Source organism: Pseudomonas sp. PS01301 (genome assembly GCF_029960215.1).
GTDB lineage: Bacteria > Pseudomonadota > Gammaproteobacteria > Pseudomonadales > Pseudomonadaceae > Aquipseudomonas > Aquipseudomonas coleopterorum.
In genome coordinates this window covers 57672-115342 of record NZ_JASCPM010000010.1, presented here as the reverse complement: position 1 = coordinate 115342, position 57671 = coordinate 57672, and the positions used below count along the sequence as shown (strand labels likewise).

Below are 57671 nucleotides of genomic sequence, written 5' to 3'. Positions count from 1 at the left end.
TGATGCGTCCATCCGGCTGATGCCAGCGAATCAATGCTTCCAGTGCCTGCACCTCACCGGTCTGGACATCGACGATCGGCTGGAAATACGGCAGCAACTCATCACTGCGCTTGAGCGCATTGCGCAGCGCGCCTTCCTGTTCGACCTGGTCGGACACTTCACGGCGCAGCGCCTGGTTGAACACCGCATAGCTGTCGCGGCCGGCGCTTTTGACCCGGTACATGGCCTTGTCGGCATCGCGCAACAGGTCGGCAGGTTCGCTGTGGAACTGACTGTCGGCGCCGACGATGCCGATGCTGCAAGACGAGAACACCTCATGGCCATTGATGAAGAACGGGCGATCGAAGGCCACCAGAATGCGTTCGGCGATCTCCACGGCCTCCTCCAGGCTCGAGCCCGGTGCCAGCACGGCGAACTCATCGCCGCCCAAGCGGGCCAGCAGGTCATCCTCTCGCAGGCAACTGCGCAGGCGGGCCCCTGCCTCCAGGAGCAGCTGGTCGCCGAAATGATGGCCAAAGCTGTCATTGACCATTTTGAAACGGTCAAGATCGATGAACATCACCACCAACTCACGGTCATTGGCGCAATACTCATGCCACGCCTGTGCCAGACGTTGTTGCAGATGGATGCGGTTGGGCAGCGCAGTCAGGGCGTCGTGGGCGTTTTCGTACTGCAGCTTGGCATTGGCGTGGTCGAGCTCGCGGGTTCGGCTCTGGACACGGGCTTCCAGGCGCAGGTTCGCCTCATAGATGGCTTCGGCCGCGCTGCGCCGGGACAGTGCGGTATCGATGTGGCGCGACACGAACGTCAGCAGGTCCTGGTCGCGCAGAGTGTAGTGCACGTCGGTGGCGTAACTCTGCACCACCAGCACGCCGCGTACGCGGTCGTCATCGAACAGCGGAACGCCCAGCCAGGATTGCGAGCGGATCGGTTCGCGGGTGTCATCGACTTCGCCCTGGATCATCAAGCGGGTGGCGGCATCGAAGTCGATCAGGCAGGCGCAGCGTTGACGAATCACATACTCGGTCAATCCGCGCCTGCCACGGCGCGGCTGCGGTCGCCCGGTGAGTTGTTCGTCGACGTAATAGGGAAAGCTCACTTCACCACTTTCGCCGTCGAAGATGGCGATGTAGAAATTACGTGCATACAGCAGGTCGCCGACGATTACGTGGAGGCTGTGATAGAGGCCATCGAGTTCGCCGGGCTTGCTCGACAACTCGGCGATCTGGAACAGCGCCACCTGCAAATGCTCCGCACGTTTGCGCTCGGAGACTTCCAGGCGCAGCGCCGCGTTGAGCTGGGACAGCTCCTGGGTACGGCGCGACACGGTTTCTTCCAGGTCGGCACGGTGCAGGATACGGTCCAAGGCCATGGCCACATGCCGGGCCACGACCAGAAACAAGGCGCGGTCTTCGGCACTGTATGCACGTTCGACGTCGTAGACCTGCATGGCGATCATGCCGAACACTTCGTCACGGGCATTCTTGAGCGGCGAGCCCATCCAGAACTCGGGAATATGCCCGACACAGTGGAATCGTCCCTGACGCCCGGCCAAGGCAATGCCCTTGGAGTCGATCAACAGTGGCTGGCCGCTGGTCAACACCTGGCCGGTCAACGACAGGTGGTCGGGAATGAGGTACTCGTAGTTCTCTGCTTCGAGCGCCTCGACATCGATCACATCGACGTAATAAGGGTAGGTGATCTTGCCGCTTTGCTCATCGTAGAGCGCCAGGTAGAAGTTTTCCGCATCGATCAAGGTGGCCAGCAGCTTGTGCACACCCACCAGGAAGATCCCACGGTCACGGGTGGAGCTGGCCAGGTAGGTGATTTCGTAAAGCACGCGCTGGGTGATCTGCGCCCGGGCGAGGGCATCGGTCTGGACCTGCCGGCCAATGGCGGCGGCCAGGTCGGCCAACGCGCCGTCATGAGGAATATGCAACGGCGCCATCAGCCAGCCGAGCACCGCCTCGCCCTGCCCGGTTGGCCACAGCTGCAGCCCGCAGCTGTCGCAGAAGCGCTGCAGCTCGTGGTTGGCCAGGACCAGCGGCCAATGGCGCTGCGGGTCACCCTGACCTTCCAGGTGCAGCTGTTCACCGGCCCGGTACCAGGCCCATGCGGTGCTGTGGGACCAGTCACGGGCCTGCTGCAGAATCGCTTCGAGCGAAGCGGCATCGAGCATGGACGTGGAGCCTTTGCCGAACTTGGCAAAGGTCGGGGGATCGGAACTCATAGACGCTCCATGCCTGAAAACCAACGGTCTACATCTTCGAGCCTATGGCCATCTAATGGCAAGCCCCGCGAGCGGCCCTAGGCCCGAGTGACGCTTTCGATGTGCCTGGCGGCCTGGATGTCATGCATGAATCGCTCCGCCGGCAGCGGGTGTCCGAGCAGGTAGCCTTGCAGGGAATCACACCCCAGCTGGGTCAGGAACAATTGCTGGTTACTGGTCTCCACGCCCTCGGCGACGATACGCAGGCCCAGCGCCTGACCCAGCGCCACGATTGCCGAGACGATCGCAGCGTCATCACCGTCTTGCTCCAGGTCGCGAACGAAGCCGCGATCGATCTTCAGCTCGTTGGCAGGCAGGCGCTTGAGGTACATGAGGCTGGAATAGCCTGTACCGAAATCGTCGATGGACAGATCGACGCCCATGTCCGACAGCTGCTGCAGCACCGTCATGCTGGCATCGGCGTCACTCATGGCGGTGCTCTCGGTGATTTCCAGAGTCAGATTGGCAGCTGCCAGCCCGTGCCGCGCCAGGGTGACGGCAACGCTGCGCACCAGTCCGGCGTGGCCGAACTGCAGGGCCGACAGGTTGACCGCGACACGCCAGTCATGGAAGCCCAGCTCGACCCATTCGCGCATCTGCCGACAGGCCTCGTCAAGCACCCAGTGGCCGATGTCGATGATCAACCCGGTGGTCTCCGCCAGGTCGATGAACGCCGCAGGCGCCAGCAGGCCCATGCGTGGGTGTTCCCAGCGCAACAGCGCTTCGGCACCGACCGGTTTGCCGCTGCGGGCATCGAACTTGGGCTGGTAGAACAGCCGCAACTGACGCTCGGCCACCGCCAGACGCAACTCCTGCAGCAGCTGCAAGCGCTTGCGGGCATTTGTGTTCATCGAGTTTTCGAAAAAGCTGTAGCCGTTCTTGCCAATGCTCTTGGCGTGGTACATGGCCGCATCGGCATTCATCAGCAGCTCGTTCTGGTCGATGCCGTTGCCGGGGTACAGCGCGATACCGATGCTGGCGGAAATATGCAGGCTGTGTCCGGCGACTTCGAACGTCTGGCCGATCAGGTGAACCTGACGCGCGGCGATACCCTTGGCATAGGCCGCTGCTTCAAGGCTTACCAGCAGGACGAACTCGTCGCCACCGATCCGCGCCAGGGTGTCCTGGCCGTGCAGGCTGGTGCGCAGGCGCGAGGCGACGGCGCGCAGCAGCTGGTCGCCCATGTGATGGCCGAAGGCGTCGTTGACCGGCTTGAAACCATCCAGATCGATGAACATCACCGCAAGGCAACCGCCGACCGCTTCGATCTGGCTGATCGCCTGGCCGATGCGGTCGGCCAGGAGAATACGGTTGGGCAACCCGGTCAGGTTGTCGTGCAGGGCCAGTTGGGTCAGTTCCTGGTTGGCCAGGGTCAAGGAATTGGCCAGCGCCGCAGTGCGCGACTCCAGGCGCGCATCGAGCACCGAAGTCAGCAAGGTCATGCCCAGGATCGCCAGGGTCGTGACCAGCACCAGGTAATCGAGACCATCCCCGGTAAGGCCATCGAGGGCGCCACCACACACGCTGCCCTCGGGAAATTTGGCCGCGGCCATGCCGGTATAGTGCATGCCGACGATGGCGATACCCATCACCACCGACGCGCCAGCCCGGGCCAGTCGCACGTTCGGCCGGTTGCGCCGCAGGCGGAAGGCGATCCACAGCGCTGCGCCGGAAGCCCCCGCTGCAATGGCCAGGGAGGCGACGAACAGCACCGGGTCGTAGACGATGCCTGGCTGCATCTCCAACGCCGCCATGCCGGTGTAGTGCATGCTGCCGATGCCTGCGCCCATGATCAGCGCGCCGCCGACCAATTGTGGCCAGGGCAGCAGCGGCTGGCTGACCAGCCACAGGGCAAACCCTGAGCTCAGGACAGCGATGAGCAGCGACGCGGCGGTCAGGCCGAGGTCGTAGCCCAGTTGGATAGGTAATTCGAAGGCGAGCATGCCGATGAAGTGCATCGACCACACGCCGATACCCAACGCCAGCGCACCGCCGCTCATCCACAGATAGATCGCCCGACCCTGCGCCGTGGCGATGCGCCCGACCAGATCGAGTGCGGTATAGGACGCCAGGATGGCGACACACAGCGATACGGCCACGAGGGCGGAGGAATAGGTACCAATCAGCATCGATATCTTGACCAGGGCGTGCGGGGTTTCAGAGGTGGTACGAAACGCGGTTGCCGACGCCGCTGGCCTATTGTGCCGGTTCCTGCCAGCCGCCGCCCAGCGCCGCGATCAACTGCACGCTGGCGACCAGCCGACTCTGCATCAGGGTCAGCACGCTGCGCTCGTTGCTCAACGCCGTTGCCTGTACGTTGACCACGTCAAGATAGCCAATAAGCCCGGCCTTGTATTGGTTTGATGTGAGGCGCAACGACTCGCGGGCCGCTTGCAAGGCCTCGTTGCGCACCGACGCTTCTTCGTCGAACACCTTCAACTGGCTCATGTAGTCTTCGACTTCACGGAACCCGTCGAGCACGGTCTGACGATACTGCGCGACCGTCTGGTCGTAGGCCGCCTCGCTGCGGTCCACCTCCGCCGCACGCTGGCCGCCGTCGAACAGGGTCATCGCCAGTTGCGGGCCGACCGACCAGAAACGGTTGGGCAGCGAGATCCAGTTGCTGAAGCTGCTGCTGCTGTAACCGCCGGAGAGGCTCAAGGTCAGATCAGGAAAGTAGGCGGTCTTGGCCACGCCGATTTCGGCATTGGCCGCCATCACCGAGCGCTCGGCGGCGGCAATGTCGGGACGTCGCTCGAGCAGCTGCGACGGGACGGCCAGAGGGATCGCCGGCAACGCCGGGATCTCGGTGCTCGCGGCCAGACTGAACTCGGCCGGTGCCATGCCGATGAGCACGGCAATGGCATTTTCCAGCTGGGCTCGCTGCCAGGCCAGATCGATCAGGTCGGCCTGGGTACTCTTGAGCTGGGTCTGTGCCAGGAACACCGCATCCTTGCCGGAAATCCCTGCCCGGTACTGGTTCTGAGTCAGGTCGAGCGAGCGCTGATAGGCTTGTACCGTGGCTTCGAGCAGGCGCTTCTGCTCATCGATGACCCGCAATTGCAGGTAGTTCTGCACCAGCTCCGACTGCAGGCTCAGGCGCATCGCGGCCAGATCCGCAAGGCTGGCCTGGGCACTGGCCCGATCAGCCTCCAGCCCGCGGCGCAGTTTGCCCCAGATGTCGGCTTCCCAGCTCACACCCAGCTGCGTGTTGTAGGTATCGCGAATACCACTGCTCGACTGGCTCAGGCTCGAACCGCTGCTGCCGGTCCCCTGACTGGAGCGGGTCTTGCCCGCGCTCAGGTCGACGGTCGGAAACAGCGCGCCACGGGTACTGCGGACCAGCGCCTGGGCTTGGCGGTATTGCGCCTCGTACTGGGCAACCGTCTGGTTGGAGCGGTTGAGCCTGAGCACCAGGGCATCGAGCTGGCGGTCACCGTACAGCTCCCACCAGGCGCCGCGCGCCATGGCATCGCTGGGATTGGCCTGACGCCAGCCATCGGCCTGCTTGAATTGCACCGGCGTGGCGATCGTCGGGCGTTGGTAGTCCGGGCCCAGGGTGCAGGCGCCCAGCATCAGGCTGCACAGTGCCACACTGGCCAGGCGCGAGACGCGCGGAAAAACGAAATCGGTCATAGCGGAGTGTCCAGAGCGGCATCGGTACGCACGCCGCGCCACTTGTTGAAGCGGTGGCGCAGGCGGTCAAGATAGAGGTAGACCACCGGAGTGGTGTAGAGCGTGAGGATCTGGCTGAACACCAGGCCACCGATGATGGTCAGGCCCAGCGGACGACGCATCTCGGCGCCTGCGGCGGTGCTGAACATCAACGGCAGCGCGCCGAGAATGGCCGCCATGGTGGTCATCAGGATGGGCCGCAGGCGCAGCAGGCAGGCCTGGCGAATGGATTCGGCCGGGCCCAGCCCTTCATTGCGTTCGAGCTGCAGCGCCAGGTCGATCATCATGATCGCGTTCTTTTTCACCACGCCAATCAACAGAAACAGGCCCAGCAGCGAGATCAGGCTGAACTGGCCACCGGTCAGGTAGATGCTCAGCAAGGCCCCTACCCCCGCCGATGGCAAGGTCGAGAGAATGGTCAGCGGGTGAATGTAGCTTTCATAGAGAATGCCCAGCACCAGATACACCGCCACCAGCGCGCCGAGAATCATGAAAGGCTGGCTTTTCTGCGCGGCCGCGAAAGCATCGCCGGTGCCCGCGACCTTGACGATGATGTCCTCGGGCAGGCCGACACGCACCAGCGCGCGCTCGATCAGTGGCGTGGCAACGTCCAGGGTCACCCCGCTGACCAGGTCGAAGGAAATGCTCTCCGAGGCGAACTGCCCCTCGTGGCTGACGCTGTCATCGGCCAGGCTGTTTTCGTAGTGAGCGATGCTCGACAGCGGCACGCGCTTGTTGTCCGTAGTGATCACCTGGACCTGCTCCAGGGTGATCGGATCCTGCGCGTATCTGGGGTTGATCTCCATCACCACCTTGTACTGGTTGAGGCTGTCGTAGATGGTGGAAATCTGCCGTTGGCTGTAGGCGTTGTTGAGCACCGAGGTCACGGTGCTCATGTCGATGCCCAGGCGCTTGGCCTTGTCGCGGTCGACGATCAGGGTCACCTGGGCGGCACCGCGGCCTTCGCGGGCATCGATGGCGGTCAATTCCGGCAGCGCGCGGAAGGCCGCGACGATTTTCGGGTACCAGGTGCGCAGCGCGGACAGATCGCCGCTCTGGATGATGTACGAATACTGCGAGGTGCTCTGCTCCCGGGCCCCGCCGAACTGCAGGTCCTGGTCGGCCATCAGCATCAGGCGGCCGCCGGGCACCTTGGGCATTTCCTTGCGCAGACGCTCGATCACCTGCTGCGCGTTGATCTTGCGTTCTTCGATGGGCTTGAGGCGAACCAGAATGGTCGCGTTGTTGCTGCCGTTGTTGCCACCGATGAAGCCGGCCACGCTGTCGACCGCCGGGTCGGCGAGCAATGCGCGGCGATAGGTTTCCATCTTCGGCTGCATGACCGAGAAAGAAAGACCGTCGTCGCCGCGCACGAAGCCGATCAACTGGCCAGTGTCCTGCTGCGGCATGAAGGTCTTGGGCACCACCACGTAGAGGGCCACGTTGCCGATGATGGTCAGCAGCAAGCTGAGCAGGGTCAGCCTGCGGTGACGCAGAACCCAGCCCAGGCTGCGGTCGTAAGCAGCGACCATGCGCTGGTTGACGCGGTGACTGAAGCGCTGCAGGCGGTTGTCCTTCTCGGTCTCATGCGGCGTCAGCCAGCGCGCGCAGAGCATCGGCGTCAGGGTCAGTGAGACGAACAGGGAAACGACGATGGCCACCGCCAGGGTGATCGAGAATTCGCGGAACAGGCTCTCGATGATCCCGCCGATGAACAGGATCGACAGGAACACCGCCACCAGTGAGACGTTCATCGACAGCAGGGTGAAGCCGACTTCCTGGGTGCCCAGGTAGGCCGCGCGCAATGGCGGCACGCCGTTATCGATGTGTCGGGAAATGTTCTCCAGCACCACGATGGCGTCGTCCACCACCAGCCCGGTTGCCAGGATCAGCGCCATCAACGACAGGTTGTTGAGGGAGAAGCCCCACAGGTACATGATCGCGAACGTCCCTACCAGCGACACCGGCACGGCCAGGGTGGGAATCAGCGAGGCGCGGAAATTGCCGAGAAACAGGAACACCACCAGCACCACCAGCACCACGGCGATGAGCAGGGTCATCTCGGCCTCGTGCAGGGTGGCGGTGATCACGGGCGAGCGATCCATGGCGATGTTCAGCTCGACACTGGCTGGCAACAACGCTTCCAGGGCCGGCAGCTGTTCCTTGATCTGGCTGACGGTCTGGATGATGTTGGCCCCGGCCTGGCGGTTGATCACCAGCAGCACAGCCGAATTGTCATTGTAGAACCCGCTGTTGTAGCGGTCCTCGACACCGTCGGTGACCTTGGCGACGTCGCTCAGGCGCAGTACCGAGCCGTCCTGATAGCGGATGATCAGCGGCTTGTAGTCGTCGGCCTTGTCCAGCTGGTCGTTGGCCTGCACCTGCCACTGGCGCTCGCCGTCCTCGACGAAGCCGATGGGGCGCCGCACGTTGGTCCCGTCGATGGTAGTGCGCACGTCATCGAGCGAGACGTTGTACTGGTTGAGCAACTGCGGCTCGAGCTCGATGCGCACCGCCGGCAGCGAGCTGCCGCCGATCTGCACCTCCCCCACTCCAGGCACCTGGGACAGGCTCTGGGACAGGATGGTCGACGCCAGGTCGTACAGCTGACCCTTAGCCAGCACGTCGGAGGTCAGCGACAGGACCATGACCGGTGCCTGGGAAGGGTTGATCTTCTTGTAGGTCGGCATGCTGCGCATGCCACTGGGCAGCAGGTTGCGCGACGCGTTGATCGCCGCCTGCACTTCCCGCGCCGCGCCATTGATGTCGCGGTCCAGGTCGAACTGGAGAATGACCCGGGTCGAGCCCTGGCTGGAACGGCTGCTCATGGTGGTCACGCCCGGAATGGCGCCGAACGATCGCTCCAGCGGCGTGGCCACGGTCGAGGCCATGACCTCGGGGCTGGCGCCGGACAGGTTGGCCGACACCACGATCACCGGGAAATCCATGCTGGGCAGCGGCGAGACCGGCAACAGGCTGAAACTGACCCCGCCCAGCAGCATGATCGCCACGCTCATCAGGAAGGTCGCCACCGGGCGACGGATGAAAGGTCCGGAGAGGTTCATGAATCAGCCTGTTGCACGACGGTGGGCTGGCGTCTCCAGCGCCGGCCCAGGCGGTCGAAGTACAGGTAGATCACCGGCGTGGTGAACAGCGTCAGCACCTGGCTCACCAGCAGCCCGCCGACCATGACCAGGCCCAGTGGCTGGCGCAACTCGGCACCCGAGCCGCTGGCGAGCATCAGCGGGATCGCGCCGAACAGCGCGGCCATGGTGGTCATGAGGATCGGCCGGAAACGCAGGAGCGCCGCTTGGTAGATCGCGGTCTCGGGATCCAGCCCCTGATTGCGTTCGGCCTCCAGGGCGAAGTCGATCATCATGATCGCGTTCTTCTTGACGATACCGATCAACAGGATGATGCCGATGATGGCGATCATGCCCAGGTCGTTACCGCTGATCAGCAGCGCCAGCAAGGCGCCTACCGCCGCCGAGGGCAAGGTCGAAAGAATGGTGATCGGATGGATGTAGCTCTCGTAGAGCACGCCCAGCACGATGTACATGGTGACGATGGCCGCCAACACCAGCAGCAGGGTGCTCTGCAGCGACGCCTGGAAGGCTTCGGCCGCGCCCTGGAACTGAGTCTGCACGCCCAGTGGCATGCCGATGTCGCGCTGCACCTGCTCGATGACGTCGACTGCCTTGCCCAGCGCAACCCCGTCGGCGAGGTTGAACGACATCATCACTGCCGGGAATTGACCGATGTGGGCGATGGCCAACTGGGCCTGGCGCTGTTCGATGTGGGCCAGGCTCGACAGGCGCACCTGGGTGCCGCTGGTGGCAGTGGTGTCGCTGTCGGCCGTCTGATTGGTCGTGCCCGTGCCATTGACGCTGGCCTTGACGTAGATCTGCTCCAGCGCCTGCGGCCCGAGGGTGCTGGCGTCGGTGGCCTGCAACACCACTCGGTACTGGCTGGACTGGGTGTAGATGGTGGAAATCTGGCGCTGACCGAAGGCATCGTACAGCGCGTCGGTGATATCGGCGACATCCACCCCGACCCGCTTGGCCGCATCGCGGTCGATCACCAGGTACACCTGCAGGCCCTTGTCCTGCAGATCGCTGGCCACATCGGTGAGTTCAGGGCGCTGCTTCAGCGCGTCCACCAGACGAGCGCTCCAGGTGGCGAGCAGGTCGGCGTCCGGGGATGACAGGCTGAACTGGTACTGAGTGCGGCTGACCCGATCCTCGATGGTCAGGTCCTGCACCGGCTGCATGAACAGGCGCACGCCGAGCAGCTTGTCGACCTCGGGCTGCAGTCGCGCGATCACCTGGCTGGCGGTGAGGTCGCGTTCGCTGTGGGGCTTGAGGTTGATCAGCAAGCGTCCACTGTTGAGCGTGGCGTTGTCACCGTCCACGCCGATGTACGAAGACAGGCTGGAGACGGCCGGGTCCTGCAGGATGATCCTGGCCAGGTCCTGCTGTCGCTCGCCCATGGCCTTGAAGGAAATCGACTGCGGCGCCTCCGAGATGCCCTGGATGACGCCGGTGTCCTGCACGGGAAAGAAGCCCTTGGGCACCACCAGGTACAGGAGCACAGTCAGGCCCAGGGTGGCGACGGCAACCAGCAGCGTCAGCGGCTGGTGCCGCAGCACCCAACGCAGGCCGCCACCGTAACGAGCGATCAGCCAGTCGATCCAGGCGCCACTGGCCTTGTAGAAGCGGCTCTGCTCTTCTTCCTTGGGCTCGCGCTTGAGCAGGCGTGCGCACATCATCGGGGTCAGCGTCAGCGAGACTACAAGGGAAATGAGGATGGCCACGGCCAGGGTGATGGCGAATTCACGGAACAGGCGGCCAACCACGTCAGCCATGAACAGCAGCGGGATCAGCACCGCAATCAGCGAAAACGTCAGCGACAGCAGGGTGAAGCTGATCTGCCGCGCACCCTTGAGCGCAGCCTGCATCGGTGTCTCGCCTTCCTCGATGTGGCGCGAGATGTTTTCCAGCATCACGATGGCATCGTCGACCACGAAGCCCGTGGCCACGGTCAGGGCCATGAGGGTGAGGTTGTTGATCGAAAACCCGGCCAGGTACATCACGCCGAAGGTGCCTACCAGCGACAACGGCACAGCAATGGAAGGAATCAGGGTCGCGCTGAAGCGGCGCAGGAACAGGAACGTGACCATGACCACGAGGGCAATGGCGATCAGCAGCTCGTGCTGAACGTCGGTTACCGACGCGCGGATGGTCTGGGTGCGGTCGGTCAGCACCGTAACGTCGAGCCCGGCCGGCATGGTGTCGGTGATCGTGGGCAGCAGCGCCTTGATTCGATCGACCACGTCGATGACGTTGGCGCCCGGTTGACGCTGGATGTTGAGCAACACCGCCTGATTCTGGTTGGCCCAGGCAGCCAGCCGTTCGTTTTCGGCGCCGTCGACGATCTGCGCAACGTCACGCAGCCGCAGCGGGCCGCCGTTGTTGTACGCCAGGATCAGGTTGGCGTATTCCTCGGGCGAACGCAGTTGGTCGTTGGCGTCGAGCATCGACACCCGTGTGGGGCCATCGAAATTGCCCTTGGGCTGGTTGACGTTGGACGCACCGACTAGGGTGCGCACGTCGGACAGGTTCAAGCCATTGGCCGCCAGCGCTTCGGGGTTGACCTTGATCCGGACCGCCTGACGCTGACCACCGGCGATGCTGACCATGCCCACGCCGCTGATCTGCGCGATCTTCTGCGCCATGCGGGTGTCGACCAGGTCGTTGAGCTTGGGCAGCGGCATGGTCTTGGAACTGATGGCGATGGTCAGCACCGGGGTGTCGGCCGGGTTGACCTTGTTGTACACCGGCGGCGCAGGCAAGTCCGAGGGCAGCAGGTTGCTGGCGGCGTTGATCGCCGCCTGCACCTGCTGCTCGGCGACGTCCATGTTGATCTCGAGGCTGAAGCGCAAGGTCAGCACCGACGCGCCGCCCGAGCTGGTCGAGGCCATCTGCGTCAGGCCGGGCATCTGCCCGAACTGGCGTTCAAGCGGCGCGGTGACCGCGCTGGTCATCACCTGCGGGCTGGCGCCGGGGTACAGCGTCATGACGCGAATCGTCGGGTAGTCGACCTGCGGCAGCGCCGACACCGGCAGCAATCGATAGGCGAGCACGCCCGCCAATACGATGGCGAGCATGGTCAAGGTCGTGGCGACAGGGCGCAGGATGAATAGCCGCGAGATATTCATGCCCCGGTCTTGCCCTTCTCGCCCGGCACACCGGCGCCATCCTGCCCCTGCAGATGCTGCCCCGGCGTGGTAGGAACCTTGGCGCTGTCATCGACCACTTCGACCCGGCTGCCATCGCGCAACCGATCGGTGCCTTCGAGCACGACCCGATCACCTTGGGCCAGACCTTGTTCGACCACAGTATTGGTGCCGTCGGTGGGGCCCACCTTGAGCTGACGGATCTTGACCTTGTCGTTACCGTCCATGGCGTAGACGAAAGTGCCGTCGACGCCGTACTGCACGGCTGCCGAGGGCACCAGCACCACCCCTTTGAGGGTATCCGAGAGCAGACGCACGTTGACGAACTGGTTGGGGAACAGGGCCTCGTCCTGGTTATCGAAGCGAGCCTTGAACTTCAGGGTACCGGTGGTGGTGTCGATCTGGTTGTCCAGGCTGCCCAGCACGCCGGTGGCCTGCTTGCGCGTATCGCCCCGGTCCCAGGCTTCCACGGTCAGCTTGGCGCCGCTGCGGTAACGCGCCAGCACTGGTGTGAGTTCGCTTTCAGGCAGGGTGAAAGCCACGGTGATCGGTTGTACCTGGGTGATAACCACCAGCGCGCTGGTGTCGTTGGCAGCCACCAGGTTGCCGATGTCGAGTTGGCGCAGTCCCAGCCGACCGGCGATGGGTGCGCGAATACGGGTGAAGTCCAGGTTGAGTTTGGCGTCGTTGACCGCCGCCTGGTTGGTCTGGATGGTGCCCTGGTACTGCCCCACCAGCGCCTGCTGGGTATCCAGGGTCTGGCGAGCGATGCTGTCTTCGGCGAACAGGCCTTTGTAACGCTGCAGGTCGATCTGCGCGTTTTTGAGTTGTGCCTGGTTCTGCGCCAGCGTTCCCTGGGCTTGCTGCAACGCGATTTCATAGCTGCGCGGGTCGATTTCCGCCAGCAGGTCGCCAGCCTTGACCCGCTGCCCCTCCTGGAAGTTGACCTTGACCAACTCCCCGGCCACACGGCTGCGCACATTGACAGTATTGATCGCGGTCACCGTGCCCAGCGCCTTGAAGTACACCGGGAAGTCACCGGTGACCACATCGGCTACCCGCACCGGGGTAGGCTCGGCCGAACCGCCGAAACCGGGGCGCGCGGAACTCGCATTGCGCCCTGCACTGGCGGGTGCGGCGGTGCCGTTCTCCGAGCTTTTCTTGGCCGGCCAGAACCACCAGCACAACGCGGCGACAACCAGCACCATCAACAGGCCGAACAGCCAGCGACGCGATTTACGGGGACCTGGGGACTGCATTGAATGATCGACCATTGTGCGGGAGGACTTCTACTTTGAGGAGGCTGAACGATAAGGAGTCGGCGGGCATAAGCAAAGCGCCTTTACGGGCAATTTACCTTGGCCGGAAATGCAGCGAGGGTTACAGGCGATCAACCTGTAGCAGCGGCGCGAGCCGCGTCACAGGCTACGCGGAGCATCTGACCCCACGCGGCGCCATCGGACGCGGCTTGCGCCGCTGCTACAACGACATCGCACCCCTGTAGCAGCGGCGCGAGCCGCGTCACGGGCCACGCGGAGCATCTGACCCCACGCGGCGCCATCGGACGCGGCTTGCGCCGCTGCCACAGGGAATACGTTACTTCAAGACAGCGAGGGCCGCCGCGTAGTCAGGTTCCTGGCCGATTTCCGGAACCAGTTCGCTGTGCAGCACCTTGTCGTTCTCGTCGAGGACAACGACGGCGCGGGCGGTGAGGCCCTTGAGGGCGCCTTCGGCGATGTCGACGCCGTAGGCGCGGTGGAAGTCATGGGCGCGGAAGGTCGACAGGTTCTGCACGTTCTCAAGGCCTTCGGCACCGCAGAAACGGGCCTGGGCGAACGGCAGGTCAGCCGAGATGCACAGGATTGCAGTATTGGCCACGTCGTTGGCCTGGGCGTTGAACTTGCGCACGGAAGTGGCGCAGGTCGGCGTGTCGATGCTTGGGAAAATGTTCAGTACCTTGCGCTTGCCGGCCAGGCTTTGCAGCGAAACGTCAGCCAGACCGCCACCCACCAGAGTGAACGCCGGACCTTGGGCGCCGACCTGTGGAAGCTCACCGTCGACTTTGATCGCGTTGCCTTTGTGCGTCACTTGAGCCATGAACCTTATCCTTTTTCGGGAATGAGAAAGGGCAAAGTTAAGCATGAAAACGAGTGCCTGGCCTACGCGAAAAGTGAAAATAAACGTTCCGTACTGAGATGCACTCAGGCTGGCCGCAGAAATGCATCAACCGGCTCTGGCGTGGGACTCTGCCGCTGTTGGCCGGGGCCGCGCTCGCAGTTCGAGAACCAGCCTTGCGCGCTCGCGGGCATTGGTGACGCGGTCAAGAGGAATGTCCGCCCTAACCATCTCGACTTCATCGGTCTGGGGATTCATCAACTTCACGCACACTGACTGATCGCCAGTAACTGTACACACGCATTTCTGCGGCAGGAACGACAGTTCGACGAGCCTGCGCAGTTCCAGTGCGCTGAGTCCGGGGGGCAGCATGGTCAATCTCCTCTGGGGCCGGTGATTGGCGTCCCACCCGTGACGCATTCGGTCTCGGGACTGCAGAACGTTTCGTGTTTCTCAAGGTATATACCTGCTTTCACGCAGGCGCAACGGGAGTTTTCGGCCTACCCCAAGATTCCGATAAGCTGCTGAAACATAAGGATATAAAATAGTTGTACAGATCATTCGAAGAAGCGTTTCAGCACGTCAAGACCTGTACACCCGTCGTCGACAGCGCAGCCCTGATCAGTCGCGAGACTTGGGAATCAGCCCCTGCAACTGCTGGGCGAAGAAGTGCGCGTCCAACTGACTGGATTCCGCCTCCTTGGTACCGCGATCCTTGCGCCAGAACCAGGCGCCGTCGGCCGAGTCCTTGACGATGGAAATGCTACCGTGCCGATCCGAGGTCAGGCCTGCCACGGCAATGACCATCGCCCCGCCCTGCCCCATGACCTGCGGCACCAGCTCGACCCGACGCTGCGCCAGGATGATCGCCAGGGACTCGCTGATGAAGGGCGAGTGATCGCTGGGGTAGGTGCTGCTGGTGGCCACCCAAGGCGTGCGCTCGATCACCAGCAGTTGCCGCTCGGTGAGCGGCGCCAGCCAGGTTTCGATCTGAGCGAACAGAGCCTGGATACTGTCCCGCCAGTGCTGGCATTGATCCTTGAACGCCTGTTGCTGGCGTTGTTGGGTTGCGGCATGTTGCTGGAGCATGTCAGCCAGTTGCTGTACTTCGTCCATCGCTACCACCTCGGTGCGCGCCCGCCCTGGACTGACCGCAAATCGGCCGCCGCAGGTCGGGCATCGGTGGTCAGTGTAACAGGCTTGGTCACACGCTCAGGGAATAGACCAGCGCCGAGATGGCCACAAGGCCGACCAGCGTCACGAATACGTTGGACATGTGACCAGCGTACTTGCGCATGGCCGGCACGCGACGGATCGCGTACATCGGCATGAGAAACAGCAAGGCGGCAATGACCGGTCCCCCGAAGCTCTCGATCATGCGCACGATGTTCGGGTTGAGCGTGGCGACCAGCCAGCAGACCAGCAACATGAACAATGCGGTGAAACGATCCAGGGCCTTGGGATTGGGACGGCGGCCGGACTTCAGCACCAGGCCCTTGATGCCTTCGCTGGCGCCGATGTAGTGCCCCAGGAACGACTTGGCGATAGCCACGATCGCGATCAGCGGCGCGGCGAAGGCGATCACCGGGTTGCTGAAGTGATTGGCCAGGTAGGACAGGATCGACAGGTTCTGTGCCTTGGCCTCGGCCAACTGCGCAGGCGACAGGGTCAGCACGCAGCTGAACACGAAGAACAGCACCAGCACCACCATCAAGCCATGGGCGCGGGCCAGGATCTGGCTGCTGCGTTGGTCGGCGAACTCCCCGTAGCGGCGTTTCTGGTCCACCGCGAAGGCCGAGATGATCGGCGAGTGGTTGAACGAGAACACCATGACTGGAATCGCCAGCCACAGGGTATGAATGAACGCCCCCGGCGCGGGCATCTCGCCTGCGGTGGCAAGGATGCCGCCGTTCCAATGGGGGATCAGGTACAAGGCCAGCAGCAACAGTGCAACGATGAACGGATAGACCATCAGGCTCATCGCCTTGACGATGAATTGCTCGCCACAACGCACCACGATCAACAGGCCCAGGATCAATACCAGCGCCAACACCGCCCGCGGCGGGGTCTGCATGCCCAGCTGGTGCTCCATGAAGCTGCCGACGGTATTGGTCAGGCCGACGCTGTAGATCAACAGGATCGGAAAGATGGCAAAGAAATAGAGCAGCGTGATCAACGCCCCGGCCTTGATGCCGAAATGCTCCTCCACGACATCGGTGATGTCGGTCCCGGCGCGTCCGGACAACACGAAGCGAGTCAGGCCCTGATGCGCGTAGTAGGTCATCGGAAAAGCGAGCACTGTGAGAATCATCAGTGGCCAGAAGCCGCCGAGGCCGGCGTTGATCGGCAGAAACAGCGTGCCGGCGCCGATCGCGGTGCCGAACAGGCCCAGCATCCATGTGGTGTCATGGCGGTTCCAGGGCGTCAGCGCGGCGGGCGCCTGCGCGTATCGGGGGTCAAGGCTGTTGGCTTGCTCGTTCATCCGTTCGAATCTCCGCTTGCCGGTGTTCAATCGATGGCCGGAAGCGGAAAAACGTGCAGCTGGCAGCGCTCCGACCTTGAAAAGGGGCGTGATTGTCCAAGATTGTGCAAGGAAAGCAAAGGGTTACTCGAGCAACGGTGCGCCAAAGCCATTGCGACCCCTCGCCCAGGCGACGGATTGCAACCCAAGCGCGCGCAATGGCGTGCAGACCGCTTGACGAAACAACCTTTCAAGAACAACATTACAAGTGGAACGCCGTTACAATAATAAAATCCTGGAGCAATCCCATGAGCGATACCTTGCAACCCGACCCGAATTCCAAGCGCCAGTCGAGGAAAGCCGCCGCGAGCGGGTGGATAGGATCGGCGCTGGAGTACTACGACTTTTTCATATACGCCACTGCTGCGGCGCTGCTTTTCCCGCAACTGTTTTTTCCGACAGACAACCCGACTGTCGGCATCATCGTTTCACTGGCCAGTTTCGGTGTCGGGTACATCGCCCGACCGATCGGTGCCGTGGTGCTGGGACATTTGGGCGACCGACATGGGCGCAAGACCGTGCTGGTCTACTGCATGTTTCTGATGGGTTTCTCGACGCTGAGCATCGGGCTGCTTCCGACCTACCAGCAGATCGGTATATGGGCGCCGGCGATATTGATCTTCCTGCGCCTGGTGCAAGGCTTCGCCGTCGCAGGCGAAGTGTCCTGCGCCAGTTCCATGACCCTGGAGCATGCACCCGACGGGCGTCGCGGATACTTCGCCAGCTTCACGCTGCAAGGCGTACAGGCCGGGCAACTCCTGGCCGCTGCAGTGTTCCTCCCGCTCGCCCAATTCATGCCTGCCGATCAGTTCGCTGCCTGGGGCTGGCGGATTCCGTTCCTGCTGAGCGCCGTGGTACTGGTGGCCGGTTGGATCATCCGCCGTGAAGTTCATGAAGCCCCGGTGTTCACCGAAGCGAAGACTCACGCCCAACCCGAGAAATTGCCTGTGGTCGAAGTGATCACGCAAAGCTGGCGAGATGTGCTGCGGGTGATCTGCATGGCGCTCTCCGCGGTGCTTGCCATCGTCGCCTCGGTCTTCGGCGCAACCTATGCAGTCCAGCCTGCCTACGGGATTGGCTTCCCTTCCGGGGTGTTCATGTGGATTCCGGTACTGGGCAATTTGTGTGCAGTCGTTCTCATCCCCTTCGTTGGAAAGCTGTCTGACAGGATTGGCCGTCGACCTCCGGTCATCGTAGGTGTCCTGTGCGGCGGGCTGCTGTCATTCGCCTATCTCTACGCGATCAGCATTCACAACCTGTGGCTGTCGCTGATTCTGTCGCTGCTCATGTGGGGCGTAGCGTACCAAGGGTTCAACGGCGTTTTTCCAAGCTTGTTCCCTGAACTGTTCCGTACCCGGGTTCGGGTTACGGGTATGGCGATCGGTCAGAACATCGGCGTGGCCTGCACGGCGTTCCTCCCTGCCCTGTTCGTCACCATTGCGCCTCCCGGAACCGAGAACATTCCCCTGAAAATCGGCGCATTGACGTTCGGCATCTGCGCCATCTCTGCATTCGCCGCGTTCACTACCCGTGAAACCTACCGCATACGCCTCAAAGACCTGGGCGACCCCAATGCCGTACCGATGTCGCAAGAGGAATATGAACGGGTGCAGGAACTGTCCAGCCGCAAGCCGGCAATGAACGTACCTCAATCGGTGTCGGCAACACGTTCCTGACGAGCACCAGGCGGACTGTAGCGGTACTGTTCAGTGCTCTGCGCAGCGCCACATGCAGCTGGACTCACAGGCCCGATGCAGGCAGAAGGGGATGACACCCTCTGCTTGCGCCAGGCGGCCCTGTGGCGACCGCCGGGCCTGACACGCCACCACCATCATAAGGAATGAATGTGTGAACGTTGTTCTTCTGGAAGTAAGCCATTGGCACACGCCGCTGTATCTGGATGCTTTGGAGCGGCTGGCCGATGTCACCGTCACGGCGGTATCCGACGCTACCGGGACACGCGGTCCCGCCCTGGCCCAGCGCTTCGGTGCAAGGCTCTATGGTGATTGGCAGACGCTGTTGCAGGACCAGCCAGCTGACTTCGCCTTCGCCTTCGGTCCACACGATGAACTCCATGCCATGGGCAAAACGCTGATCGAACGACACATCCCGTTCGCCATGGAAAAGCCTTGCGGGCTCACTCGGCAAGAAGTGCTGGAGTTGCAACGACTGGCCGAAGCGGCTGATCTGTTCGTGGCCGTACCGCTTATCTGGCGGCACAGCGAACTATTGAGCCGGCTCAAAAGCGCAGCGCTGCACACCGGCGCCAAATGGAGGACCCAGTCATTTCGATTCAATGCCGGCCCACCCGATCGTTACCTGACCAACAGCTGCGCCTGGATGCTCGACCCACGACGCTCGGGAGGCGGCTGCACGATCAATCTGGCCGTTCACTTCGTTGATCTGATCGAGCAGATTTGCGCCGAACGCATACGCAGCGTTTCTGCGGTGATGTATCGTGACCCGCAACTGGCGGCCGTGGAAATTGGCTCCATGATGACCTTGGTAACCGAGAGCGGCTGCATCTGCACCATCGAAACGGGATACAACTATCCGGCCAATACCCCGGAACAGCGTGAGTATTCATTTTCATTGTCGAGCGATCGGTTCTACGCCCGTTCGACCGCAGAAGGCATGCGTATCGTCGATGCGACCGGCCAAGCCAGCGATCTGCAGATGAGCCTGAACTCGGACGTGTATTACGACAACTTCGTGACCGATGTTCTTGCTGCTGATCGTGACACTGCCTATAAAGGTGCAAGACTTGCGACAATGCATACGGTCCTGAGTATCATCGAGGCTGCTTATGAATCGGATCGCCTGGGTGGCCTTCCCGTTCGGCTCTAGCATCGTGAAGCAAAGTTGCCTGGCGTCGGCCGGCAGCGTAGAGGATTGGAAACTTGTCGCATATTGGACGTTACTTCAACACCCTGGAACTGCTGCTTGCTCATCCGGGTGGTCTTTCTCTGTCTGAGATCAGCGAGCAGACCCAAGTTGCGATGGCAACGGCGCACCGCATATTGAGCGCGCTTCGAGAAAGGGGATATGTTTGCCAGGACGAACAAGATCACTACCGCTTGACGCTGAAGATTCCCAGCATGGGCATGAGTTTCATCAATGAAACGGGATTTGCCAGAATCATGCAGCCATTGCTGGACGAACTGGCCGTTGAAACCGGCGAGCACGTTCGGCTGGCGGAGGTAGCGGAAGATCATCTGACCTGGGTACTTCAGGCCACCAAGAATACTCGGGGCCTGCAATACCGCCGGGCCTTGGATGAAAAGATCATCCCGCACACGACCGCGGCAGGAAAAGTGTGGCTGTCGACCATGCGCGACGAGCGCGCCATGCGGATCCTGTCAGCCTGGGACATAGAAAACACCCGAAACTATGCAGGCCCCAACGCGCGTGTTTCGATTCGCGACATTTTCGATGACATAGCCTTGATTCGCAGCGAAGGACATGCGGTCGTGCGCGAGGAAGGCGAAGTCGGCGTGTGCGTAGTAGCAGTGGCGGTCTTCGACGCCTCGCGCCCAGCCAACACCGCGCCTGTGGGGACTCTGAGCATTGCCGGCCCCATAGCACGCATGCGCGAAGAAACGCTTGATGCACACCTGGCAAGCCTCAAGCGTTCAGCCATCAAGCTGGGCGAACACTGGGCGCTCTGGAATTCGGTGAGCGAAGAATGATTCGTTGCCCCCATCGCGCGCATGCAGGCGCTGCGATATGCCAAGTAACGTCCCATGTGCCTGGTCCCTTCTGATCCCTACGCCTGCAACGGATCGCATTGCAGGCCCTGAGGGCCTGCAAACCCGTGGGCTGACTAGGGAATTTTCCATCCCTTGGCGCGCAGGTCCGCCACACCCTTGTTCAGTTCATGCAACGCGTTTTCCTCGCGGATAATTTCCAGCACGCAGTTTTCGATACCGCAGGTGGCTTGAACGGCCTCACCCAGCCCTACGAAGTCGACTACACCGGTCCCAACCGGATCATGCCCCCAGACATCCATACCGGTGTCCGACACATGCACAAACTCGATAGCAGCGTGGTACGCCAACAAGCTCGCGACCGGATCTTCAGCGATGTACGCGGCGTTGGCGATGTCGTAGACAACCCTGACCGTGTCATCGTTGAGGGTTTCGACCACTTCTGCCAGTTGCGGCATCGTGGGGGTGAAGCAGTACGGCGTGTTCTCGAGAAGCAGCCGGACACCGGCCTGCTTCGCCATCGGTGTCAGCACCGCAAGGCTTTCGTACATCCAGTCGTAGGTCTTTTCCAGTGGCGGAGAAATCATCGGTCGACGAGTACCAGGTGATATCACTACTTCTTGCGTGCCCCAGGCGGCTGCCAGATCGATCACTGCCTTGATGTGGTCGATACTTTTCCGACGCATGTTCGCGGCGGGGCTGGCCAGATTGATGTCATAGCCGCCAGCGTTTAGGGATCTGACCTTGGCACCGTAACCCAGCAGCCGCACGTAGGCTTCGGACTGCTGGGCAGTCGAGAGTTCCACGGGCCAGCAATGGGGCGAACTGACAGGCACTTCGAACACGCGATGCCCGTGCTCGGAAAGTTCGGCGATGGCATCGATGGCCGTGGACGCCCATAGGTAGGAAAACGTGCTGATGATCATGCTGAAATTCCCTTCTTGTTATTGTTTCGACAAATGGAGAACGCCACGGCCTATGAGTCCGGTGATTGGCCAAGGCCATACAACGCCTCGGTCTTACTTGGCCAGCGGATCGCCGCACTAGCAGCCGGGGTACGCTAGAAAAAGACCAAAAAAACATAATGGAATCGAGTTACGTTGTCAATTCGATTGCAAAGCGCAAGCTGTTTTCGTATGTTGGCATTGTTTCGAATGTCCCGGTTCAAACAACGACATCCAATAAATCCAATAAGAAGGACTGCATCAATGAGAGCTCTGGTCAGTGGTGGTAGCAGTGGTATCGGCGCGTCGGCCTGCATAAGAATCGCGGAGGCAGCTCTGGCTCGGGGAGTCCAGCCTAGAATTGCGGTCTGTGGACATGCCCCGAATGACACACAGAAAGAAGTCGTCAGGTCCATCGAGGCTATGGGAGGAGTCGCCATTTCATTGTGCGGCGATCTCGGCAAGGATGAAGTACCGAGTCAGCTGGTGGCGACAGCGGTCGCGGAGTTCGGCGGGCTTGACGCCCTGGTGGCCAATGCCGGCATCGCCAGTCCTGGCAAGATTTGCGACCTGACGCTTGCAGATTGGGACGATATGTTTTCGGTCAATCTACGCGGCGCTTGGCTCCTCGCCAAAGCCAGTTACCCGCATTTGCGCGAGAGCGGTGGTGCGGCCTGTTTTACCTCTTCAATGTCTGGTCAGATTCCACATGCCGGCTCGGGCGCCTACAGCCCTACCAAAGCGGCATTGACGATGCTTGCCCAGACACTGGCCCTGGAATGGGCGCCCGAAGGTATCCGCGTCAACGTGGTCTCTCCGGGCATGACACACACACCGATGTCCGAAAAGATCTACGCTGACCCACAACTCAAGAAAGCCAGAGAGGCAATCATCCCGTTGGGCAGGATTGGCCAACCGATCGATATCGCAAACGTGATCGAGTTTCTGGTCAGCCCATTGTCAGGATACGTGACGGGGCAAGATATCTGCGTCGACGGTGGCTTCTCCAAGTCCATCCTCAACCACATACCCGGCCGGCCCGGCTCGAAATCCTGATCACGGCAAAGTCCAAGCGTCGTCAGCGCTGAACCGGAGCATGGTCCAGGGCAATCCAGTCCGCGGTATCCAGCGCGGACATGGGCCGGGCGAAGTAGTAGCCCTGCACATAGCGGCAGCCCAATGCGACCAGCGCCTGGACCTCCTCTCGGGTCTCCACGCCCTCGAAAATGCAATCCAGGTCCATGTCCTGGGTCAGTGCGAGCAGGGATTTGACGATTTTGTAACTGGCCGGCTTCTCATGCAGGCGGGCGACGAAACTGCGATCGACCTTGAGTTTGGTCAATGCCAGCGCATGCAGGTGACTGAGGCTGGAATAGCCGGTGCCGAAATCGTCCAGGGAAATGCCGCACCCCAACGAGCGCAGGGTGGCGATCGCTTCCTGGACCAGATCCAGATCCTTGAGGGTCGCCGTCTCGGTGATCTCCAGGTCGACCCGACTCGGATCGAACAGCCCACTGGTGAGCAGCTGGACGATGGCCTGGACCGCGTCGGGCGAACCGCAGTCATGGGCCGAGAGGTTGAAGGAAAGACGAATCGGCGCCGGCCAGGCCGCGGCGCCCCGCAAGGCCTTGGCCAGCAGCGGCAGGGTCAGGCGATTGATCATGCCGCTGCGCTCGGCGACCGGAATGAACTGGCCAGGCGGAACCGGCCCCAGCTCTACGCTCTGCCAGCGCGCCAAGGCCTCGAAGGCGACGGTGGCACCGGTCTGCAGGTCGACGATGGGCTGGAAGGCGACATGGAATTCACCCTCAAGATCCGCCCGTCGCAACGCCTGTTCGGTGATGATCGCGCTTTGCAATTGCTTGCGGTGCGCAGCCGAGAACAGCGACATATGGCCGACGAAATGGTGCTTGCTCTGGTACAGCGCGTAATCGGCGTACTCGAACAATTCATGGGCATTGCCGGCCAGATCGGGAAAGGTCGCCAGGCCCATGGATGCGCCCACCTGGATCGGCACATCGACCAGAAGGTACGGTTTGCTCAGCTCCACACAGATGCGTTCGGCGAACAGGGAAATCTCCAGGTTGTCGCCACAGTCGGGCAGGATCAGCGCGAATTCGTCGCCTCCCAAGCGCGCGACCTGGACATTATCGGGCAGCAGCGCAGCCAGGCGTGTACCGACCTCGGCCAGCAGGCGGTCGCCGACACTGTGACCGTACAGGTCGTTGACCGGCTTGAAGCCATCGAGGTCGAGGATGCCCACGCCCAGGCGTTGCCCCTCCTCGCCCGCCTTGGCCAGGCAGGTGTCCAGGCAGTTGAAGAACCAGCGCCGATTGGGCAATCCGGTCAGGCTGTCCTTGTTGGCCAGTAAAAAGTTCTCGTCGCTCAGGGCTTCGCTGCGCGCCTGGGCGTTCACCAGTCCGGTGAAGTTGCGATAGTTGTTCTGCAGCACCACCAGCATGATGCCGGTGACCAGCAACACGTTGACGCTGGTGGCGATGAAGGTGGGGTTGTCGGTGGAGGCAAAGAATGCGACGAAGGCGACGTTGACCACCACCGCCGTCATCAGGGCCGCAGAGCGCAGGTGCATCAGGCAGAAAATGCAGCCGATCACCGTAATGGCCATGTAGAAGGCCACGTGCGCCTTGGCGTAACTGTCGCCATAGGGAAACAGCGCCAGGGCCCATACCGTGAAACCGACGGCGACCACGCAGCAGATACGGTTGGTGCGCGCCAGTGCCTGGGCGACCTCGACGTCATCGGGTTGCTGCTGCCAGCCTCGACGCCAGGCCACCGCCCGCACCAGGCTGATGAGGGTCAACACCAGAGGGATGTGCACGGTCATCCACACCGGCGAACTGGCCATGTGGGTAAAGGCCAGTGCCCAGCTGTTGATCAGCAGGATGAAGTACATCAGAGGAATCTGCCTGGCCAGGGCCTTGTACTGGGCCGCGAGCAGACGCGAGTTGCCTTGAGGTACGCTGCACAGCCGTTTGATCAGAACGAACAGGCCGGTGCAGGAAAAGCGTCTGGTCGTAGACATCATGTCCGAATGTATGGCTGTAATCAGAGGGTGTCGGCCGAACTCAGCTTTACTGTAGCCAACCGGACGCGATCGAGGCGGTTTATTTGTGTGGCCCGACAGGCTGGGCGCTGGCGGCGTCGGCTTTACCGCCCAAGTACCAGCCCACCACGCCCCACAGCGCGGCGCAGGCCGCGCCCACCAGCGCGATCAGCACCACGCCCTGACCGAGCAGGTCGAGCAGGCTCTTGACCCAGCCGCTGAAGGCGTCACCACCGCGGTAAACCACGGTGTCGATGAAGTTCTTCGCCTTGTACTTGGTTTCTGCGTCCAGCGGCGCAAACAGCATCTCGCGCCCAGGTCGCACGAACGCGTATTCACCGATGCGCCGGGCGATCATCAGCCCCGCCAGCATGGCGAAGCTCGGCGCCAGCGCCAGGCCGATGAACCCCAGGCACACCAGCGCCGGCACCAAGGCCAGCAAGGTCCTAACCCCCAGTCGCTGCGCCAGCCGGCCGGTGATGAACAGCTGCGCGGTGAGTGCGCCGGCCTGAACGACGAAATCGATGATGCCGAATACCCGGACCTGCTCCTCGCGGCTGGGGAACAACTCGGCTACCAGGCGTGCCTGCTCGAAATACAGAAAGGTGCTGACCGTGGCCAACAGCACCACGAAGGCGCAGACGCCCAGCAGATAGCGCGATTGCAGCACACGGGTCAGCCCGCTGAACGGATTGCCAGCCACCGGGCGGCGCGGGTTTTCGGCCTGAGCGGCGCCGGGCCGCCCTGCCCCGTGCACGGCGCGCCAGCTCATCAACAGGTGCTTGAGGGCGACGGCGATGGCAAGCAACACAGCGCCCAGAACCGATAGCCCGCTGGGGCCCATGACACCCACCAGCAAGGCACTCAGGGCCGGGCCGACGAGACCGCCGACGCTCGCGCCCGCGGCGATGAACGCGAAAAGGCGCTTGGCCTGTGCGCCATCGAAGACGTCGGCCATCAGGCTCCAGGCCACCGAGATGACGAACAGGTTATAGACCGAGATCCACACATAGAACACCCGCGCCAGCCAGATGCCCTGTTCGGCAGCGCCGAACGCAACGGCGAAGAGCAACAGATTGCCGCAGAAAAAGCCGTAGACCCAATCGATATAGTGAAGCCTGGCCACCCTGGAGTTGAGCCAGCCAAACAGCGGCACGGCGACCAACATGGCGATGAAGGTGGCCGTGAACAGCCATTGCAGGTTTTCCACACCGCCCTGAATGCCCATCGACTCGCGGATCGGTCGCAGCATGAAATAGCCGCAGAACAGGCAGAAGAACAACGCGAACCCGGCCAACGCGGCCTGCCCCTCGCCAGGACGGGCATTGATCACCTGCGTGAAGCGCGCAGCGACGGGGCTCATGGAAGACGCACCTCAGGCAAACTCGGCGGCAATGCGCTTGAGTTGCTCGGCATTGGGCAAACGACCCTGGCCGGCGAGCAGGTTGTCGAGCACATAACGCGGCTGCGACGTGGCGGGAATGACGGCGGTCACCGCAGGGTTGGCCAGGACGAACTTGAGCATCAACTGCGCCCAGGAACTGGCATCCAGCTCGGCGCTGGCCCATTCAGGTACCGCACGACCCTTGACCTTGGCGAACAGGCGGCCGGCTTCGAACGTCCGATTGATCAGGGTGGCGATACCCTTGTCGGCGCAATACGGCAGCAGCTTGCGCTCGGCATTGCGCGCGCCGATCGAGTAGTTGATCTGCACGAAGTCGACGGGCTCCTGTTTGAGCACGGCCAACAGCTCATCGTGGGCCGACTCCACGTAGTGCGTCACGCCAATGTAGCGGATGCGGCCCTGGGCCTTGAGTTCGCGCAGCAGCGCCAACTGCGTGCGGGTGTCCTGCAGGTTGTGGACCTGAATCAGATCAATCCTGTCGGTACGCAGCGCCTTGAAGCTGGCCTCGATCTGACGCATGCCGGCCTCACGACCAGTGGACGAGAGCTTGGTCGCCAGAAACACCTTGTCGCGTGCGGCGGCTTGAGCCACCAGCTCGCCGCTGACCCGTTCCGCCCGGCCGTAGCTGGGCGCCGTATCGATGACCTTGGCGCCACCCGCTACGAACGCCGCCAGCACCTCGCGCAGAGGGGCCATGTCCGCCGACTCCGGGTCCACGTTGAATGTCTGGGACGTACCCAGTCCGATCACGGGAAGCAACTCACCGGTCGCCGGTATCTTGCGTTGCAGCAGCGGCTGCGCCGCGAACGCCAGGCGCGACATCAGCGGGCCACAACTGGCCAGGGCGCCGAGCGCGGCGGTGTATTGAACGAACTGACGGCGGGTCGGCATGGCGCTGCTCCTTGAGATCTTTCACGCGGAATGTGGGGAGACTTCCTACAGAAGGGTGGAACTGAGTATGGCGAAGTACCGGTCACAAGGGGCGCCGATGTCTGCTGATGAAACATGAAGATAAAAAATAGCCACTCACCGCATTTCGCCTGGCACAAACACAAAGCCCCCGGGCAATGAAATTGCGCCAGGGGCGTTGTGCGGAATATCGACCCGGTCAAGCGGCCGATACGGCGGGACTCAATGCATGAACAGCGCGATCAGGATGATGATCGGGATAGGCACACCGAGAAAGAACAAGAGAATCGAGCGCATGGTAGTACTCCTTGATCAGCGAATCGAAGTGGGTGTGTGGGTGCGAGTACGGTCGCGTTCATGCCAGACCACGGCATCGCGGCTGCGGCCACCGAAGGTTGCTGCGAAGCTGGCGAAGAATGCGCCGCAGAGCAAGGCAACGAAGGTCCACAGTGCAGTGGCGGCAGCAACTTTCTTGGCGGTGTCGGCGGCCTGGCGGGCAGCCAGTTCAGCGTCTTGCACCGATTTCAGCGCTTGACCGTAGACCTGATCGACACGCTGCTCGGCCTGGGCTTGAGTCAGGTTGGTGCGCTGGCTGACCAGCTGCGCCAGGTAGGCACGGTCTTCGACGGCGAGCTGTCCATCGTTGCTCACGGTACGGGCAAAGATGCGGGTCACCACGGCGTGTGCCGCGTCATCGCTGACCGCGACAGGACGGTTGTCGCGAAACAGCATGTCGACGAAGTAACCATAGGGGTCACTCGCGCTATCGCTGTTGGAGCTCGCGGCTGCGACGGATGCGCCACCGGCGACGCTGGCAGTGGCCTGCACACCGCTGCCGATCGCACTGCCCACCGAACCCAACACCAGCATGGCGGTGACCAACGAAGCAACGGCCCAGGCCAGGAAGCCATGGGCTGTGTCGCGGAAGTACACTTCATCGCCATGCATATTGGCCCACTTGACCCGCAGCCGGCCGGCCAGATAGCCGCCCATGCCCGATGCGACGATCTGCGTGAAAGTCAGCCACAGGACGGTCGAGACACCGAGGGTCGTGGCGCTCACGCCTTTGTCAGCCCACGGCGATACGGCCGAGAAACCCAGGCCGAAGCCTAGTACGACGAGAATCATGGAAAGTGCGGAGGCAGCAGCGGCGCCGGCGAAGATCGCGGCCCAGGAGACTCCCGAGTGATTGGAGCTGTCCGCGGAGGCGGATAGCGCGGCAGGAGGAAGGTGTTCGGCAGGGCTCATCATTGTTGTCGTGCTCCTAGCAGGTTGAACCTGTGTGATCGCTCACGTACGGTTTGCCAGGGATAGCAGTGCACACACCATGCCAGCCGATTATTAATAGATACCTCTATAAATCAACTGGTTATGAGACAAAGCTAGAAGCAGGTTCAGGCATAATGCCCGAACCGAAGCTGATCGACCGGGCTTTTTGCATTATTTTGAAACGTATAAGAGATTGACTATTACACTGCGAAGCTCACGGCGCAGTGGTGTTCTTCTGCTCCGCCGGGTAGAACTCCCCTTCCATGTTCTGTTTTTCCAGGGACGCACGGAGCAAGGTTTCGGCTGCACCCACCTCCGCATCATCGTCAACGTTGGCGACCACCAGCCATAGACGCTGCAGATTCTGTTCGTGAGTCCCTTCACTGAGCATGTCGTGGCTGACGGTAGGTTGCCCGCGCCAGAAGCATTTGCTATCGACCTCGCTTTCCACGTCATAGGTGCACTTCGGCCCGGCCAGCCAGATTTCGCTGACGGTGCGCAGATTCGCTCGCTCGATGTCTTGTTGCTGAATTCGGAGTGTCATTGTGAAAACCCATTGCGAAGGAGCGGTAGGGCTTTGAACCCCGGGCGCATCGCCAAGTTCTACCGGGAGTGACACTATTGTGCACAGGCTTGAACCCATCGGGAGATCGAACATGAAAGCGACGATTGCAGCGCTTGCACTGGGCCTTGGACTGGCTTCGGCCGAAGCCAGCGACGCCAATCCGCTGGTAGCCGAACGTTGGCAGAGCCGCCCTTTGATCGTGATCGTCCCCAACGCCCAGGACGCGACACTGGTGGAGCTGCGGGAAGCCTTGGGCAAGTTAGACGCCCGTGAAGGGTTCGTCGAACGGGAGATGGTGCTCTACGAGATCGTCGCGGGTGCCGCCAGCCGCAATGGCCAGCCGCTGAGCGGTTCAGCCAGTGCAGCACTGTTGCAGGCTGTCGGGCATCGGGGCGATGCCGGGGCGCGGGTGATACTGGTGGGCAAGGACGGTGGGATCAAGGTCGACCGGCCAGGGCCGGTCGATCCCGAGTCGCTGTTCACTACCATCGATCGCATGCCGATGCGCCAGGGGCAGTGAACCGAGCCTTAGATGCCTTCGCGGGCAATGTCCATGGCAAAGTAGGTGAAGATCAGATCCGCGCCCGCGCGCTTGATGGCGCCCAGGCTCTCGCGCACGATACGCTGCTCGTCCACTGCCCCGGCCTGGCCGGCGAACTTGATCATGGCGTATTCGCCGCTGACCTGATACGCCGCGAGAGGCAGGCGCGACGCTTCGCGGATGTCGCGAATGATGTCCAGGTAGGCCCCGGCCGGCTTGACCATCAGCGCATCGGCGCCTTCCTGCTCGTCGAGCAACGACTCACGCACCGCTTCGCGGCGGTTCATCGGGTTCATCTGGTAAGTCTTGCGGTCACCCTTTAGCGCCGTACCACCGGCTTCGCGGAAGGGCCCGTAGAACGACGACGCGAACTTGGTCGAGTAGGCCATGATCGACGTATCGAAGAAGCCGGCTTCGTCCAGCGCACCGCGAATTGCCTGCACCTGACCGTCCATGGCCGCCGATGGCGAGATGAAGTCGGCACCTGCCCGTGCGGCGACCACGGCCTGCTTGCCGAGATTGATCAAGGTGGCATCGTTGTCGACCTGATCACCGTGCAGGACACCGCAGTGCCCGTGGGAGGTGTACTCGCAGAAACAGGTGTCGGCCATCACCACCATTTCCGGGACGGTGTCCTTGCAGATGCGCGCGATACGCGACACCAGGCCGTTTTCGTTCCAGGTGTCACTGCCGTCGGCGTCCAGATGGTGGGACACGCCAAAGGTCATCACCGACTTGATACCGGCACGCGCGTAGCGCTCGATCTCGCCGGCAAGCTTCGATTCGGGGATGCGCATGACTCCCGGCATGCTGCTGATAGGGACGAAGTCATCGATTTCTTCTTCGACGAAAATCGGCAGCACCAGGTCGCCTAGGTTGAATTCGGCTTCCTGGAACAGATCGCGGAAAGAAGCGTTGCGGCGCAGGCGGCGGGGCCTGGCGGAAGGAAACTGGCTGGGCATCATGGATTCCACTGGTAAGGGCATACGGCATCGAACGGTCAAGCTTAGGCCGGGACGCAGGCGTGGGGCAAACCGGATTTCGATAAAGCTGCGTTGCATGCCCGGTAACAATTTGCCCGGAACGGCTGGCTCGAGGGCGCCGACACGGCACCGGGCGCTTGCAACGCAACTTACCCGGCCGCCGGAGGGTCAACCCTGACGACATCTTCACCGCGATTTCCTCGCGAACTCAATGTGGGATCGAATCGACATGCCTAATCAAGCTCCAACTTCAGCCTCCTCCGCCGCCAACGATCAACTGTGCATCAACACCCTGCGCACCCTGGCGATGGACGCGGTACAGAAAGCCAATTCCGGTCACCCCGGCACCCCGATGGCCTTGGCCCCAGTCGGCTACACCCTGTGGAGCCGCTTCCTGCGCTACCACCCCGAGCATCCCGACTGGCCCAACCGCGACCGCTTCGTGCTCTCCGCCGGCCATGCCTCCATGCTGCTCTATGGCCTCCTGCATCTGGCCGGTGTCGAGGAAATCGACGCAGACGGCACCAAGACCGGCCAACCGGCCATCAGCCTCGAGGACATCAAGCAATTTCGCCAGATGGACTCGAAAACCCCAGGTCACCCGGAATACCGTTACACCACCGGCGTGGAGACCACAACGGGTCCGCTCGGGCAAGGGTGCGCCAACAGCGTGGGCATGGCCATGGCTCAGCGCTGGCTCGGCTCGCGCTTCAACCGGGACGATCTGAAGCTGTTCGACTACAACGTCTACGTGATCTGCGGCGACGGCGACATGATGGAAGGCGTCAGCAGTGAAGCCGCGTCGATGGCCGGCCACCTGAAGCTATCGAACCTGTGCTGGATCTACGACAACAACACGATCAGCATCGAAGGCCACACCGAGCTGGCCTTCAGCGAAGACGTGATGACCCGTTTCAAGGGCTACGGGTGGAACACGCTGCACGTCAGCGATGCCAACGATACAGAGGCGCTGGCCAAGGCATTCGAGCAGTTCAGCCAGACGCACGATGCGCCGACCCTGATCATGGTCGACAGCGTCATTGGCTACGGCGCGCCGAACAAACAGAACACGGCGGCCGCCCACGGTGAAGCCTTGGGCGACGATGAGATCAAGCTCGCCAAGAAAGCCTACGGTTGGGATGAGAACAGCAGTTTCTCGGTGCCGGAGCAGGCCGCTCACCATCTGCGCGACACGCTGCTGAACAATCATGGCGAACGCTATGAGCAATGGGAGCAGCAGCTGCAGACCCTGAGCGAGCGGGAACCGGAGCTGGCCGAGCAATTGCGACGCATGCGGGCCGGCGAAATGCCAGAAGGCTGGGAAGCGGAACTGGAAGCCTTCGACACCGACGCCAAAGGCCTGGCGACGCGTGCTGCCGGGGGTAAGGTGCTGAACGCGTTTGCTAAGAAGATCCCCTGGTTGCTGGGGGGATCGGCCGACCTGTCGCCCTCGACCAAGACCAACCTGACCTTTGACGGAGCTGGCAGTTTCTCGGCCACGGAGCCCGGTGGTCGCAATCTGCACTTCGGCATCCGTGAGCACGCCATGGGCGCCATCGCTAACGGCTTGGCGCTGTGCTACATCCGACCCTACACCTCGACCTTCCTGGTATTCAGCGATTACATGAAACCGCCGATTCGCCTGGCGGCGATCATGGAGTTGCCGGTGGTGTTCGTGTTTACCCACGACTCGATCGGCGTGGGCGAGGATGGTCCGACCCACCAGCCTATCGAGCATTTGACCCAACTGCGGGCCACGCCGGGGCTGCTGACGTTGCGTCCGGGTGATGCCAACGAGACGACCCAGGCGTGGAAGATTGCCTTGGCACAGACCGATCGGCCTTCGTGCATCGTGCTGTCGCGCCAGCCCATGGCGACGTTGGATCGTGAGCGCTTCGCCAGTGCCGAAGGCGTGGCTCGTGGCGGCTATGTCCTGGCAGATAGCGACAACCCGCAGGTGATCCTGATTGCCACTGGCAGCGAGGTGGGCTTGGCGGTTGAAGCTTATGAACAGTTGCAGGCACAGGGCATTGCAGCGCGGGTCGTGAGCCTGCCGTGCTGGGAGTTGTTCGAGGAGCAGGACGCGGGTTATCGCGAGCAGGTGCTGCCAGCGGCAGTCACCGCCCGCGTGGCCATCGAACAGGCTGGGCCGCTGGGCTGGGATCGGTATGTCGGCGCGACGGGCGCGAAAGTGGTCATGAACAGCTTCGGCGCCTCCGCACCGATCGACAAGTTGCAGGCCAAGTTCGGGTTTACCGTGGACAACGTAGTGAAGTTAGCCAAGGAGCAGATCGGCTGATTGCGCGAATGTTGTAGGGGTACGCGGTGCGGCTGGACGCGGCTTGCGCCGCTGCTACAGGGTGCGCGGTGTGTCTGGATGAACGCGGTGTGGCCGGACGCGGCTTGCGCCGCTGCTACAGGGTTCGCGGTGTGGCCGGATGAACGCGGTGTGGCCGGACGCGGCTTGCGCCGCTGCTACAGGGTGCGCGGTGTGTCTGGATGAACGCAGTGCTGCCGGACGCGGCTTGCGCCGCTGCTACAGGGTGCGCGGTGTGTCTGGATGAACGCGGTGTGGCCGGACGCGGCTTGCGCCGCTGCTACAGGGGTGCGCGGTGCTTGTAGCAGCGGCGCGAGCCGCGTCGGCGGTGTACGGGGTGTGTCTGGATGAACACGGTGCCGTCAGACGCGTTACATACGAATACGGTTTGCGGTGGCGCATGCGATGGCTAAAATGGCGGCTTTCGCATGCGCCTTTCGCATGCACCCTGCCGTGAAGCCGATGACATGCCCTTCGACCTTCTTTCCAGCCTCAGCGTTACGCCGAGCGTTCTGCTCATTCTCGTGTTGGTGGCGTTCATTGCCGGTTTCATCGACGCCATCGCCGGCGGCGGTGGCCTGCTCACCACCCCTGCCCTGCTCACCGCCGGCCTGCCGCCTCATCTGGTGCTGGGCACCAACAAACTGAGCTCGACCTTCGGCTCGGCTACGGCCGGCTATACGTTCTATCGCCGCAAGCTGTTTCATCCCGGTCAGTGGAAGAACGCCCTGCTGGGCACCTTGCTGGGTGCCTTCCTGGGCGCGGGAGCCGCGCATTACATGCCCGCCGAATGGCTGAACAAGATGCTGCCGGTGATCGTCTTCGCCTGCGGCCTGTACCTGCTGTTCGGTGGCACACCCAAGGCCCCACTGGACAGCGACGCGCCGATCAAGCGCAAATGGCAAATGCCCCAAGGCCTGACCCTGGGCTTCTATGATGGTGTGGCAGGCCCGGGCACTGGAGCTTTCTGGACCGTCAGCACGCTGCTGCTCTACCCGCTCGATCTGGTTCGCGCCAGCGGCGTGGCGCGCAGCATGAACTTCGTCAGCAACATCGCGGCACTCACGGTGTTCATCGCCAGTGGCCAGGTCGACTGGCTGATCGGTTTGAGCATGGGCCTGGCGGTGATGGTCGGCGCCTTCTTCGGCGCGCGCACCGCGATTGGCGGCGGGGCCAAATTCATTCGCCCGGTGTTCATCACCATCGTTCTGGCGCTGACCGTACGTCTAGCTTGGCAGCACTGGTTCGGGCAGGCCTGAGCGGCGCGCCACATAGAGGTCGATGAGGTGCCGGGCAATCGATCGCCCGGCCGGCAGGGCCGGCAACGCGTCGATGTGAAACCACTGCGCGTCCTCGATCTCGTCCAACTGCGGAACGATCTCGCCGGCAGCATATTCGGCGTGAAAGCCCAGCATCATCGAATGGGGAAACGGCCAGCACTGGCTGCCGATGTACTGAATATTGCGAACCGTGACTTGCACTTCCTCCATCACCTCGCGGCGCAGGCAGTCCTCGGCCGATTCGCCCGGCTCGGCAAAGCCTGCCAAGGTGCTGTAGACACCTGGAACGAATCGCGGCGATCGCGCCAGCAGCACCTCGTCGCCACGGGTGACCAGCACGATCATGCTCGGCGAGATTCGCGGGTAACTGCGCAGCTCGCAGCGTGCACAATGCATCGCTCGCTCACCCTGGACCTGCTGCATGGGCCCGCCGCAACTGCCACAGAACCGATGCTCACGTGCCCAGGTGCCAATCTGCGCGGCGTAGCCGAGCATGCGATAAACCTGAAAATCCCCTTCGAGCATGAACTGACGCAAGCCTTGCCAATGGCAGTCATCCGGCGTGTCCGGGCTGCGCAGTTCGAGCAGGTAGACCGGCTGGCCATCAAAATGGCCGATCCCGTGTTCGGCCAGGATGTCCAGGGGTTGCTGCTTCAGCCATTGGCGCTCGAACAGCACGCCTTGGGCAGCGCAGAGAAACCCCTGACTGCTGCGGGCGACCGCCAGGCCGCCGGGTAGCGCGGTATCGAGTACCGCCGTGGTCCAGCGCTCACTCATCGAATCCAATCCTCGTTTGCCACCGTCGCCCGATCATTCCACACACACGCCGGCTGTCGCGGCTGCGCGAGCCTGGGCCGGGTTCTGCGCGCGGTACAGGTTGAGCGCGGTGTTGATGATGCCCAGCTGGCTGAACGCCTGGGGAAAATTGCCCAACATGCGCCCCGCCTTGGGGTCGTACTGCTCGGCCAACAGGCCGACGTCGTTGCACAGACCGGCCAGACGCTCGAACAGACGCTGGGCGTCAGCCATACGGCCTTGCAGCACATAGACATCGGCGAGCCAGAAAGAGCACACCAGAAAAGTCCCCTCGCCCGGGTCCAGGCCATCGACGCCATGGGTCGTGTCGTAACGCAGCAGCAGACCGTCGCGCATCAACGTGCTCTCGATGCGGGCCACGGTCGCCACCACACGTGGGTCGTCTGGCGGCAGGAACCCGGTCAAGGCGATCTGCAGCAGGCTGGCGTCGGTATGGGTCGAGCCATAGGCCTGGACGAAATGGCCGTGTTCGGGATCGATGCCCCGACTGCACACCTGAGCATGGATCCGGTCGGCGACGGCGCGATAGTGCTGGGCTTGCGCGCGGCCCTCTTCGGTCGGCTCGGCAAGGGTCGCTGCGCGGTCGAACGCCACCCAGGCCATGACCTTGGAATGGGTGAAATGCTGGGGTTCGCCGCGGATCTCCCAGATGCCTTCGTCGGGCTGCTCCCAGATGCTTTCCAGGTACGGCAGGATGACCCGAAAGATCGCGGCACCGCGGGGATGACGGGGCAGACCGGCGCGAATGGCCTGGCTCATGGCGTCGGCGACTTCGCCGTACACATCCAGCTGGCGCTGGGTCGCCGCGCCGTTGCCGATGCGAACCGGCGCCGAACCCTCGTAGCCGGTCAGCCACGGCAAGGTCTGCTCGGGCAATCGGCGCTCACCGGCCAGGCCGTACATGATCTGCATCTGCTCGGGGTTACCGGCGACCGAGCGCATCAGCCACTTGCGCCACGCGGCCGCCTCTTCGTAGTAGCCCAGGTTCATGAACGCCAGCAGGGTCATGGTCGCATCGCGCAGCCAGCAGTAGCGGTAGTCCCAGTTGCGCTCACCGCCCAGTTGTTCGGGCAGCGAGGTGGTCACGGCAGCAACGATGCCGCCGGTGGGGGCATAGGTCATGGCCTTGAGGGTCAGCAGCGAGCGTTTCACCAAGGGCGTCCAGCCGCCGACGTCCGGGCAACGCTGGGCGAACTCGCGCCAATAGCGTTCCGTTTCAACCAGGGACAGTTCAGCCTCCACCGCCGGTTGCACGGGCAGATGCGAGGGTTGAAAACTCAAGCGATAGCATAACTGCTCGCCGGCTTCGACCTTGAACCGGCTACCAGTGCGGTGGTCCACGGCGTGCAGATCGGAGGCGCTGCGCAGCACCAGCATGTCGGGGCCGGCGACTGCCGTTAGCGTTCGGGGCTGAGCCTGCTCGACCCATGGCACACTGCTGCCATAGTCGAAGCGCATGACCAGTTCCATATCGAACTCGACCTGTCCGCTCAGGCCGACCACCGTGCGCACCACGCAGTCCTGCTCGCCGACCGGCATCCAGTCGACGAGCATCGCGCTGCCCTGCTCGGTATGAAACACCGTCTCCAGAATCATCGTGCTGTCGCGGTAGCGTCGCTCGGTGCCGGTCAACGGCTGACTGGGACAGATACGCCAGCGGCCGTTGTCGCTGCTGCCCAGCAAGGCGGAGAAACAGGCGGGGGAATCGAATCGGGGAAAGCACAACCAGTCCAGCGAACCGGAACGGTCGACCAAGGCAGCGGTACGGCAATTGCCCAACAGGGCGTAGTCTTCGATCAGCGCCGGCATGGAACCCTCATGACCACTGGCGCGGACCGGGAACGGTGCCGCGCCTGGAATCTATATCAACGTTGCGCGCGCGGCAGGATCAGATGGTGGATGGCCTGCGCCACGCCATCCTCGGCATTGCTGGCAGTGACCGCATCGGCCTGCTCGCGCACGACCTGCTCGCCCTGGCCCATGGCCACGGAAAACCCGGCACGCTTGAACATGGCCACGTCGTTGCCGCCGTCGCCCAGCACGGCCGTGTTGGCCAGTTCGATGCCCAGACGCTCGGCCAATGTGGCCAAGGCTTCACCCTTGTTGGCCAGCACCGCCGTAATGTCCAGGTAGTACCGCTGCGAGCGCGCCGCGATGGCCTTGCCGTGCAACGGCGCCTGCAACTGCTGTTCAAGGTCGACCAACAGCTGGAAGTTGCCGGAGGTGGCGACCATCTTGTGCACGCGGTCCAGATACGGCGTGAAGTCTTCGACGATCAGCGGCTCGTAGCCCAGCGCGTGCAGTTCCTTGGGGAAATACTCGGCCTTGCGATCCCGCGCCAGCCACTGGTCGTCGGCGAATACCCAAACGTCCAGAGCGTGTTCGGCGAACAGCGCCAGGCAAATGTCCACGGCATCGCGGTCGACCCAGTGGGACTGCAGTTCGCTGCCATCGGCATTGATCAGCACGCCGCCGTTGAATGCAGCGGTCGGCAAGTCGATGCCCAAGGCCTCGATCTGCTGGCGCATGGCCCGCGGCGGACGGCTGCTGGCCAGGGTGAACTTCACCCCGGCCGCGCGCAACTGCGCCACGGCCTCGATCACTGCGGGGCTGAGGCTGTGATCGGGCATCAGCAGGGTGCCGTCCATGTCGCTGAGGACCAGCTGGATGAGGTGATTCGACGAGGCACTCATCCCAGACGATGCCAGTGGTGGCCGTCGCGGGCCAGCAGCTCGTCGGCCGCCTCCGGGCCGTCCTCGCCCGCTGCGTAGGTGGCGATGCTGCCACCCTCGCGCCAGGCATCGAGGAACGGCTGCACTGCGCGCCAGCCGTTCTCGATGTTGTCGGCACGCTGGAACAGGGTCTGGTCGCCGATCAGGCAGTCGTAGATCAAGGTCTCATAGCCGGTGGACGGCTGCATCTGGAAGAAGTCCTTGTAGGCGAAGCCCAGCTTGACGTTCTCCAGTTCCATGGCCGGTCCCGGACGCTTGGCCTGCAGGTCGAACCACATGCCCTCGTCGGGCTGAATCTGGATCTTCAGGTAGTTGGACTTGAGCCGGTCCACTTCGGTGTCACGGAACTGCGCGTAGGGCGCTGGTTTGAAACAGATGGCGATCTCGGTATCGCGCACGCTCATGCGCTTGCCGGTGCGCAGGTAGAACGGCACACCCACCCAGCGCCAGTTGTCGACCATGACCTTGAGCGCCACGTAGGTTTCAGTGGTGCTCTGGGGATCGACCTTGGGTTCTTCGCGGTAACCGGGTTTGTCGCCCTGTCCCGCCGTGTACTGGCCGCGCACCGAGTTCTTCAGGGCATCGGCCTTGGACCAGGGCCGGATGGCACCGATGACCTTGGCCTTCTCGCCGCGAACCGCATCGGCGCCAAAGGCCGCTGGCGGCTCCATGGCGATCATGGCCAGCAGCTGGAACAGGTGGTTGGGCACCATGTCACGCAGGGCGCCGGTTTGGTCGTAGAAGTTGCCACGGGTCTCGACCCCGACCGTTTCGGCCGCAGTGATCTGCACGTGGTCGATGTAATGGTTGTTCCAGAACGCTTCGAAGATACCGTTGGAAAAGCGACTGACCAGAATGTTCTGGACAGTTTCCTTACCCAGGTAATGATCGATGCGGTAGATCTGCTTCTCGCTCATGACGCTCAACAGACACGCATTGAGCGCTTCGGCGGAAGCCAGGTCGTGACCGAAGGGTTTCTCTATCACGACGCGGCGAAAGGCGTCGGGCTGCTCCTTGAGCAACCCGCTGCTGCCCAGTCGCTGCGCCACTTCGCTGAAGAAGCGCGGCGAGGTGGCCAGGTAGAACATGGCATTGCCGGTGCCATTGACTTCGATGCGCTCGGCAATGGCCTGGTAGGTGGCCTCGTCGAGGAAGTCACCGGAAATATAGCTGATGCGCTTGCGCAACTTGGCCCAGAGCGCCGGATCGAGCACTTTGTCCGGCTCGTCGACGCCCTTGGCCCGCGCCTGTTCGATGATGAACGCTTCGAGCTTCGCGGCGAAATCCGCGTCGCTCACCTCGTTATGGTCGACCCCGACGATGTGCAGGCCGTTGTCCAGCAGTCCGTCCCGGCTCAGGTTGTACAAGGCCGGCATCAGCAAGCGTTTGACAAGGTCGCCATGGGCGCCGAACAGAAACAGGGTTGACGGTGGAGCGGCATCTACTTTCGAGGTCGCTCTACTCATTTGGGAACCTCGACATGGCCGCCGAAGCCGAAACGCATCGCCGAGAGGATCTTGTCACCGTAAGTGGCGTCCTGGCGCGAGCGGAAACGGGCGAACAAGGCGCTGGAGAGCACCGGTACCGGTACCGCCTGCTCGACCGCAGCGTCGATGGTCCAGCGACCTTCGCCACTGTCGGACACCACGCCGGAGTACTGGGTCAGCTGCTGGTCGCTGGCCAGAGCATCGGCAGTCAGGTCCAGCAGCCAGGACGAAACCACGCTGCCACGACGCCAGACTTCTGCAATGTCGGCCAGGTTCAGGTCGAAGCGCTGGTCTTCAGGCAGCTCGCTGCTGGATTTGGTCTTGAGGATGTCGAAGCCTTCGGCGAAGGCCTGCATCATGCCGTACTCGATGCCGTTGTGGATCATCTTGACGAAGTGACCCGAGCCAGCGGGGCCTGCATGGATGTAACCACGCTCGGCACGGTCATCCGGGCTGTTGCGGTCGCGAGTGCGGGGGATGTCGCCCATGCCGGGTGCCAGGCAGTCGAACAGCGGGTCGAGGCGTTCGAAGATTTCCGGCTCGCCACCGATCATCATGCAGTAACCACGGTCCAGGCCCCACACGCCGCCGGAGGTGCCGACGTCGACGTAGTGCAACTGGCGAGCCTTGAGGTCGCGTGCACGGCGGATGTCGTCCTTGTAGAAGGTGTTGCCGCCGTCGATGATCACATCGTCCGGCTCCAGCAGGTCAGCGAGCTGGGCGATGGTGGCCTCGGTAGGAGCACCTGCGGGCAGCATGACCCAGACCGCGCGCGGGGTGTCCATCTTGCTCACCAGATCGGCGAGATCGGCGGCACCGGTAGCGCCCTCACCGGCCAGGCCATGCACCGAATCCTGATTGCGATCGAAGACCACCGTTTGATGACCAGCGCGCATCAGCCTTCTGGCGATGTTTCCGCCCATGCGGCCCAGCCCAATGATTCCCAGTTGCATGCGAGAGCTCCACTCTATGTTGCTTGAAAAAGATATTTCTTGAACGGTAATGTCCTGGAAGCGGGTCCGGGTATTACCGAACGAGCCTCCAAGTTAGTCCCGGACGATACCGGTAAGTTTCCGAGTATACCTTTGGTCGGTTGCGTGGCTGGCCAAAAAACTTGAATTTTTGTCGATTTCATCAAGACGCGCTTCTGGAGCGGTACACAAATCGCAATGGTTTTGTTCCAGGACCCATGAGGGTTCGCCAACAGGCTCGAGCAAGGGCCGCGAAGACGCCAAAACGCCCACCGGACAAGGCCTGTAGTACGAGTGTGCCAATAATAATCGCCCGTCAGTCGCAAGCCTCCCCCAAAAAAATGGCGGATCTCCTACACTCAGGTCACAGGCGATCTATCGCTTGGAAATCCGATGCAAAAAACTCGAAACTTTTTGCAAATCAGACAGGTCAGGATAGGAAGCAGGTTATTTGATGTTTCTTGTCCGCCAAACCTGCTATCCCGTGAATCATTGCAGCCTGCGGCAGGAACGCCGTTGTCTGCAGCGCCTGTGCGTGTGTCAGCGGGAAGCGCTAATCGATCAGCGCTTTTTCAGAGTCAGGATCTGCCATACAAGTACGTAATGCACGGGAGAGAACAATGATCAGTGCCGCTGTCGAAAACCACGGAGAGCGTTTCAACAGGCAAGCGGCGGAACCCGCCCACTTGCAGGTTCCCACGCCTACCAGCAAAGCACTGCAGACGCCGTCCAGCGTCCACAAGCAAAAAGTTCTTTTCGTGACATCGGAGATCGCCGACCTGGTCAAGACCGGCGGCCTGGGTGACGTGTCGGCTGCGCTGCCACGTGCCATGAGCCAGGTTCACGACGTTCGGGTGCTGATTCCCGGCTACCCGCAAGTGCTCAACAGTGACAATCCGATTCATGTGGTTGGCGAATTGAGCGGCCACGCCGCCCTGCCGCCCTGCAAGATCGGTCGTATGGACATGCCCGACGGGCTCGTCATCTACGTACTGCTCTGCCCTGAGCTGTACGAGCGTGACGGCACTCCCTATGGCGCCAACAACGGTCGTGACTGGCCGGACAACCATATTCGCTTCGCCCGCCTGGGCCTGGCTGCTGCCGAGATCGCAGCCGGTCAGGGTATGGTCCACTGGAAGCCCGATCTGGTTCATGCCCATGACTGGCCCGCAGGTCTGGCGCCTGCCTACATGCATTGGCGCGGGCTGAACACACCGACGTTGTTCACCATCCACAACCTCGCCTACCAAGGCGTGTTCAGCCGTGCCTGCTGCCCTGAATTGGGCGTGCCCAGCCATGCGATGCAGCAGGACGGCATGGAATTCTTCGGCAAGTTGTCGTTCCTCAAGGCCGGCATGGCCTATTCGAACCACATCACCACGGTGAGCGCGACCTACGCCGAAGAGATCACCACCCCTGAATTCGGCTGTGGCCTTGAAGGCTTCCTCAGCAGCAAGGCGCAGCAGGGCAAGCTCAGCGGCATTCCCAATGGCATCGACGCCAGCTGGGAATCGGCGACCGACCCGCACCTGGTGTGTCCGTTCAGCTTGAACGACTGGGAAGGCAAAGCAGTGAATGCCGCCCACGTGCGCGAGCTGTTCGAGATCGACGATTCGGACGGCCCATTGTTTGCCGTGGTGTCCCGCCTGGTTTACCAGAAGGGCCTGGACCTGACTGAAGGCGTTACCCAGTTCATCGTCGAGAACGGCGGCCAGGTGGTCATCATCGGCCGCGGCGAGCCTGAAGAAGAGCAAGCCATGCGTGAACTGGCCCTGCGTTTCCCGGGTCGCGTCGGCGTGCGCATCGGCTTCAACGAAACCGATGCCCGCCGCATGTTCGCCGGCAGCGATTTCCTGCTCATGCCTTCGCGCTATGAACCCTGTGGTCTGAGCCAGATGTATGCCCAGCGCTTCGGTTCCTTGCCGGTGGCGCGCAACACGGGCGGTCTGGCCGACACCATCGAAGACGGCGTGACGGGCTTCCTGTTCGGCGAATCGACCATCGAAAGCTACCAGGCCGCATTGGCCCGCGCCTTCTATGTGTTCGACAAGCCTGAACTGCTGAATGCCATGCGCTGCCGCGCCATGACCCAGCCGTTCAACTGGAGCGAAGCGGTCGAACCCTACGCCGACCTGTACAAGACCCTGGTGCAAGGCAGCAAGCGTTCCGCGGCTCATCGGTAACGGCAGTCACTCAATCACGGCAACTTATCAATAACGGCAACTGATCAATGACGGAAGAGGTTTCATCGATGCCTTCACGGAAAACTGAAACCTGGTCCCACGGTGCGGTAATGCAGGACTCCGGACTCACTCACTTTGCACTGTGGGCTCCGGATGCTTTCTCGGTTGGATTGCAGATCGCTGATGATGAATCCTTGCCCATGGTCGCGCGCAGCGACGGGTGGTTCACCCTGGAGCACAAGTGCCCGGCGGGTACGACCTACCGCTTCGATATCGATGGCGAGGTCGCCGTGCCGGATCCGGCGTCCCGCGCCCAGCAGGACGATGTGCACTCCCCCAGCGTCGTGGTCGACCCATTGGCCTATGAGTGGCAGAACAGCAACTGGCTGGGTCGTCCCTGGTCTCAGGCAGTCATTTACGAGCTGCACGTCGGTGCCTTGGGTGGTTACGCCGGTGTCGAGGCTCACCTGGCTCGCCTCGCCGCGCTGGGTGTCACTGCCATCGAACTGATGCCGATTGCCGAATTTCCCGGCACGCGCAACTGGGGCTATGACGGCGTGCTGCCCTATGCACCCGAAGCCTCCTACGGTACTCCTGAACAGCTCAAGCACTTGATCGACTGCGCCCACGGCCATGGTCTGATGGTGATCCTCGATGTGGTCTACAACCACTTCGGGCCGGACGGCAATTACCTGGGCCGCTATGCCAAGGGTTTCTTCCGTCACGACAAGAAAACCCCATGGGGCGACGCCATCGACTTCCGTCGCGATGAGGTGCGCAGCTTCTTCATCGACAACGCCGCGATGTGGCTGCTCGAATACCGTTTCGACGGTCTGCGTTTCGATGCCGTGCATGCCATCCAGGATCCGACCTTTCTCCAGGAAATGGCCGGCACCCTGCGTGAACAGGTCGGGCCCGACCGTCATGTCTGGCTCATGCTCGAGAACGAGCACAACCAGGCCCACCTGCTCGAACAGGGCTATGACGCCCAGTGGAACGACGACGGCCACAACGTGCTGCACGCAATGTTGACCGGCGAAAGCGAGGCGTACTACGCCGACTTCAGCGAAGACTCCACCGAGAAGCTGGCTCGCTGCCTGAGCCAGGGCTTCATCTACCAGGGTGAAACCAATCAGAAAGGTGAAGCACGTGGCGAGCCGAGCGGTCACCTGCCACCGAGCGCCTTCGTGCTCTTCCTGCAGAACCATGACCAGATCGGCAACCGTGCCATGGGCGAGCGGCTGAGCCTGCTGTGCAGCGAGCCTGCGCTTCGGGCCGCGACTGCGCTGCTGTTGCTCTCGCCGATGATCCCCATGCTGTTCATGGGCGATGAATGGGCCGCAGACGAACCCTTCCTGTTTTTCACCGATCACCACGGCGAACTGGCGGAAGCCGTTCGTGAAGGTCGTCGTGCCGAGTTCGCTGCCTTCGACTCGTTCGCCAACGAAGAAACCCGCGCCAAGATTCCCGACCCGAACGCAGCGAGCACGTTCGAAGCTTCGCGCCCGGATTTTGCCGAGTTCCAGTTCCGCCAGGACGGTCCTTGGGTGCAGCTGTACCGTCAGCTGTTGGCCCTGCGCCGCGACGAGATCGTACCGCGGCTTGACGGTGCCCAGTCGCTGGGAGCCCAGGCACTGGCCGACAAGGCCGTGAGCGCCAAATGGCGCATGGGTGACGGCAGCGTGCTGCGCATTGACCTCAATCTGAGCGAGAGTGCAGTGCCCGTTCAACTGCCCACCGAACACCGGCTGTTCGACAGCCGCCTGCAGTCGGACGATACGGGGAACACTCAAGGCTTGCCTGCCCACACGGCGCTGGTCAGCCTGGTTCCGGCGGGCGCTGCGGAGACCGCGGCATGAGCGAGCAACAGCAACTGCATGAGCTCGCCGAGCAGGCGGGTATCGCCGTCGACTGGACCGATGCCAACGGCAAGCCGCAAACCGTTCCTGACAGTGTCCTGCGCAAGGTGCTGCGAGGCCTCGGCCATCCGGCCGACAGCGACGATGAGCTGAAAGAAAGTCTGGCGGCGTCGAGCAAGGCGGCGCAGTCGCATCGCCTGCCACCGTTGCTGACCGTCGAGCATGGTCAGCCGCTGGATCTGGCGAAGTTCTTCGCGCCCGGTACGGCGTGTGAGGTGCATCTGGAAGACGGCAGCACGCTGTCGATCAGCCTGGACAAGCATGCCGCCCTGCCCGGTCTGCTGCCCGTTGGCTACCAGGACGTGCAGATCGAACAGCAGCGCTTCACCTTGGCTGTTGCGCCGGCACGCTGCTACAGCGTCGCCGACGCCTACGGGCAGGACACCGCCCACGCTTGGGGACTGGGCGTGCAACTCTATGCCGTGCGCCGCACCGGCGATGGCGGCTTCGGCGACACTCAGGCGCTGGAAGCCCTGGTGCGCAGCGCCGGCGAGCGCGGTGCCGACACCTTGGCCATCAGCCCCATGCACGCCATGAGCAGCAGCGACAACACGCGCTACAGCCCTTACTCGCCGTCCAGCCGACTGTTCCTCAACAGCCTGTACGCGGCCCCTGCCGCGGTGCTGGGTGAAGACGCGGTGCGCACGGCCATCGAGGCTGCCGGACTGGGCGAAACCCTGCAGTCGCTCGAAGCACTGCCGCTGGTCGACTGGCCGGCCGCCGCCGGCGCCAAGCAGCGCCTGTTCAGGGCCCTGTACAAGGGCTTTGGCGACACCGAACACGCATTGAATGCGGATTTCAGCGCCTTTCGCCACGCCGGTGGCGAAGCATTGGAGAACCACTGCCGCTATGAAGCGCTGCAGGCAGATTTCAAGGCCCGTGGCGAAAGCCTGGATTGGCGCCAATGGCCACAAGAGTGGCACGACCCGCGCGGCACCGCGGTGGCCGAGTTCGCTGCCGCTCATGCCGACGAGATCGCCTTTCACGCCTTCTGCCAGTGGCTGATCGATCGCTGCCTGGCCAAGGTGCAGAAAGCCGCCCGTGACAGCGGCATGAAGATCGGCCTGATCGCCGACCTCGCCGTCGGTGCCGATGGTGCCGGGAGCCAGGCCTGGAGTCGCCAGGACGAATTGCTCGCCGACCTCACCGTCGGCGCGCCACCGGACATTCTCAATCGCTCCGGACAGAGCTGGGGCATTTCCGCCTTTTCTCCCGAAGGCCTCAAGCGCAATGGCTTCCGGGCCTTCATCGAAATGCTGCGGGCAAATTTTGCCCACGCGGGCGGCCTGCGCATCGACCATATCATGGGCCTGCAACGCCTGTGGCTGATTCCGGCCGATGCCAAGCCCGGTGAAGGTGCGTATCTGCAGTTCCCTATCGACGACATGTTGCGCCTGCTCGCCCTCGAATCTCATCGTCACCAGGCGGTAGTACTCGGCGAAGACCTCGGCACCGTGCCGGATGGGCTGCGCGAGAAACTGGCGGCCAGGCAGATGCTCGGCATGCGCGTGCTGCTGTTCGAGCAAAGCGACGGAGAATTTACCGAACATCAGGCGTGGCCGGACAACGCCTTGGCGACCTCGACCACCCACGACTTGCCCACTCTCAACGGCTGGTGGCACGGCCGCGACATCGATTGGAACCGCGATCTGGAACTGATCGACGAGCCGACCGAGAAACAATGGCGGGTGACCCGTGATCACGAGCGTCGCGCCCTGCGCCAGGTGCTCGCTCCTGAGCTGCAACACAGTGAAAGTGAAGGCATCGAGGACATCGACGCCATCATCGACGCAAGCACACGCTTCCTTGGCCTGACCCCTGCCCCGCTGGTGCTGCTGCCAATCGACGATGCCTTGGGTATCGAAGAACAGGCCAACCTGCCGGGCACCATAGACAGTCACCCCAATTGGCGCCGCCGCTACAGCGCCCATGCCCAGAATCTTCTCGACGATGAAGACGCTGCCAGACGCCTAGAGCTGCTGGCCTGCGCCCGCCAACAAGCCAGTGAGCGTTACCGATGAAAAAAATGACGGCCAGCGTTCGGCTGCAATTGCACAAAGATTTCACCCTGGATGATGCCGCTCGCCTCGTGCCTTATTTTTCCCGGCTCGGCATCAGCCACGTTTACGCTTCGCCCATTCTCAAGGCACGCCCCGGCTCCATGCACGGCTATGACGTGGTCGACCCGACCCAGGTCAACCCCGAGCTGGGCGGCCAGCCTGCGCTAGAGCGGCTGATCGCGGCGCTGCGCGAGCACGACATGGGCTTCATCCTCGACATCGTGTCCAACCACATGGCGGTCGGGGGCTCACATAATCCGTGGTGGCTGGATTTGCTCGAATGGGGCCGTCGCAGCCCGTATTCGGAATTCTTTGACATCCAGTGGCACTCGCCCGATCCGCTGCTCGAAGGCCAGTTGCTGTTGCCGTTTCTGGGCAGCGATTACGGTGTGGCCCTGCAGAAGGGCGAGCTGGTGCTCAAGTTCGATGCCGAACAGGGCAGTTTCTTCGTCGAGCACTATGAACATCGTTTTCCCATCTGCCCCATCGACTATCCACACATCCTGGCCGCATCCGGCAATGCGCCGGTCAGCGAGTTGTGTGCGCGCTTCGCCAATCTGCATGGCAGCGACGACGCCTATGCTCAGGCCCGTTCGTTGCAGGCCGAGCTTGCCAAACAGGCCGCTGGCGCGGGCTTGAGCGAAGCCATCGAAGCTTCGCTCGCCCGCTTCGACTCGACCAGCGAAGAAGGCTTCAAGCGTCTGCACGAACTGCTGGAACGCCAATCCTATCGCCTCGCCAGCTGGCGCACTGCGGGCGACGACATCAACTGGCGGCGCTTCTTCGACGTCAACGAACTGGGCGGCTTGCGTGTCGAGCGCCCTGCCGTGTTCGAAGCCACCCATGCGAAGATCTTCGAGTTGATCGCAGCGGGCCTGGTGGATGGTCTGCGTATCGACCACATCGACGGCCTGGCCGATCCGCGCGGTTACTCGCGCAAACTGCGGCGTCGGGTCGAAGGCCTGTTGCAGCAACGTCCTGAATCGGCGCGGATCGACCATGTGCCGATCTATGTCGAGAAGATCCTCGGCGCAGGCGAAACGCTGCACCGTGACTGGCAGGTCGACGGCACCACCGGTTATGAATTCATGAACCAGGTGTCCCTGCTCCAGCACGATCCTGCCGGCGAGCAGCCGCTGGGCGAACTCTGGAACCGCATCAGCGGACGCCCCAGCGAATTCATCGAAGAAGCGCACATAGCGCGCAACCTGGTGCTCAATGGCTCGCTGGCCGGTGACTTCGAGTCCGTCGCGCAGGCCCTGTTGCAGGTGGCCCGAGGCGATCTGATGAGCCGCGACCTGACCCTGGGCGCCATTCGCCGGGCGCTGCAGGAGCTGATCGTGCATTTCCCGGTGTACCGCACCTACATCAACCCGTGCGGGCGTCCTGCCGAAGATGAGGCCTTCTTCCAGAAAGCCATGGAAGGTGCTCGCAGTACCTTGGGTGAAGCCGATTGGCCGGTGCTCGACTATCTGGAGCGCTGGTTGGGCGGCCAATCGTGGCGCGACCTGCCGCTGGGCCGCCCGCGCAAGCTGATCCGTCATGCCTGCGTGCGCTTCCAGCAGCTGACTTCGCCGTCGGCGGCGAAGGCCGTGGAAGACACCGCGTTCTATCGCTCTGCCGTACTGCTTTCGCGCAACGACGTAGGGTTCGAGACCGAACTGTTCGCCGGTACTCCCGAAGCGTTCGACGAAGCCTGTCAGCAGCGTCTGCAGCACTTCCCCGACAACCTCCTGGCCACTGCAACTCACGACCACAAGCGCGGCGAAGACACTCGCACTCGTCTGGCCGTGCTCAGCGAGCGTGCTCCCTGGTACGTCGAGCAAGTCGAACAATGGCTTGAACTGGCTGCGCCCCTGCGCAGTGCCTTCGGCGATGGCCATGCACCGACCGGTGGCGACGAACTGATGCTGTATCAGGCATTGCTGGGCAGCTGGCCGCTGGACCTGCGCAGCGACGACGTAGATGGCCTGACCGCCTACGCCGAACGCTTGTATCAGTGGCAGCAGAAAGCGTTGCGCGAGGCCAAGCTGATCAGCAGCTGGAGCGCACCGAACGAAGCCTATGAAAATGCTTGCCGCGAGTTCCTCGAACAGTTGCTGCTCAGCGAAAAGGGTCGCCCACTGCGCGACGCCATCGCTGCAGCCAGCCGCACCATCGCGCCCAGCGGCGCGCTGGACAGTCTGGTGCAGACGCTGCTGCGCATGACCGTGCCGGGTATTCCCGATCTGTATCAGGGCGCCGAGTACTGGGATTTCAGCCTGGTCGATCCGGACAACCGTCGCCCGGTCGACTACGCCGCGCGGGAACGTTCGCTCGATGCACGTCCTGCCGTCAGCGAGCTGCTGGAAAGCTGGCACGATGGTCGCATCAAACAGGCCATGATTCAGCGTACCCTTGAGGTCCGCGCCGCGCATCCAGCGCTGTTCCGCGAGGGCAGCTACCAGAAGCTGGACGTTTTAGGCGCTCATGCCGATCGTATCCACGCTTTTGCGCGGGTACTGGACGGCACCGCTGCAGTGGTGATCGTGCCTCGCCTGGCCAGTGGCCTTCTTGCTGATAGCAAGACGCCTCTGATCGATGCCAGCGCTTGGGGCGACACCCGTGTCGTTTTGCCATCGGCAAAATCCGGGGCTACATTGAAGGGACTTTTTTCCGAGCAGGCAGTCACAGCAGAGAAGGAATTGTTGGTAGGCACTGCGCTGAAAGAGTTTCCTGTCAATCTCTTCCTACAAAGTGAGCTGTAATTAAGGAGCGTTGAAATGAGTGCCGACGACAAACGAGTCCGCGAATTCGCCTATCAGATCTGGGAATCCGAAGGCCAGCCCGAAGGTCAGGAAGAGCGTCATTGGGAAATGGCGCGAAAACTGGCCGAAGCCGAAGCGCTGGCACCGTCCAAGCCAAGCAAGGGCAAGGCACCGGCCAAGCCCAAGGCAGCGGCTCAGCCAAAGCCCAAGCCAAAGCCGAAAGCTGCCGGTGAAGCCCCTGCCGCCAAGCCCAAGCCACCGGCCAAGGCTGCTGACCAGGCGACCGCCGACTCGGCTGCAAAGGCCGAGGACGACACCAAGCCAGCCGCCCCGAAAAAGCCGCGGGCGCCGAAGAAGCCTGCTGCAAAGTGATACCCGCCCGCGTACCACCTTCCCCGGGCACGCGGGCCCATTTTTCGCCGATCCAGCCTCAGGGCTGGATGGTCGCGGTTTCACGACATCAAACGCCCGTCACTCGCACGGCGCGTCTTCCAACCCGTTGCACACCCTCGTACACCCGACTCTGAAGACACCGAAGATGCCGTGACATCTGCCTGCGCCGTACGCGTGCAAACCAAGAGCAAGGATCGACCATGAGTCCGCAAAAAAAAGCTGCACCAGCGCCAGAACCCGCCGAACCCTCGCGTATCCGTGAAGGCCTGCCCTTCCCGCTCGGCGCGACCTGGGATGGCCTGGGCGTCAACTTCGCGCTGTTTTCGGCCAATGCCACCAAGGTCGAGCTATGCATCTTCGACGCCAGCGGCGAAGAAGAGATCGAGCGCATCGAGTTGCCCGAGTACACCGACGAGATCTACCACGGCTACCTGCCCGACGCCCACCCGGGGCTGATCTACGGCTACCGTGTGCATGGTCCCTACGATCCGGAAAACGGCCACCGCTTCAACCCCAATAAACTGCTGATCGACCCGTATGCCAAGCAACTGGTCGGTGAGTTGAAGTGGTCCGAAGCCCTGTTCGGCTACACCATCGGGCATCCCGATGGTGACCTCAGTTTCGACGAGCGCGACAGTGCGCCCTTCGTGCCCAAAAGCAAGGTCATCGACCCGGCCTACACCTGGGGCCGCGACCACCGCGTCAGCGTCCCGTGGGACAAGACGATCTTCTACGAGGCCCATGTGCGCGGCCTGACCATGCAGCACCCGGCGGTGCCGGAAGCGTTGCGCGGCACCTTCGCCGGCCTCGCCGTGCCGGAAGTGGTCGACCACTTGAAAAAGCTGGGCGTCACCTCGATCGAGCTGCTGCCCATCCACGGCTTCGTCAACGACCAGCATCTGCTGCAGAAAGGCCTGAACAACTATTGGGGCTACAACAGCATTGCCTTTTTCGCCCCGCATTCGCGCTACATCGCCAGCGGCAAGATCGCCGAGTTCAAGGAGATGATCGCGCACCTGCACGACGCCGGCCTGGAAGTGATTCTCGACGTGGTCTACAACCACACCGCCGAAGGCAACGAGCAAGGCCCGACCCTGTCGATGCGCGGTATCGACAATGCCTCCTACTACCGCCTGATGCCGGAGAACAAGCGCTATTACATCAATGACTCGGGCACCGGCAACACCCTGGACCTGAGCCACCCCTGTGTGCTGCAGATGGTCACCGACTCGCTGCGCTACTGGGCGTCGGAGATGCACGTCGACGGCTTCCGCTTCGACCTGGCAACTATTCTAGGTCGCTACCACGACGGCTTCTCCGAACGTCACAGCTTCCTCGTAGCCTGCCGTCAGGACCCGGTACTGCGCACGGTCAAGCTCATCGCCGAACCGTGGGACTGCGGCCCAGGCGGCTACCAGGTGGGCGGTTTCGCCCCCGGCTGGGCCGAATGGAACGATCGCTTCCGCGACACCGTGCGGGCCTTCTGGAAAGGCGACGACGGCCAGCTCGCCGACTTCGCCGCACGAATGACCGGCTCCGGCGACATGTTCAACCAGCGTGGCCGCCGCCCGTATTCCTCGGTGAATTTCATCACCGCCCACGACGGCTTCACCCTGCGCGATCTGGTGTCGTACAACGACAAGCACAACGAAGAGAACGAGGAGGACAACCAGGACGGCACCAGCAACAACGTCTCCTGGAACCACGGAGTCGAAGGCCCCAGCGATGACCCGGAAATCGTCGAGCTGCGCCTGCGCCAGATGCGCAACTTCTTCACCACCCTGCTGTTCTCCCAGGGCACACCGATGATCGTCGCCGGCGACGAGTTCTCGCGCACCCAGGGCGGCAACAACAATGCCTATTGCCAGGACAGCGAGATCGGCTGGATCAACTGGGAGCTGGACGAGGAAGGCAAAGGCCTGCTGCGCTTCGTCAAGCGCCTGGTGAAACTGCGCAACAGCTATCCGATCCTGCGTCGCAACCGTTTCCTGGTGGGTGAATACAACGAAGCGATCGGCGTCAAGGACGTCACCTGGCTGGATCCATTGGGCAACGAAATGACCGCCGAGCAATGGGAAGATCCCAACGGCCGCTGCCTGGGCATGATGCTCGATGGCCGTGCGCAGCCCAGCGGCATTCGCAAGCCGGGGGCCGATGCCACCTTGCTGCTGATCGTCAACGCTCACCACGACGTGGTCAATTTCATCCTGCCTCAAGTGCCGGAAGGCGAGTACTGGAACTGTCGCATCGACACCAACCGCCCGGAGCTGGGCGAGCATGAGCGTCTGGAGTTCGGCAGCGAATTCCTGGTAACCGGTCGCTCGATGCTGATGTTCGAACTGCACCGGGACCTCGAAGAATGAAGCCAACCCTGATCGAAGCGCTGACCCGCCCACCACAGGGCTACGCCGACACTGCAGCGCTGGGAAAGGAAATGCAGCGCTTGTGCAGTCTGGGCCTGGACAGCCTGCCGCTGCCGGCCGGTGGCGACACGTTGCAACGTTGGCAATGCCTGGCCGCCGTGGCCGGGCATGACCTGGGCTTGTGCAAGCTGTATGAGGGGCATACCGACGCCCTGGCAATCATGCAGGAGCTACGCGCACAGTCTGTGCCGGAAGGCTCGATCTGGGGCACCTGGGCATCGGAGCCGCCCCAGGCCCGGGTGATGGTCCGGCGCGAGGGCGATCGTGCGGTGCTCAGTGGCCGCAAGGCCTGGTGTTCGGGCGCCGGCGTCGTCACTCATGGCCTGCTCACCGCCTGGGATGACGACGGCCAGCAGCAGTTGGTCGCCGTGCCGATGGATCAGCCCAACCTGTGCGTCACCGACGACGGCTGGCACGCGGTGGGCATGGCCAGTACCGGCAGCGTCGAAATCCTGCTGGAAAATGCCGAAGGCTGGTATGTCGGACCGGCTGGGGGCTACCTGAGCCGACCGGGGTTCTGGCTGGGCGGGATCGGTATCGCCGCGTGCTGGTTCGGTGCTGCCCGTGAACTGGCACGCCACCTGGCCCAGAATTGTCACGCCCGTCCCGAGCCCCACGCCTTGGCTCACCTGGGCGCGGTGGATCGTGCGCTGGGCGCTTGCATCGCCGTGTTGCGCCAAGCGGCCAATGCAGCCGATCAACAGCCCGACGGCCCTTTCGAGCATTCGGCGCGGCTGTGCCGTGCGGTGGCCGAAGAGACCGCAGAAACCGTCATCAGTCACGTTGGCCGGGCCATGGGTGCCGGCCCGTATTGCAAGGATCCTCATTTCGCCCGGTTGATCGCCGATCTGCCGGTGTACCTGCGACAGAGCCATGCCGAACGCGACCTGGCCGCGCTTGGGCAATTGCTTGGCGCCCCCACGACGCGGACCTGGAGTTTATGAAAGAGAACCCTATCGTAGGCCAGGGTACGCCCCTGCAGGCCTGGCGCAGCTCCAGGCATCTGGCCGAATTGCCGCTGATCGATGCCCAGACCCTGGTCCCTGCCGGTTCACGAGCGGTGATCATCGCCCCGCACCCTGACGACGAAGTGCTCGGCTGCGGCGGGCTGCTGCAATTGCTCGCGCAGTTGGAACGGCCGATCCTGATCATCTCCGTCACCGACGGCAGCGCCAGTCACCCCGGATCGCAGACCTGGACGGCCGAACGCCTGAGCGCCGTACGCCCGCAAGAAAGCAACGAGGCGGTGCGCCGCCTGGGTCTGCCCCTGCACAGCCTGCAGTGGATCCGCGGCGGTTTCGCCGACAGCGGTGTGGCCCGTGACGAACAACGGCTCACGGACTTCATCCAGCGCTATCTCAAGCCCAACGATGTCGTGTTCAGCACCTGGTGCAACGATGGCCACACCGACCACGAGGCCAGTGGCCGCGCGGGCGCGACGGCCGCTGCAGCGGTGGGAGCGGTTCATCACGAGCTGCCAATCTGGACCTGGCATTGGGCCGCGCCCGAAGACGATCGAATCCCTTGGGAACGAGCGCACAAGCTGCCCCTGGACAAGGTCATGGTGGCGCGCAAGAGCCACGCCGCCCACGCCTTTGCCAGCCAACTGGAAGGCGACCCGCAGATCGGTCTGGCACCGGTTCTTCCACCCTATGTATTGGAGCGGCTGCTGCAGCCGTTCGAGGTCGTCTTTCTATGAGCGCAGACAGCGTCGACAACCAGTATTTCGACAAGCTCTACGATGGCAATGACGACCCTTGGGCGATGCGCCATCGCTGGTACGAACGACGCAAGCGTGCCCTGCTGCTGGCCTGCCTGCCGCATGAGCACTATGGCGCCATCTTCGAGCCAGGCTGCGCCAACGGAGAAACCAGCATGGCCCTGTCGACCCGCTGCGACTACCTGCTCAGCTGCGACATGAACGCCCGTGCGGTCGGCCTGACCCAGGCGCGCTTGCACGAGCTGGATCATGCCCACGCCAGGCAAGCAGCCCTGCCCGCCGACTGGCCAAGCGAACGCTTCGACCTGATCGTGCTCAACGAACTGGGTTACTACTTGAATCGCACCGACTTCAGCCAGGTCATCGAACAGGTTCGGCGCTCACTCAAGCCCGGCGGTCAACTGGTGGCCTGCCACTGGCTGGCAAGCATCGAAGGCGCCCCGCAGACTGCAGAGCAGGTACATGCCCAGCTGCAGTCCGAACTCGGTATGCACCGGCTGATAGAACACAGGGAAGGCGACTTTCTGCTGGAGCTGTGGGGTCTTCAACCGACCACCGTGGCACAGCACGAGGGGTTGCGCTGATTAGCACAGACTGGGTAGCGCAGGTTTGATAGCGCAGCAGGCCGCGTGTGCAGCCGATAAAAAAGGGGCTTCTTGAAGAAGCCCCTTTTCGTTGGCATCAGCCCTGGATATCGGCTCGCGTAGGACGCAGGATCAGCACGCCCAGCGGTGGCAGATTGAGGGTGATCGAGTGCGGCTGGCCATGGCTGCCCTCCTCGCTGGCAAACACCTTGCCGCCGTTGCCGTAGTTGGAACCGGCGTATTGCTCCGCATCGCTGTTGAGTAGCTCTTCCCACTCACCGCCAAACGGTATGCCCACGGTGTAGCTCTCGCGTGGCACCGGGGTGAAGTTGGCGACCACCAGTACCGGCTCGCCGCTAGCGCTCCAGCGCAGCCACGCAAAGACACTGTTGGTGGCGTCATCACCGATGATCCATTGGAAGCCTTCAGGCTGGCAGTCCTGCTGGTGCAGGGCCGGTACGTCGCGGTACAACCGATTCAAGTCGGCGACCAGCTGCTGCACACCCGAGTGCTCCGAATACTGCGTGAGGTACCAGTCCAACTGATGGTCGTGGTTCCACTCGCGCCACTGGCCGAATTCGCAGCCCATGAACAGCAGCTTCTTGCCCGGGTGGGTCCACATGAAGGTCAGATAGGCCCGCAGGTTGGCGAATTGCTGCCAGCGGTCGCCCGGCATCTTGTCGATCAGCGAATGCTTGCCGTGCACCACTTCGTCATGGGAAATCGGCAGCACGAAGTGCTCGGAATAGGCGTACACCAGGCCAAAGCTCAATTGGCTGTGGTGATGCGGCCGGTGGATCGGGTCGTTCTGGATATAGTTGAGCGTGTCGTGCATCCAGCCCATGTTCCACTTGTAGTCGAAGCCCAGGCCACCTTCTTGAGTCGGCTGGGTAACACCCGGCCATGCCGTGGATTCTTCTGCAATCACCATAGCGCCCGGTACTTCCTGTTTCACCACGTCGTTGAGGTGACGCAGGAACGCGATGGTTTCCAGGTTTTCTCGACCGCCGTATTGATTGGGAATCCACTCACCGGCCTTGCGTGAATAGTCGCGATACAGCATCGACGCCACGGCATCCACACGCAGCCCGTCGATATGGAAGTGCTTGAGCCAATGCACAGCGGACGCGATCATGAAACCGTGGACTTCAGTGCGGCCCAAGTTATAGATCAGCGTATTCCAATCCTGGTGGAAGCCTTCCAGCGGGTTGTCGTACTCGTACAGCGCCGTGCCATCGAAGCGTGCCAGACCGTGTTCGTCGGTCGGGAAATGCGCAGGTACCCAGTCGAGGATCACGCCGATTTCGGCTTTGTGGCAGGCATTGACGAATGCCGCGAAGTCTTCCGGTGTGCCATAGCGAGCCGACGGCGCGAACTGCGACAGCGGCTGGTAGCCCCACGAACCACCGAACGGATGCTCCATGATCGGCAGCAGTTCGATGTGGGTGAACCCCATCTTCTGCACGTAGGGAATCAGGCGCTCGGCCAATTCGTGCCAGTTGTAGGGACGGACCACTTCACCCGCTTCATCGAGTTCGCACATCCACGAACCGGCATGCAGCTCGTAGATGGACTGCGGCGCACCGATGGCGTGACGTTCGGCACGAACGTCGAGCCAGGCGTCATCGTCCCAGGCAAACTGCATCGGCTTGGCCACTCGCGACGCAGTCGACGGCGGCAGCTCGGTGCACAGCGCAATGGGGTCGGCCTTCAACGGCAGGATGCCGTGCTGCCCGAGAATTTCGTACTTGTACGGTTCGCCCGGTTGCAGCGCCGGGATGAACAGTTCCCAGACCCCGGATGGAAAGCGCTGACGCATCGGATGGCGACGGCCATCCCAGACGTTGAAGTCACCGACCACCGAAACGCGCTTGGCGTTGGGTGCCCAGACGGCAAAGCGGGTGCCCTGGACACCGTCGATCTCGATGAACTGCGCCCCGAATACGCTGCCCAGATTGCGGTGCTTGCCTTCGGCAAACAGATAGATGTCCATGTCGCCCAGCAAGTTGCCGTAGCTGTACGGATCTTCACTGACCTGCACACCACCGGCCCACTGCACGCGCAGCAGATACGGCTGGCTTTGCTCGATGTGGCCGGTGAACAAGCCAGGTACATCGCCCTGGTCGAGCGTGGTCAACGGATGACCACCGTCCTTGGCCAGTACCTGTACGCTCAATGCGGTCGGCAGATAGGCACGAATATAGCTACCCGTACCACCGTCGCTGTGGGCACCCAGAACCGAGAACGGATCGGAATGATCGGCACGGATCAGCGCCTCGATATCGGCTTTTGCCGGCAACGCGCCAACATCACGCTTGCCCTGTTCGCTGTGCGCACTCATTGCTTATTCTCCCTCGTACTCAAGAGCCCGAACAGTCCGTGCAAGGGCACGGCCAACCAGCTCGGGCGATTCTCCGCTTCATAAGCGATCTCGTAGGCAGCCTTTTCAAGGCTGAACAAATCCAGTGCAGCGCGGGCACCCTCAGGGTTCTGCCACTGATGGGGCACGGCCTGGGTCGCCAGGTCATAGGCGCCGATGAAGGCTTGACGGGCTTCTGCCAGATAACGCTTGGCCACGCGCTGACGTGCCAGCGCCGCCTCGTCGGAGGCGTCCGTGCTCTGCACATTGCGCACGGCCATGGCCGCCGCATAGTCGAAGGAGCGCAACACACCACCGACGTCTTTGTAAGGGCTGTATTTGGCTCGACGCTCTTCGAGGGGCCGAGCCGGCTCGCCTTCGAAGTCGATCAGGTAGGCATCGCCCTGCACCACCAGCATCTGACCCAGGTGCAGGTCGCCATGCACACGCATGATCAAGCCACCGATGGCCTGCTGGCTGAGTTGCTGCACATGGGCCAGCAGCGTCTCGCGCTCGCTCAACAGTTCGGCCACCAGAGCCTGATCCTGCTCGGCAAAATCGGCGCGACGCTGTTCGAGCAGATTCAGCGCCCGTTCGACCTGACTGGAAATACTCGCGGTCCAGCTCTGGGCGTCTTTCTCGGTGCTCACGCGGGCCAGGAAATCAGCCTGTGCACCGGGTGCGGCCAGGGCCACGTGCATCTCGCCCAGGCGTTGGCCCAACATGGCGGCAAAGTCGGCCAGTTCGCCCAAGGCGTCGTAGCGCTGGCCCTGCTCGGCATGGGCGAAGGCCATTTCATCGCGAATGGCGCGTTCGAGGTTGTTCTGTGTCCACTCCCAGGCGTCGCCCTGATTGTTCAGATAGCCCTGGGCAATCATCAACAGGTGCGGGGTGCCGCTGGCATCCACACGGCTGACCGAGCCCATCAGAGGTGAGATATTGGCGTAGCCGGCAGCGGTCAGGTAGGCGCCCATCTCAAGCTCGGGGTGAATGCCGCCACTCACGCGACGGATCATCTTCAACACCAGGCTGCCGCCGACCACCACCGAACTGTTGGACTGCTCGGCCGACAGGTAGCGGATGACCGAACCCTGGTCCAGCTTCAACGCTGCCAAGTGATCGGTGGCCTGGAAGCGGATCTCGCCTTCGGCGCTGGACAATGTCTTCTGCACCTGCAGCCCTTCGATCACCGAATGGATGAAGCTTTCCAGCACGAACGCATCGGTGATCAAGCCGACTTCACGGCCGCGTCGAACCCGCGACAGCGCCAGTTGCAACGGCAGCGGCGAACCGCTGTGGTCTTCGGGGATGAAGCCGAACGGGAACTGGTAGCGGCTGGTCTGCCCACCGGCTGTGACTTCCAGCTCGCTGAACAGCACGGGATTCTGCGCGGTGCCGAAGCGCACGCCGTAGGCGATGCGCAGGTTGTCGATGGCAACGTCCTTGCCACCGAACCAGCGGCGCTTGGGCAGGTACTG

Annotated in this window: 40 protein-coding genes (2 of these 40 cut by a window edge); 16 read left to right on the top strand and 24 right to left on the bottom strand. The window is 62.6% G+C overall.

Features of this window, described 5'->3' with window-relative positions; translation table 11 throughout:
- The 10 genes from QMX89_RS07755 to QMX89_RS07710 form a co-directional block, all read right to left on the bottom strand.
- Window positions 1-2179, bottom strand: partial view of an EAL domain-containing protein gene (locus QMX89_RS07755; protein ID WP_282347708.1) — the 5' portion only. Its footprint begins 656 nt before the window's first position; the window shows 2179 of its 2835 coding nt (coding positions 1-2179); the start codon lies at window positions 2177-2179; its stop codon lies off the left edge, out of view.
- Between the two features lie 128 nt (window positions 2180-2307).
- Window positions 2308-4398: an EAL domain-containing protein gene (locus QMX89_RS07750; RefSeq protein ID WP_282347690.1), complete on the bottom strand. Its 2091-nt coding sequence runs from the start codon at window positions 4396-4398 to the stop codon at window positions 2308-2310.
- A 67-nt stretch (window positions 4399-4465) separates the two neighbouring features.
- The gene (locus tag QMX89_RS07745; protein ID WP_282347689.1) at window positions 4466-5905 is read right to left on the bottom strand and encodes an efflux transporter outer membrane subunit; all 1440 of its coding nucleotides are present in this window, start codon (window positions 5903-5905) and stop codon (window positions 4466-4468) included.
- Window positions 5902-9009 carry an efflux RND transporter permease subunit gene (locus QMX89_RS07740; protein ID WP_282347688.1) on the bottom strand — a complete coding sequence of 1036 codons (3108 nt, stop codon included), beginning with the start codon at window positions 9007-9009 and terminating at the stop codon, window positions 5902-5904. The genes QMX89_RS07745 and QMX89_RS07740 overlap by 4 nt, the downstream gene beginning before the upstream one ends.
- Window positions 9006-12161 (bottom strand): MdtB/MuxB family multidrug efflux RND transporter permease subunit, encoded by a 3156-nt coding sequence (locus QMX89_RS07735; protein WP_282347687.1) that lies wholly within the window; start codon window positions 12159-12161, stop codon window positions 9006-9008. The genes QMX89_RS07740 and QMX89_RS07735 overlap by 4 nt, the downstream gene beginning before the upstream one ends.
- Window positions 12158-13453, bottom strand: coding sequence for an MdtA/MuxA family multidrug efflux RND transporter periplasmic adaptor subunit (locus QMX89_RS07730; RefSeq protein ID WP_282347686.1), 1296 nt, complete (start codon window positions 13451-13453; stop codon window positions 12158-12160). Before QMX89_RS07730 ends, QMX89_RS07735 begins: the two co-directional genes overlap by 4 nt.
- A 322-nt stretch (window positions 13454-13775) precedes the next feature.
- Window positions 13776-14276 carry a thiol peroxidase gene (gene tpx, locus QMX89_RS07725; RefSeq protein ID WP_056842552.1) on the bottom strand — a complete coding sequence of 167 codons (501 nt, stop codon included), beginning with the start codon at window positions 14274-14276 and terminating at the stop codon, window positions 13776-13778.
- 126 nt (window positions 14277-14402) lie between these two features.
- Entirely contained in the window at window positions 14403-14666 is a 264-nt protein-coding gene (locus tag QMX89_RS07720) for a DUF1652 domain-containing protein (protein ID WP_282347685.1), read from the bottom strand.
- Window positions 14667-14915: 249 nt separating this feature from the next.
- The gene (locus tag QMX89_RS07715; protein WP_049860176.1) at window positions 14916-15410 is read right to left on the bottom strand and encodes a hypothetical protein; all 495 of its coding nucleotides are present in this window, start codon (window positions 15408-15410) and stop codon (window positions 14916-14918) included.
- A gap of 88 nt (window positions 15411-15498) precedes the next feature.
- The gene (locus QMX89_RS07710) at window positions 15499-16776 is read right to left on the bottom strand and encodes a serine/threonine transporter (protein ID WP_282347684.1); all 1278 of its coding nucleotides are present in this window, start codon (window positions 16774-16776) and stop codon (window positions 15499-15501) included.
- 287 nt (window positions 16777-17063) lie between these two features.
- Here QMX89_RS07710 and QMX89_RS07705 point away from each other — a divergent pair, with 287 nt between their 5' ends.
- From QMX89_RS07705 to QMX89_RS07695, 3 genes are all read left to right on the top strand, one after another.
- Window positions 17064-18491 carry an MFS transporter gene (locus QMX89_RS07705; protein WP_282347707.1) on the top strand — a complete coding sequence of 476 codons (1428 nt, stop codon included), beginning with the start codon at window positions 17064-17066 and terminating at the stop codon, window positions 18489-18491.
- 172 nt (window positions 18492-18663) lie between these two features.
- Entirely contained in the window at window positions 18664-19662 is a 999-nt protein-coding gene (locus tag QMX89_RS07700) for a Gfo/Idh/MocA family oxidoreductase (RefSeq protein ID WP_282347682.1), read from the top strand.
- A gap of 53 nt (window positions 19663-19715) precedes the next feature.
- Window positions 19716-20504: an IclR family transcriptional regulator gene (locus QMX89_RS07695; RefSeq protein WP_282347681.1), complete on the top strand. Its 789-nt coding sequence runs from the start codon at window positions 19716-19718 to the stop codon at window positions 20502-20504.
- Window positions 20505-20638: 134 nt separating this feature from the next.
- Here QMX89_RS07695 and QMX89_RS07690 read toward each other — a convergent pair whose 3' ends face one another.
- Window positions 20639-21448 carry a sugar phosphate isomerase/epimerase family protein gene (locus tag QMX89_RS07690; RefSeq protein WP_049860171.1) on the bottom strand — a complete coding sequence of 270 codons (810 nt, stop codon included), beginning with the start codon at window positions 21446-21448 and terminating at the stop codon, window positions 20639-20641.
- A 282-nt stretch (window positions 21449-21730) separates the two neighbouring features.
- On the opposite strand from QMX89_RS07690, the gene QMX89_RS07685 reads away from it, so the two are divergent.
- On the top strand, window positions 21731-22522 hold the full coding sequence (locus QMX89_RS07685; RefSeq protein ID WP_282347680.1) for an SDR family oxidoreductase: 792 nt from the start codon (window positions 21731-21733) through the stop codon (window positions 22520-22522).
- 22 nt (window positions 22523-22544) lie between these two features.
- Here QMX89_RS07685 and QMX89_RS07680 read toward each other — a convergent pair whose 3' ends face one another.
- The 5 genes from QMX89_RS07680 to QMX89_RS07660 form a co-directional block, all read right to left on the bottom strand.
- Window positions 22545-24509, bottom strand: a complete 1965-nt coding sequence (locus QMX89_RS07680; protein WP_282347679.1) for an EAL domain-containing protein — start codon at window positions 24507-24509, stop codon at window positions 22545-22547.
- 82 nt (window positions 24510-24591) lie between these two features.
- On the bottom strand, window positions 24592-25893 hold the full coding sequence (locus QMX89_RS07675) for an MFS transporter (RefSeq protein WP_282347678.1): 1302 nt from the start codon (window positions 25891-25893) through the stop codon (window positions 24592-24594).
- A gap of 12 nt (window positions 25894-25905) precedes the next feature.
- Entirely contained in the window at window positions 25906-26826 is a 921-nt protein-coding gene (locus tag QMX89_RS07670; RefSeq protein WP_282347677.1) for an aldo/keto reductase, read from the bottom strand.
- Window positions 26827-27156: 330 nt separating this feature from the next.
- Entirely contained in the window at window positions 27157-28092 is a 936-nt protein-coding gene (locus QMX89_RS07665; protein WP_156463112.1) for a hypothetical protein, read from the bottom strand.
- A gap of 235 nt (window positions 28093-28327) precedes the next feature.
- Entirely contained in the window at window positions 28328-28657 is a 330-nt protein-coding gene (locus QMX89_RS07660) for a hypothetical protein (RefSeq protein WP_282347676.1), read from the bottom strand.
- 112 nt (window positions 28658-28769) lie between these two features.
- On the opposite strand from QMX89_RS07660, the gene QMX89_RS07655 reads away from it, so the two are divergent.
- Window positions 28770-29198 (top strand): DUF4174 domain-containing protein, encoded by a 429-nt coding sequence (locus QMX89_RS07655; protein WP_282347675.1) that lies wholly within the window; start codon window positions 28770-28772, stop codon window positions 29196-29198.
- Window positions 29199-29206: 8 nt separating this feature from the next.
- Here the strand turns inward: QMX89_RS07655 and hemB are convergent, their stop codons facing one another.
- Window positions 29207-30181: a porphobilinogen synthase gene (hemB, locus tag QMX89_RS07650; protein ID WP_282347674.1), complete on the bottom strand. Its 975-nt coding sequence runs from the start codon at window positions 30179-30181 to the stop codon at window positions 29207-29209.
- 250 nt (window positions 30182-30431) lie between these two features.
- Here hemB and tkt point away from each other — a divergent pair, with 250 nt between their 5' ends.
- Both tkt and QMX89_RS07640 read left to right on the top strand, forming a co-directional pair.
- Window positions 30432-32501 (top strand): transketolase, encoded by a 2070-nt coding sequence (tkt, locus tag QMX89_RS07645; RefSeq protein WP_282347673.1) that lies wholly within the window; start codon window positions 30432-30434, stop codon window positions 32499-32501.
- A gap of 485 nt (window positions 32502-32986) precedes the next feature.
- Complete coding sequence (locus QMX89_RS07640) at window positions 32987-33778, top strand: TSUP family transporter (RefSeq protein WP_282347706.1); 792 nt, start codon at window positions 32987-32989, stop codon at window positions 33776-33778.
- Here QMX89_RS07640 and nudC read toward each other — a convergent pair.
- The 5 genes from nudC to gnd are packed head-to-tail and all read right to left on the bottom strand — an operon-like array spanning window position 33746 to window position 39787.
- Entirely contained in the window at window positions 33746-34576 is an 831-nt protein-coding gene (gene nudC / locus QMX89_RS07635) for an NAD(+) diphosphatase (protein WP_282347672.1), read from the bottom strand. The genes QMX89_RS07640 and nudC overlap by 33 nt on opposite strands.
- Window positions 34577-34609: 33 nt before the next feature.
- The gene (locus tag QMX89_RS07630; protein ID WP_282347671.1) at window positions 34610-36424 is read right to left on the bottom strand and encodes a glycoside hydrolase family 15 protein; all 1815 of its coding nucleotides are present in this window, start codon (window positions 36422-36424) and stop codon (window positions 34610-34612) included.
- Window positions 36425-36480: 56 nt separating this feature from the next.
- Entirely contained in the window at window positions 36481-37308 is an 828-nt protein-coding gene (locus tag QMX89_RS07625) for a Cof-type HAD-IIB family hydrolase (protein ID WP_282347670.1), read from the bottom strand.
- Complete coding sequence (gene zwf / locus QMX89_RS07620) at window positions 37305-38813, bottom strand: glucose-6-phosphate dehydrogenase (RefSeq protein ID WP_049860159.1); 1509 nt, start codon at window positions 38811-38813, stop codon at window positions 37305-37307. The genes QMX89_RS07625 and zwf overlap by 4 nt, the downstream gene beginning before the upstream one ends.
- Window positions 38810-39787: a phosphogluconate dehydrogenase (NAD(+)-dependent, decarboxylating) gene (gene gnd / locus QMX89_RS07615; protein WP_049860158.1), complete on the bottom strand. Its 978-nt coding sequence runs from the start codon at window positions 39785-39787 to the stop codon at window positions 38810-38812. Before gnd ends, zwf begins: the two co-directional genes overlap by 4 nt.
- Before the next feature lie 638 nt (window positions 39788-40425).
- Here gnd and glgA point away from each other — a divergent pair.
- From glgA to QMX89_RS07570, 9 genes are all read left to right on the top strand, one after another.
- A complete protein-coding gene (glgA, locus tag QMX89_RS07610) occupies window positions 40426-41988 on the top strand; it encodes a glycogen synthase GlgA (RefSeq protein ID WP_282347669.1) in 1563 nt (520 codons plus the stop codon).
- A gap of 68 nt (window positions 41989-42056) precedes the next feature.
- Window positions 42057-43847 carry a malto-oligosyltrehalose trehalohydrolase gene (treZ, locus tag QMX89_RS07605; RefSeq protein WP_282347668.1) on the top strand — a complete coding sequence of 597 codons (1791 nt, stop codon included), beginning with the start codon at window positions 42057-42059 and terminating at the stop codon, window positions 43845-43847.
- Window positions 43844-45928 carry a 4-alpha-glucanotransferase gene (gene malQ / locus QMX89_RS07600; RefSeq protein ID WP_282347667.1) on the top strand — a complete coding sequence of 695 codons (2085 nt, stop codon included), beginning with the start codon at window positions 43844-43846 and terminating at the stop codon, window positions 45926-45928. Before treZ ends, malQ begins: the two co-directional genes overlap by 4 nt.
- Window positions 45925-48714: a malto-oligosyltrehalose synthase gene (locus tag QMX89_RS07595; RefSeq protein ID WP_282347666.1), complete on the top strand. Its 2790-nt coding sequence runs from the start codon at window positions 45925-45927 to the stop codon at window positions 48712-48714. The genes malQ and QMX89_RS07595 overlap by 4 nt, the downstream gene beginning before the upstream one ends.
- 15 nt (window positions 48715-48729) lie before the next feature.
- Window positions 48730-49086 (top strand): DUF2934 domain-containing protein, encoded by a 357-nt coding sequence (locus QMX89_RS07590; RefSeq protein ID WP_134722200.1) that lies wholly within the window; start codon window positions 48730-48732, stop codon window positions 49084-49086.
- A gap of 221 nt (window positions 49087-49307) precedes the next feature.
- Window positions 49308-51470, top strand: coding sequence for a glycogen debranching protein GlgX (gene glgX, locus QMX89_RS07585; protein ID WP_056842534.1), 2163 nt, complete (start codon window positions 49308-49310; stop codon window positions 51468-51470).
- Window positions 51467-52474: an acyl-CoA dehydrogenase family protein gene (locus tag QMX89_RS07580; RefSeq protein WP_282347665.1), complete on the top strand. Its 1008-nt coding sequence runs from the start codon at window positions 51467-51469 to the stop codon at window positions 52472-52474. The genes glgX and QMX89_RS07580 overlap by 4 nt, the downstream gene beginning before the upstream one ends.
- A complete protein-coding gene (locus tag QMX89_RS07575; RefSeq protein ID WP_282347664.1) occupies window positions 52471-53229 on the top strand; it encodes a PIG-L family deacetylase in 759 nt (252 codons plus the stop codon). Before QMX89_RS07580 ends, QMX89_RS07575 begins: the two co-directional genes overlap by 4 nt.
- The gene (locus QMX89_RS07570) at window positions 53226-53834 is read left to right on the top strand and encodes a class I SAM-dependent methyltransferase (protein ID WP_282347663.1); all 609 of its coding nucleotides are present in this window, start codon (window positions 53226-53228) and stop codon (window positions 53832-53834) included. Before QMX89_RS07575 ends, QMX89_RS07570 begins: the two co-directional genes overlap by 4 nt.
- 97 nt (window positions 53835-53931) lie before the next feature.
- Here QMX89_RS07570 and glgB read toward each other — a convergent pair whose 3' ends face one another.
- Together glgB and treS are read right to left on the bottom strand one after the other, a co-directional pair.
- Complete coding sequence (gene glgB, locus QMX89_RS07565) at window positions 53932-56175, bottom strand: 1,4-alpha-glucan branching protein GlgB (RefSeq protein WP_282347662.1); 2244 nt, start codon at window positions 56173-56175, stop codon at window positions 53932-53934.
- Window positions 56172-57671, bottom strand: partial view of a maltose alpha-D-glucosyltransferase gene (gene treS, locus QMX89_RS07560; RefSeq protein ID WP_282347661.1) — the 3' end only. It continues 1824 nt past the right edge of the window; 1500 of the gene's 3324 nt are visible here — the last part of the coding sequence; its start codon lies off the right edge, out of view; it ends in the stop codon at window positions 56172-56174. The genes glgB and treS overlap by 4 nt, the downstream gene beginning before the upstream one ends.

Coding starts and splice junctions, on each gene's coding strand:
- QMX89_RS07750 (WP_282347690.1), bottom strand. CDS start 4,398: ATGCTGATTGGTACCTATTCCTCCGCCCTCGTGGCCGTATCGCTGTGT.
- QMX89_RS07745 (WP_282347689.1), bottom strand. CDS start 5,905: ATGACCGATTTCGTTTTTCCGCGCGTCTCGCGCCTGGCCAGTGTGGCA.
- QMX89_RS07740 (WP_282347688.1), bottom strand. CDS start 9,009: ATGAACCTCTCCGGACCTTTCATCCGTCGCCCGGTGGCGACCTTCCTG.
- QMX89_RS07735 (WP_282347687.1), bottom strand. CDS start 12,161: ATGAATATCTCGCGGCTATTCATCCTGCGCCCTGTCGCCACGACCTTG.
- QMX89_RS07730 (WP_282347686.1), bottom strand. CDS start 13,453: ATGGTCGATCATTCAATGCAGTCCCCAGGTCCCCGTAAATCGCGTCGC.
- tpx (WP_056842552.1), bottom strand. CDS start 14,276: ATGGCTCAAGTGACGCACAAAGGCAACGCGATCAAAGTCGACGGTGAG.
- QMX89_RS07720 (WP_282347685.1), bottom strand. CDS start 14,666: ATGCTGCCCCCCGGACTCAGCGCACTGGAACTGCGCAGGCTCGTCGAA.
- QMX89_RS07715 (WP_049860176.1), bottom strand. CDS start 15,410: ATGGACGAAGTACAGCAACTGGCTGACATGCTCCAGCAACATGCCGCA.
- QMX89_RS07710 (WP_282347684.1), bottom strand. CDS start 16,776: ATGAACGAGCAAGCCAACAGCCTTGACCCCCGATACGCGCAGGCGCCC.
- QMX89_RS07705 (WP_282347707.1), top strand. CDS start 17,064: ATGAGCGATACCTTGCAACCCGACCCGAATTCCAAGCGCCAGTCGAGG.
- QMX89_RS07690 (WP_049860171.1), bottom strand. CDS start 21,448: ATGATCATCAGCACGTTTTCCTACCTATGGGCGTCCACGGCCATCGAT.
- QMX89_RS07685 (WP_282347680.1), top strand. CDS start 21,731: ATGAGAGCTCTGGTCAGTGGTGGTAGCAGTGGTATCGGCGCGTCGGCC.
- QMX89_RS07680 (WP_282347679.1), bottom strand. CDS start 24,509: ATGTCTACGACCAGACGCTTTTCCTGCACCGGCCTGTTCGTTCTGATC.
- QMX89_RS07675 (WP_282347678.1), bottom strand. CDS start 25,893: ATGAGCCCCGTCGCTGCGCGCTTCACGCAGGTGATCAATGCCCGTCCT.
- QMX89_RS07670 (WP_282347677.1), bottom strand. CDS start 26,826: ATGCCGACCCGCCGTCAGTTCGTTCAATACACCGCCGCGCTCGGCGCC.
- QMX89_RS07665 (WP_156463112.1), bottom strand. CDS start 28,092: ATGAGCCCTGCCGAACACCTTCCTCCTGCCGCGCTATCCGCCTCCGCG.
- QMX89_RS07660 (WP_282347676.1), bottom strand. CDS start 28,657: ATGACACTCCGAATTCAGCAACAAGACATCGAGCGAGCGAATCTGCGC.
- QMX89_RS07655 (WP_282347675.1), top strand. CDS start 28,770: ATGAAAGCGACGATTGCAGCGCTTGCACTGGGCCTTGGACTGGCTTCG.
- hemB (WP_282347674.1), bottom strand. CDS start 30,181: ATGCCCAGCCAGTTTCCTTCCGCCAGGCCCCGCCGCCTGCGCCGCAAC.
- tkt (WP_282347673.1), top strand. CDS start 30,432: ATGCCTAATCAAGCTCCAACTTCAGCCTCCTCCGCCGCCAACGATCAA.
- QMX89_RS07640 (WP_282347706.1), top strand. CDS start 32,987: ATGCCCTTCGACCTTCTTTCCAGCCTCAGCGTTACGCCGAGCGTTCTG.
- nudC (WP_282347672.1), bottom strand. CDS start 34,576: ATGAGTGAGCGCTGGACCACGGCGGTACTCGATACCGCGCTACCCGGC.
- QMX89_RS07630 (WP_282347671.1), bottom strand. CDS start 36,424: ATGCCGGCGCTGATCGAAGACTACGCCCTGTTGGGCAATTGCCGTACC.
- QMX89_RS07625 (WP_282347670.1), bottom strand. CDS start 37,308: ATGAGTGCCTCGTCGAATCACCTCATCCAGCTGGTCCTCAGCGACATG.
- zwf (WP_049860159.1), bottom strand. CDS start 38,813: ATGAGTAGAGCGACCTCGAAAGTAGATGCCGCTCCACCGTCAACCCTG.
- gnd (WP_049860158.1), bottom strand. CDS start 39,787: ATGCAACTGGGAATCATTGGGCTGGGCCGCATGGGCGGAAACATCGCC.
- glgA (WP_282347669.1), top strand. CDS start 40,426: ATGATCAGTGCCGCTGTCGAAAACCACGGAGAGCGTTTCAACAGGCAA.
- treZ (WP_282347668.1), top strand. CDS start 42,057: ATGCCTTCACGGAAAACTGAAACCTGGTCCCACGGTGCGGTAATGCAG.
- malQ (WP_282347667.1), top strand. CDS start 43,844: ATGAGCGAGCAACAGCAACTGCATGAGCTCGCCGAGCAGGCGGGTATC.
- QMX89_RS07595 (WP_282347666.1), top strand. CDS start 45,925: ATGAAAAAAATGACGGCCAGCGTTCGGCTGCAATTGCACAAAGATTTC.
- QMX89_RS07590 (WP_134722200.1), top strand. CDS start 48,730: ATGAGTGCCGACGACAAACGAGTCCGCGAATTCGCCTATCAGATCTGG.
- glgX (WP_056842534.1), top strand. CDS start 49,308: ATGAGTCCGCAAAAAAAAGCTGCACCAGCGCCAGAACCCGCCGAACCC.
- QMX89_RS07580 (WP_282347665.1), top strand. CDS start 51,467: ATGAAGCCAACCCTGATCGAAGCGCTGACCCGCCCACCACAGGGCTAC.
- QMX89_RS07575 (WP_282347664.1), top strand. CDS start 52,471: ATGAAAGAGAACCCTATCGTAGGCCAGGGTACGCCCCTGCAGGCCTGG.
- QMX89_RS07570 (WP_282347663.1), top strand. CDS start 53,226: ATGAGCGCAGACAGCGTCGACAACCAGTATTTCGACAAGCTCTACGAT.
- glgB (WP_282347662.1), bottom strand. CDS start 56,175: ATGAGTGCGCACAGCGAACAGGGCAAGCGTGATGTTGGCGCGTTGCCG.